We start from the raw sequence: 57,671 nt of genomic DNA on the forward strand, positions 1-57,671 counted from the left end.
AACAGATATCAAAGGACGAATCCTTTAAAACCTTAATTGCTTGAGTCGCTTGCCTTGATATTTGGTGATTTGTCACCAACATCAGCAAGCGCCCACATGAATTACCTGATCAAATTGTTAAAGAGCTAGTCGATGAGGCCGTGCCCCGTTGACGTGTGCGTATACTACCCGATTCACCGCCAGGGTCAACAGCGATTTGAATATTTATGAGTAAAAACCTAGCACTGCATCTGATTAAAACAGCGCCTAGTCTGTGTGACTAGGCGCTGTAATGCTATACCCCAGCTAAACGAGCGAGAAGTTCTTCGCGTCGGCCTGGGCTAGTAAAGGCTTCCTCAATGGCGTTGCGGGTTATCTGACGAAAAACCGCCTCATCCCAGTCAAACGCATCGGCGCAAGCAATGTGATTGGTCAACATACCGCCACCAAAATAGGCGGGGTCATCCGAACTAATGGTTACTTTGAGCCCTTCAGCCAAAAGCTTGGGCAGCGGATGATCACGCAAATCCTCTACTACCTTTAAGCTGACGTTTGAAAGTGGGCAAACCGTTAGAACAATCTGTTCACTGCGCAAACGCTCAACTAGCACATCACTTTCTAAACAGCGCACCCCGTGATCAATGCGCTGAACATCAAGGATATCCAGGGCTTCTTTAATATAGTCTGCGGGGCCTTCCTCCCCGGCATGGGCCACGCGCACAAGCCCAAGCTGCTTAGCGCGCTTAAACACCTCAACAAATTTTACCGGTGGGTTGTTTTGTTCAGCGCTATCCAGACCGATGGCATCTAGCATTTTCCAATAGGGAGCGGCTTGCTCAAGTACATGCAACGCCTCCTCTGCGGGACGGTCGCGGAGAAAAGCCATAATCATGCCGATAGAGAGGTCGAGGTTATCCTCTGCCTCCTGCTTAGCTTTTAATAGCCCAGCCATTACCACTTCAAGCGGCACACCACGCTGTAGGTGCGCCTGGGGGTCAAAGTGCATGTCGATATGCACAACACCCTCCTCCCGCGCGCGCTTGAAATAATCCATCGCCAGGTCGTAAAAATCTTCCTCGTTACGCAGCACGCTCATGCCCTGAAAATAGAGATTCAGGAACCCCTGCAGATCATTGAAGTGGTAAGCATCTTTGGCTTCTTGAACTGTCGTATAGGGCAGCTCAATCCCATTACGCTGTGCTAGTGCAAACATTAGCTCTGGTTCCAGCGAGCCTTCGATATGCAAATGGAGCTCTACTTTAGGAAGATTGCGTAAAAATTCGTGCATGGAGGGCTCCTGGCTATCTCTTATCAATTAATCAATATCGCTCATTACCGATTCTTTAAGTGCGAACTGGCTAAGTCTACCGGCATCTAAATGCCAGTGGTACTCGACCCCAGGCAATGGGTTCAGTGAACCAACTTGATGGACAAAGAATATAACCGTTCGATTAAGCAGCCATTGATCCAGGGAAGCCGCAAGGTGGTTTGCCGTCACCGCATCAACGCCTGCAAATGGCTCGTCAAGAATCACCACTTGAGGACTGCAAAGCATTAGCCGTGCTAATGCCAAACGCCGACCTTGACCACCCGATAGCTGCTGGCCTTTTTCGCCCACCGACGTGGCTAAGCCTTTCGGCAGTTGCTCAACCCAACCATCCAAGGCAACGGCCTTCAATACCTCCCAGAGGTTTTCATCGCTTGCGGTGGGGTTGGCAATACGCAGGTTCTCAGCAATAGAGGCATCAAACAGATCCACCTGCTGAGTGAGCATAGCAAAGTGATTAGCACGGCTTTCGACCGAGAGCTGCCACACTGGCACGCCACCCACCATCGCCTCACCCTGAGTTGCTTGTAAGCGTCCCATCAACACACTGGCTAAAGACGATTTTCCGGCACCAGAATTGCCGGTAATCACCGCTCGCTTTCCAGCGGGTAGTTGAAAATTAATACACCTTAGCGCGGGCTCTAATGTTTGCGCATAGCGCAGAGAGAGCTGATTAACCTGAACGCTGAGATCAACATCTTCAGGTAGCGTAACAACAGGGGCAGCCGACGATGAATCGCTGGTTAGCGCATTTAACCGACGCACCGCTGCATAGCTAGCGCCCAGCTTGATAAAGCTAGCAGGTAGTGCGATAAACGCCTCATTCACCCCCAGCACTATCAATGCAACCATCACCAAAACAGGGCCCGTGACCAGCTGCTGGCTAAATACCAGGCTAGCGAACCACATAACTGCCACTACCATTAATCCGCTTATGACACTCACCAGGCAGTTTATTAGCGCCGCTTTACGCCCCAAGCGGCGCTGATTGCCGAACGCTTGCTGCTCTTGAGTCGCGATCATCGTCCGGTGCCACTGGGTCGTTTGATAGCTCATCAACTCAGCCGAGGCCTGTACTTGGTCGACCACTAGGCGGCGCAACGACTGCTGGTCAACCACCTGCTGATAGCTTTGCGAAAATCCCCAGGCAGCCGCTAACAAGGTCGCTACCAGCCAGAGCAAGCCCAGCGTCACCGCCATCAGCACGGCAATGCTGGGTAACCAAATAGCCACAAAAAGCGACACAGCCAATACACCAAGCAGCGCCACCAATGGTGGCACCAAGAGTCGCAGATAAAAATTATCCAGGGTGTCGATATCAGCCGTTAAACGGCTCAGCCAGTCGCTGGCACGCTCACCCTGCAAGCGAGCGTCGTCGAAGCGTGTTAAATGGCCGAATACCCGATAACGCAAGTCGGCAAGCAGCGTTAACACCGTATTATGGTTATAGAGACGCTCGACATAGCGCGCGATAGTGCGCGCCAAGGCGAAGAAACGAATGCCACCACCGGGAACATAAACATCGAGCCGCGCAGGAATACCCAGCGCTAAAGCGATACCGGTCAAAGCACTAGCGGTAATAAACCAACCCGACAACCCCAGCAGCGCAAGCCCGGCCATCAGGGTGACCCAAACCAGCAAGGCGCCCACCAAAAAGCGCCTGCGGCGGCGCACTAAGAGCAGCAGCCAAGGGCGGAAGTCACGGTAAATAGCCATCATGAGTCCACCTCTACCAGTTCACCCTGTTCAAAAGCCAGATGGCGTTGAGCGGCGGCGATCACGGCCGGATGGTGGGTCGCTATGACCAGGGTGCGCCCCTCTTGGGCAAGCTCAAGCAAAGCAGCCATCACGAACTGCTCTGTCTCTTGATCTAAACTCGCCGTCGGCTCATCTAACAGCACCAACGGCGCATTGCTAAGATACACTCGCGCGAGGGCAAGGCGTTGAGCTTGGCCACCCGATAACCCTACCCCACGCTCGCCGATTAACGTATCCAGACCCTCGGGTAGCTGAGTTAACAGAGGCCCAAAACCAGCGCGATGGAGTGCGGCAAGCATTTCTCCACGGGAAGCTTCGGGCGCCGCCAACCGTAGGTTATCGATCAAACTGCCGTGCAAGAGACAGGGCTGCTGATCCAGCCAGGCATAGCGGCTACTTTCTTGTCGAAGGTACTTGCCAGCGCTTGGGGCGATAAAGCCCGCGAGCAGCGCTAACAGCGTTGACTTGCCGCTACCGGAGACACCGCTAAGCACCACTACCTCACCCTGCTGAATGGTGAGATCGATAGGGCCTATCACTTGCCCACGGCTAGGATAAGCAACGCAAGCAGCCTTTAACTCAATGGCCGACCTATCTGACCGCGGAGCCATATAGTGATGCCCACTCACCAAACTTGGCTGATTGAGGATATTCACCACGCTCTCGGCGGCACCGAGTGCCGCCGCGCGATCATGGTAATGCTGAGAAAGCGTGCGCAGCGGTTGGAAAAATTCAGGCGCGAGCAGTAACACCGCTAAGCCCGAAAAAAGCGTCAACGATGCTGCCGGCCCGTACTCGATGTAGCCCAGCAGGCCGAAACCGACATACATAGCCACAACCGCAATCGCGACCGAGGAAAAAAACTCCAGCACTGCCGATGAGAGAAAAGCCAACCGAAGGGTACGCATGCTAAGACGTCGATAACCATCCGTGGCATACCAAACATCCTGCTGTGCGGCTGAAGTACGGCCAAAAAGCTGCAGTGTGGTCATACCGCGCACACGGTCAATAAAATGCGCTGACAATCGCGATACCGCAACGAACTGGTCGCGATTAAGGCGCTCAGCTCCCATGCCAACCAATGCCATAAAAAGTGGAATAAGCGGTGCAGAAAGCAGCAGGAACAGCGCCACCAGATAATCCAGCCAACCCGCCACCGCCAGAATCAATAGCGGCAAACAGAACGTAATGCGCAGTTGAGGGTAAAAACGCGCGAAATAACCTTCCAGCGCATCTATATGCTCAACCGCCTGATTTGCCAGCGAGCCGCTATGCTGATTGGTAAGCCACACCGGGCCCAAGGCAGACAGTTTATCCAACAGCTGAGCTCTGGCACGCTGTCGAATTCGCAGGCTCGCCTCCAGGCTTAATGTTTCATGCCCCCACTGAAAGGCAGCGCGTAACAGCACACTGCCCACCAGAAGGGAAAATATCGGTAATAGAGAAATGGGTGATCGATGATGCACCACTAGCTGATCAATAAGCCACGCAAGCCCAACCACCACGACTATCGTTTGACTACCTGCCAACACGCCACAAAGCGCTGAACCAAGCAGACGTTTACGCTCTCCCTTAGCCAACGCTTGCAGCCAACTGCGCGGCGTAAGAGAAAGCGTGTCTTCAGTTACCATGAATCAGTGGTATCCCTCGCCTACACGTACCTTGCCGCGGAACACCCAATAGGTCCAGGCGGTATAGGTCAATATAATCGGGATAACGAATACCATACCTACCAGCAGGAACAGCTGTGACTCCGGCGAAGAAGCCGCATCCCACAGCGTATAATCCGGCGGCACGATCACCGGCCATTTACTGACGATCAGGCCTAAATAGGTGAAGACATAAATGCCGATAGTGGCCAGGAAAGGCACCCCTTCACGCCGTTTTTGCACCGAACGGAAAACCACAAAAGCGCAAGCCAAGGCAGCAAATGGGAAAACCCAAATCAGTTGAATATTGCCGAACCAGCGCTCCCAGACCAAAGGATTCACAAACGGCGTCCAGAGGCTAATCACCGCAAAAACAAACAGCACCAGTGCCAGCAGCAGTGGAGTGATTTTATAGGCCCAATCCTGCACATGCCCCTCTGATTTCAGTATTAGCCAAGTTGCCCCTAACAGCGCGTAGCCTGCCATCAAGCCAAGCCCCGTTAGCACCGAGAAAGGCGTTAGCCAGTCAAAGGCACCGCCCACATAGGCAAAATCTTCAACCGGAAAGCCCTGGATATAGGCCCCTACCACGGCACCTTGCGCAAAGGCGGCAACCGCCGACCCCCAGCAAAAAGCGCGGTTCCACCAGCGGCGGTTACGGCGAGATTTAAAGCGAAACTCAAAGGCTACGCCACGGAAGATCAAGCCTGCTAACATTAAGAAAACGCCGATGTAAAGCGCAGGCAAGAACACCGAGTAGACCAGTGGGAAAGCGCCTAATAGCCCAGCCCCGCCGAGCACTAGCCATGTTTCATTGCCGTCCCAAATTGGCGCCACCGAATTCATCATCACATCCCGGGCATCTTCATCGGGAGCAAAGGGGTAGAGAATACCCAACCCCAAATCAAACCCATCCATAAGCACATACATCATGATGCCGAAACCGATGATGAAGGCCCAAACTAACGTTAGATCAAACATTTCCATGTCTAGCTCCTCACCGGGTCAACGTCATCATCAAAAGGTGTATGCGCCGCCGACATAGGCCGCATGGGGCGCTTGAAGTTCTCGTCGGTGGTTTCGCGTTCCTCTTCCGGCAGCATGCCGTTACGCACCACACGGGTGAGGTAATAAATGCCCGCGTAAAACACCACGCCGTAGACCAAGGCATAGCCAATCAGCGTAAACAGCGCCATAGGGCCGGTGAGCGACGGGGTTAAGCCCTCGGCATGGGTCATCATGCCGTACACCAACCAAGGAGAACGGCCTGACTCTGTGACGATCCAGCCCGCCAAAACAGCCACAAACGGCATGGGAATCATTGCCGTCAGGCCTTTTAAGAATAGACGTTTGTCATAGATACGCCCTTTGCGGCGCAACACCAGCCCCGTCAGCGCCACCGCAATCATTAGCAGACCAATCCCTACCATAACTCGGAAGCCCCAGAAGACGATCAGCACTGGCGGCTGCTCTTCAGGCGCCGCTTCATTAATCCCCGGCACCTCCCCATCAACAGAGTGAGTCAAGATAATGCTGGCCAAGTTCGGAATAGCCAGCTCAAAGTGGTTGGTTTGTGCTTCCTGATCAGGAATGGCAAACAGCAGCAGCGGCACATTGCCAGAGGTTTCCCAGTGCCCTTCCATGGCAGCCACTTTAGTCGGCTGGTGCTCCAGGGTGTTTATGCCATGAAAATCGCCGATGACGGCCTGAGTCGGTGCCAAAAAAAGCAGCAGCCAGAGGCACATAGAGAGAGCTCGGCGATTCGCTTCCGGGTCTCGATCGCGCAACAGAAACCAAGCACTCACCCCAGCGACAACGAAGCCACCGGTCAAGAATGAGGCAACGGCCATATGCATAAAGCGGTAAGGAAACGACGGATTAAAGATCGCCTCGCTCCAGGAGGTCACGTGGAAGCGGAAGTCAACTAACTCTACGCCCGCAGGGGTATGCAACCAGCTGTTAGCGGATAGAATCCAGAAAGAAGAAATAAAGGTGCCCACCGCCACCATAATGGCAGCAAATAAATGAACCCCTTGAGGCACCTTACCGCGGCCGAATAGCAGGACGCCCAGGAAGGCTGCCTCTAAGAAGAACGCGGTGACAACTTCATAGCTGAGCATGGGGCCGAGGAAATTCGAAGAGGCCTGGGAAAAGTTGCTCCAGTTAGTGCCAAACTGGAATGACATAACGATGCCTGACACCACCCCCATCCCAAAGACAACGGCAAACACCTTTGTCCAGAATAGCGAGAGGCGATCCCATGCAGGGTTCTTCGTTGTGAAGAACAGACCATGGAGCAGCGCAATATAAGACGCTAGACCAATCGTAAATACGGGGAAGATAGCGTGAAACGACACAACGAATGCAAATTGCAATCGCGATAAAACCAGCGGATCAAGTTCCATTTCACTCTCCTAAGACCTAATCGATATCCCATCAATGGGCTAACACAAGCTTAGTTGAGCCTTTATGGCAGTGCACTTTTAGTTATAAGCACTAAGCTTATTTCTTTACGCTAGTTTTTTACACTACTATTCCTGCGTTACTTTGCTTCACGCAACTTAGCTTCCGTCACTAGCGCCCCTCTTGGACAGCCATTGTATTACAGTAGCCGGATGTCCAAGATGGGTCGCATTGACGCACCAATTACCCTTGCGGTGCGGTATGGCAAAGTAGGCACTATCGCGACATAATAACGACGCTGACCATATAGCTGGTGTACGCGACAAACAGCGCCAGCAGAATCCCCCCCTCCAAGCGATTAATGCGCCGCGGACGACCACGCCAAGAAAACGCAAACAGGATCATCAGCAGCGTCATACCGGTCATCACGCTCCAGTCGCGCACGAGCACCTCTCGCCCTGCCTCAATCGGCGCAATGACACCGGCGAGGCCGACCACCGCCAAGCTATTAAACAGGTTAGACCCAACCACGTTGCCTAGCACCATATCGTGCTCTTTTCGACGCAGGGCAGTAATCGAGGAAGCAAGCTCAGGGAGCGACGTCCCGATGGCGACTACGGTCAAACCAATAATCAAATCGCTCACACCAAAGCGCAGTGCAATTTCAACGGCTCCCCACACCAGAAGCCGCGAACTAGCGATAAGCAGCACCAACCCCACCAGCGTCCACATGATGGCTTTACCGCGAGACATCGGCTTGCTATCCAGGGTTTCAGCGACCTCAGACACCAGCGCATCGTCGGACTGATTGCGAGAACGCAGAATGCTCACAACGATAAAGACAACCAATGCCAGCAACAGGCCAACGGCCTCCCAACGCGCGACGAATCCATCCAGCAGCATTAGGCCCGTTGCTAACATGACCAGCATCAATATCGGCATCTCTTTACGGATAACGCTAGAGTGCACCGACAGTGGTGCAACAAGGGCTACCAAGCCGAGAATTAAACCGATATTGGCAATATTTGAGCCATAAGCATTCCCCACCGCCAAACCTGGATTTCCATCCAGCGCCGCCAGCACGGATACCATCATTTCCGGCGCCGAAGTACCAAACCCAATCACCAGCATACCGATCAATAGGGGTGACAAACCAAGCCAACGAGAGGTTGCCGCCGCGCCGTCGATAAATTTCTCGGCGCTCCAAACCAGTAAGATCAATCCAACTACAACTGCTAATGTGGGAAGCAACATTTCATTTCCTTCATGACATAATGATCGGTACTGTTTTATAGGTTGTGCTTCTGAGCAACACTTCATTGCAACGGCAGTAAGATGCTATTACTAGCAATGCCTGCCACTATATGGCGACACTAGCACGTAAACCTGACGCGGAAGTACGCGGCCAATCAGGTCGAATCTAACTGTTCGCCATTGCGCCGCAGCATCGTTGTCTAAACTAACCCATTGGTCAAGCGGCCAGACTATGTTTTTAAACATTATTTCAGTGACATAGACTTGCTAAAATGCGTGTTTGACATGCTTAATCCGCCACATCCTAGTAGTTTTGCTAGGGGTTCGCACTGAGAGTTTTGGTTTTTGCGCCCACAAAAATTGATTAAGCGCCGTCCACTGCCCGTCAACGCCCCCATTGTTGACAGCTTGCCGCCTGAGGTTAGAACTCAGCGACGGCGTTTGCGTGCCTGCCACGAATGCGATTGGGTATCCGCGCTACCGCCGTTAAATTCTGGCGAGAAAGCAAGCTGTCCACGCTGCTCACACGTGTTGGTTAAGCGCCATCGCTACCCCGCTCAGCGCAGTATGGCCCTGGCCATCGCCTCGCTTGTCGCACTAATGCTGGCAGTGTCGTTTCCGTTTATTAGCTTTACGGTCAGCGGAGTAAGCAACCGCATCGAGCTGACCCAGACCGCCACCACACTGATTGGCTTTCACCAACCCGTGGTGGCTATCGCCGTCATTATGACCATAGTGGTGCTGCCAGCCGTGTATTTGCTTGGCGTTCTTTGGCTTCAATTTGGACTACTTCGCGATCGCCCCCTGCCGTTTAGTCGCGATATTGCACGCTCACTGGCGCATTTAACGCCGTGGATGATGGCCGATGTCTTTATTATTGGCGCCTTGGTAAGCCTGATAAAAATAGCGGGCCTGGCCGATGTGGAAATAGGTATCTCCTTCTGGGCGTTTTGTGCATTTGCGCTGCTGCTGTTGATGACAAGCCAGTCCCTGGATGCCGATTGGATGTGGTTCTCGCTTGAGGGAGAACCACTGGCTCCCGAAGGTACCCGGACAGGCCTACCCGCTGGTGAACAAGGGCTGACCGGCTGCCCAACCTGCGGACTGATTAACCGCCTATCGCCCCAGGGCCATGGGCATTGCATTCGCTGCCATGAAAAGCTTCATCAGCGGCTTCCTAACAGCTTGCAACGCACCTGGGCACTGCTGGGCGCCTCTGCCATTATGTATATTCCAGCCAATATCTACCCCATTATGACTACTACTAGCCTAGGCAACTCCTCGCCTTCGACGATTATTGGTGGCGTTGTTCAACTGATCCAGATGGGCTCCTGGCCGATCGCAGCGGTTATCTTTATCGCCAGTGTTATCGTACCTGTAGGTAAACTCGTTGCGCTAACTTGGCTTTGTTTGGTGGTTAAGCGTAGCAGTGCGCTCAACGCTCAAAGTCGCACGCGGCTGTATCGTCTAACAGAATTTATTGGTCGCTGGTCAATGGTCGATGTCTTCGTGGTGGCTATCTTAGTGGCACTGATTCGCGCTGGCTCCCTGATGTCAATTACGCCAGGCCCTGCGTCGCTCGCCTTCGGCGCCGTGGTTGTGTTAACCATGCTTGCAGCAATGACCTTTGACCCGCGCTTAATTTGGGATACCCCTCTTCCACATCGTCACCCTCTTCTTCGCCGTAAAGCGGCCACCAAGGAACCTGTTGATGGCTAACGAAACAGAATCGTCAAACACTGACCCGATTAACGATCAGGAGCTAAATAAGGCCAAAATATCGCACCAGACCAGATTATCGCCCATTTGGGTGGTACCGATCGTCGCGATTGCTATTGGGTTATGGCTGGTTTACGACAATTACGCTAGTCGTGGAACCCAGGTGACGCTGACCATGGAGAGTGCTGAGGGCATTGAGGCGGGCAATACGCTGATTCGCAGCCGTAATGTTGAAGTAGGCCGCGTACAAAGCGTGCGCCTGTCTGACGACCTTTCCCATGCAGTGCTGACCGCTCGTATTCAGCCGGAAGTGGAGGACCTTCTGCGCGAAGATACCCGCTTTTGGGTGGTTAAACCGCGCATTGGCCGTGAAGGCATTAGTGGGTTGGGTACCGTGCTCTCTGGCGCTTATATACAGCTTGAGCCAGGCACAGAGGAAGCACCACGGCGAGAATTCCCCGTTAGCGATATCCCCCCTGTTGCACCCGCTGGCCAAGCGGGACTGCGTCTTAGCTTGACGAGCCAGTTAGGTAACTCACTACGCGTCGGTGACCCGGTCTCCTATCAGGGCTACACAGTGGGACGCATCGAAGAAAATAGTTTCGAGCCTGAGTCACGCACCATGCAACATCAGCTATTTATTGAGGAGCCATATACAGACTTAGTCACCGACAGCACTCGCTTCTGGACCTCTAGTGGTGTCGATTTCCGCTTAGACGCCGACGGCGTTCGGGTTAACGTTGAGTCATTGGAAGCGCTGCTGGGTGGCGGCGTTACTTTCGGCGTGCCCGAAGATCTGCCCATGGGTCAGCCGGTTGAAGCCAACACACGGTTCACTCTCTACGCTGATGAGGATGCCGCTCGGGAAGGAACCTTTAATCGTTATTTGGAGTATGTACTGCTGGTCGATGAAACGGTACGCGGACTCTCCAAAGGCGCACCGGTAGAGTTTCGCGGGGTACGCATGGGCACCGTTGCCGCCGTACCCTGGAACTTTACCGCTCCGCAGCCCGACTCACGGGCACGCTTTGCCATCCCCGTACTGATCAGAGTCGAACCTCAGCGCCTAGGGATCGAAAATAGCGATATTAACCTGGAAGAGTGGAAGGCGAGATTCCAACGCATGTTCGGCCTCGGACTACGCGCCTCGCTAAAAAGTGGCAGCCTGTTAACGGGCGCTCTGTTTGTAGACTTGAACTTCCACCGCGACCTTGCCGATGAGTATGTCGCCGAGCGCTTCTCAGATCGAGATGTCTTCCCCACCGTAGCAGGCGGCTTTGCTCAGATACAGGCCCAGGTAACCGATCTACTTGAGAAACTAAACGCCCTTGAGGTTGAACCGCTGTTAACCGGTTTGGATAGTAACCTTCAAGCTTCTGAGAGCATGCTGAATGAGGTTCGCGACGTGAGCGCCTCTCTTAATCAATTGCTCAATGATCCTGAAACCCAGGCTGTGGGCGGCAACCTCAACGCAACCCTGGAGGAATTGCGCAGCACGCTACAGGGGCTATCGCCGTCATCGCCGGCCTATCAAGAGCTGACAACCGCCATTGAGCGACTGGATCGCTTGATGCGTGACCTGCAGCCTTTGACTCGCACGCTCAACGACAATCCCAGAGCACTGTTGTTTGATAATCTGGATGCTCAAGACCCCATACCGCGTGCGCCACGTGATTAAGGAGCGAACGATGTTTACATGGATGAGATATTCACTGCTGCTGATCTGCTTGTTGCTATCCGCCTGCGCCAGCAGTGTCACGCCCCCCGCTCGCTATATGCTGCCAAGCGACCCATTGGCTAGCACACCCCGCCAGCCCGAGGGTACGCTTATAGTGAGCGCACCACGGCTAGCCCACTACCTGGATGTCGACGGCATTGTGATGCAGCTAGACGACATTACACTGAATGCCGCTCGGGAACACCAGTGGGCAGAAGGCTTAGGCAGGCAATTAGAGCGGAGAGTGCGCGCCAATCTATCCAAAGCGTTGCCAACACTTAGGGTTATGCGTGGTGAAGGTGATCAATCCAACGCCCTCACCCTGCGCCTGAACGTAGATCAATTCCAGGGCCGCTTTGATGGTATCGCCGTGGCTAGCGGCCAATGGCAATTGCTAAACGATGCCGGCGAGCTGTTAGAGATGGAAACTTTCTATGCCGAAACGCCTCTTTCAGAAGATGGCTATCCCGCCCTGGTGCGTGCATTAAGTGATAGCTGGGATCAAGCTGCCGAACTTATCGCCACTAAAATACGTCAGGGCGATTATTTTGATTAATCAGTCCTTTTCTAAACTGAGTTTGCTGCACTACGCTTAATGCTAACCCTCTCAGGGATGTCAATATGCCAGCTGAACCAAGCCAGACCACAGGTCTGCCCGCTGAACAACTACGCGATGCCATTAACGCCCTAATGCATACCGCAACGGCACTGCTTGAGGGCGAACCGACTCAAGGAGTCCTCGAGACGGCTTTAAATAGCCACGATGCCCTGCGCGATCAGTTAGCAGCCCAGGCTCACGATGCCACAACGCTAGCCGCGCTTCAGCGCATTGAGCAGTTTATTACTATTCAAGCTGGGCACTATTATCAAATGGCTAGCGTCGATTTTGATGAACAGCAAAACAGTCGTTTTATCACCCTCTTTGCGCGACAACTACTGGGGCTCGACGGCATAGGACCAGCCACGGCCCGCCAACTGTTTCAACTTGGTGTTTTCACCCCTGAGCACTTTTTTACATTAGCCCCCAAGGAAGTGGCCCAGCTTGATTTGCCTGCGGCTACTTTAGCGCGGTTAATCCCACTGCATGCCCAGGCCCCATCGCTGGAACGATTCAGCGAAACAAGCTGAGGCCCTATAACCGTGTTACACTACTCGGCTTATTACTGACACGTAGTTTTCTGGTGTGTCCGTGCACACCAGGATGATAGTGCTGCTTGGCGCTATAACCTTCACGTCTCCTGTCACGGTCATCCACGGCTACCCAACGACCATCGCGGCACACTGAATTATCTGGCACACTTCGCTGCCGCGAAGGTGAATCAACCTCGCTTTTTGAACATTACATCTAGTGATAACAGCCACTTACCGGTATTAACTCACTAGGTGACTGCGGAGAACGCATGAGCTTTTCTGAACTTGGCCTGCACGCCGATTTATTACGCGCTGTTACAGCGCAAGGTTACACCGAGCCTACCCCGATACAACGACAGGCTATCCCCGTCGTACTAGAAGGTCGTGACATGCTGGCCAGCGCCCAAACCGGCACGGGTAAAACCGCTGGTTTTACGCTGCCAATGCTGCAACGTCTAAATACTGGCAAACGACCTACAAAGCGTCAGGTACGTGCACTGGTGCTAACCCCTACCCGTGAGCTTGCCGCTCAAGTAGGCGAAAGCGTGTCGACCTACGGTCAACATCTGGCACTGCGCTCCCACATTATTTTTGGTGGCGTTGGCCAGCAGCCTCAAATCGATGCCCTAAAAGCCGGTTTGGATGTACTTGTAGCTACCCCTGGCCGCCTGCTGGATCTTCACCAGCAGGGGCATGTGGATCTCTCCTGCGTTGAGATTTTAGTGCTTGATGAAGCTGACCGTATGCTGGATATGGGCTTCATTCACGACATTAAGCGCCTGCTGCGCCTGGTGCCTAAAAAGCGCCAAAACCTGCTGTTCTCGGCGACATTCTCTAACGAGATCCAAACCCTGGCACAACAGTTGCTGGATAACCCGGCGATGATTGAGGTAGCGCCACGGAATGCCACAGCCGACAAAATTGAGCAGGCCATTTACCGTGTCGACCGCGAGAAGAAGCGCGAACTGCTGGCTCACTTAATTCAACAGAACGGCTGGTTCCAGGTTCTGGTATTTACGCGCACCAAACATGGCGCTAACCGCCTTGCAGAGCAGCTCTCCAAGCAGGACATCCCTTCCATGGCTATCCATGGCAATAAAAGCCAGGGAGCTCGCACTCGCGCGCTAACGGCATTTAAGAGCGGCGACCTGCAGGTACTCGTGGCCACCGATATCGCTGCTCGCGGCCTGGATATCAATGAGTTGCCCCACGTCGTCAATTTTGACCTACCCAACGTGGCGGAAGATTATGTCCACCGCATTGGCCGCACCGGCCGTGCGGGCAGCAATGGCGAAGCCGTTTCGTTGGTGTGTGTCGATGAAGATGCCCTGCTGGGCAATATTGAGCGGCTAATCAAGCAGAAGCTAACAAAGCACATTGAACCTGGCTTTGAGCCCGACCCCAGTATCAAACCTGAGCCCATCGAGAATGGTCGACGCAACCAACGTCAGCCTCGCGCCAAACGCAAGCCCGAAGGCCAGAGTGCCAATACCGGCGGCGAGCGTAAACGCCGCGCGCGGCGCTAGCTCAGAGCGCAGGAATATGCGAAGGTGTCGCCTTTGCATATTCCAAGCCGCTGTTTCCAGCAGCTATTTTAGCCAATACTTTTCACGGAGTGATTATGGCGTCTTCTCAACTGATGGCCGAGTATCGCCAATGGCTGACGTTCCAACGTCAAGAGCAGCTCAGCCGCGAACATCAAGGGATCGTGCAGCGTTTAGAGGACGCCCGTGCGTCAGCTAATCAGGTGCTTCAAGCCTACCGCAGTATGGCTGAAAAGGCCTCGATCGAAGGGGCCTGCTACCGCACGATTTTCTTGCGCCAACGGGATGACAACCACGCCCTCCCCTGCGAAGGCTGGCTTTTTGTACGCCGAGTACTGAGCGAAGGCAATAGCACCCGCGTACGTGTCACCCTGCTTGAAACTTTTACCCTTGAAGATGGCATCATGGCGCCGGGCGATAAACCTGCTCGCAAGCTTACTTTAGAAATATTTGACCAGTTGAATATGGATAAAGGCATGCGCACAAACGTCAGGGTCGACTGCCTGGATACTCCCCAGGATTACCACTTCATTACGCTACTCGATGCCGTTCGCGGAGACTTGCGTCCCCACCTCAAGTAAGCACTAGCATGGCAACGCGTCGCTCGGTTACGTTTATTTTGCTGATGGTCGTGGTGGGGCTTAATTTACGCCCCGCCATGTCTTCGGTTGCCCCACTGCTTACTCGCCTGCAAGAAAGCGCGGGGCTTTCCGCTACCGCTGCGGGGTTACTCACCACGCTCCCCGTGCTGTTTTTAGGCCTCTCCGCCCCGCTTGCCCCTGCCCTGGCTAGACGTATAGGCAGTGAACGGGCGCTAAGTTCGGCACTGGCACTACTGGCTGCGGGGTTGGTTTTACGTGGTTTACCTTTCCCCGGTGGGCTCTTTATTGGCTCGGCGATGGCAGGCTGTGCGATCGGCATTGGCGGCACCCTGCTACCGGCCCTGGTTAAGCGTGAACTTCCCGATAGTGCCGACCTGCTTACCGGTTTATACACCATGGCACTCTGCTTAGGTGGCGCCTTAGGGGCTGGATTTAGCGTCCCATTAACGCAACTGCTCGGCAGTTGGCAGGCGAGTTTGATGAGCTGGTCACTGCTGGCGCTGTTCGCACTGGTGCTTTGGCACTTCCAAATGCCCCGAACCACAATGGCCAACACGCCGACAGCGCCCAAAAGCGGTATTTTACGGCTTCTTAAGCAACCGCTTACCTGGCACGTCATGCTGTTCATGGGCATTCAGTCGTCCATGGCGTACATCGTATTTGGCTGGCTGCCTACTCTGCTGGTTGATCGCGGTTATAACGAGGCCGATGCGGGCTGGACAATGGCGGTTTCTATTATGTGCCAGCTAGCCTCCGCGCTAGGCGCCCCCTGGCTTGCACGTATGGGGCGTGACCAGCGTCCCGCGCTATTGGCTGTGCTGCTTAGCACCGCCATTGGCCTATGGATGCTACTTATTGCGCCATTAGTGTGGCAATGGCCAGGCGCCGCTTTACTGGGTATCGGTCAAGGCGGCAGCTTTAGCCTGGCACTGAGTCTGCTCGTCTTACGCACGGCCAACTCCCGCCTTGCCGGTCAGCTTTCCGGGCTGGTTCAGGGCGGTGGTTATACACTGGCAGCACTTGGGCCTTTTGGTGTGGGAGTTATGCTGCAAACAGGCGCCAACACATCACAAATCGCTTGGTTATTGATTATTCTGATCACGGTTTGTTGTGGCTTTGCGCTACTGGCGGGCCGTAATCAGCGTCTAGATGACCAGAGCGGCGAACTTTTGATACAGCGCGTAAGACCCACTTAGCAGGTTTCGCACAAAGCCCCAGGAGATGGCGATGATCCCTCACTCCCCTCTTGCCAGCAGCGTTCCCGCCCAAGAGCGAATATTAGTCATTTACACCGGCGGCACTATCGGTATGCAACAGCATGCTGAAGGGCTTGCGCCTAGCGGTGACTTTGCCACTCGCATGGCAAAGGCCCTGAGCCAGCTACCGCTTGCCCAACAGCAATCCCTTCCACCTTATAAGGTCGTCAGCTACACCACGTTGATTGACTCAAGTGCGGCCACCCCGCTCACTTGGCAACAGCTCGCCCAGGATATCGACGACCGGCTAACGGCCTTCGCCGGTTTCGTGATTATTCACGGCACTGACACACTCAGCTGGACCGCTTCCAGCCTCGCCTATCAACTCCAGGGGCTAGATCGGCCAGTGGTCGTCACGGGCTCGATGTTGCCACTAGAATCGCCCGACAGCGATGCCTTGCACAATTTGCACGGCGCGCTGCAGTTCGCTGACAAGCCTGAGCTCCAAGAAGTGGCGATTTACTTTGCAGGGCAATTGCTGCGGGGTGCCCGCGCCATTAAGCAGCACAGCGAAGCAGCCAACGCCTTCGCAAGCCCCAACTACCCACTGCTCGGTGAGCGGGTAGGCGATGATTTCGTTTATTACCCCAGCCGTGGGCTTGGCCTGCAGCAGCGTGGCGCGCCACGTTTCGAGCTCCCCGACTACCGCCTGGTCAATCAGGGAGAGATCGTGCGCATCGCTCTTTGGCCGGGCGTAGCAGCCTGGCAGCTGGATGCTTGGTTGAGTGATTCACGGGTAAAAGGGGCGTTACTTCAGCTCTGGGGCGCGGGTAACCTCCCCGACGATCCCCACTTGCTTAACGTACTTGCCAGAGCCACCGGCGAAGGCAAACTGCTTGCCGCCATTAGCCAGTGCCCGCAGGGCAGTGTCCACCTGGGTGCTTATGCGGCAGGTCACGGCCTGAGCGATGCAGGCGTTGTGGCAGGCGATGATATGACGCCGGAGGCGGCGTTCACCAAGCTAGCCCATTTACTGGCCCAGCCACTCGCGTTAGAAGATCAACGACAGCGCTTTTTAACACCACTGGTTGGCGAACGTTGATCAAACAAAGGCTTTTGTGTGCTGGCGCAGACTGAGAATCAAGCTATGTTATAGGGAGCATTCTAACCGTTTGAAGGAGCAACAGATTATGGAAAAGCCGGTACACCATTTCAGCGAACTATTCGAGCAGTTGGGATTGGCGTCTGATGCAGCTTCAATCGAGCGCTTTATCCAGCGCAACGCCCCACTTCCGGAAACGATGCCATTGTCTGAAGCTCCCTGCTGGAACGAGGGCCAGGCAGAATTTCTGAAAGAAGCCGTAGATGACGATGCCGACTGGGCAGAGGTCGTTGACCACCTTGACGCCTCAATGCATAAACCACAATAAGTCGGTGGCCTGATCACCAATGCGCTGCTAAGCGGCGCTACTGATTTAAACGTGCCTCAACGCGCTCAAGAATTTGTCGGCTGACTTTGCCGACTAGTGGCTTGGCCGCTTTGTTGACGGCTTTCTCCATTAAGCGGTTGCGAATTTCATAGCTCAACGTTAATGCCACTTCGGTACCTTCTGGCACCTCGCGAAGGCGATAACGTCCCTGGTTCTTCACACCATCCAAGGACTCCCAGGCAAGCACATAAGGCGGCTGAACCTCGGTAACCATGACATCAAACGCCCAGTCCATGCCCACGGCACGTACGTGCCAGCGGTAACGGTTTTCGCCCAGCGTTTCTATTGAGCGAATCAGATCCGAGTAATCGGCAAAATCCTCGACACGACGCAATAGTTCAAACACTCGTTCGGGCGGAGCGTTAATGATTTCACTATGTTCAATAGTTGCCATTGGTTCGCCTCTAACGACATGGATGGATAGCGTAGCATGTTGATATTCATGCTGCCCGCCTACGCACTTTTTTACTTCAATCAGGTACATGGTCAGCGCTAGAACTGGTCAGACTAACGGCTATTGCGTAAACTGCCGCCCTTCCGGACCGGACCCCGGAACGCCGCGTCAGCTAAACGCTGCTCGCGATTAATAAATTCTCCGACAAAGAGTGTTTTCTCATGTCATCAATACCCCCAGTGGCGGCTGATACAGCCACCACAACCGTCGTTATCTATTCCGGTGGAATGGACTCTTTTACCGTGCTTCATCGCGCGCTGCGAGAAGGGCTTAGCGTACACGCGCTTTCGTTTGACTATGGTCAGCGGCATGCCCGCGAACTCGACACTGCACGCCAAGTGTGCGCCTCGCTGGGGCTACCCCATCAAGTAGTCGATATTCGCGCCATACACGGCCTGATTGATAATTCGGCGCTCACCAATCCAGACCAAGCAATGCCCCAGGGCGACTATGATGCGGACAACCTGCGCGCTACCGTCGTACCCAATCGCAATATGATTTTGCTCTCCCTGGCGATTGCCAAGGCTGTGAACATTGGCGCAGAACGAGTCGACTACGGTGCCCATGGCGGCGACCACATTCTCTACCCCGACTGCCGCCCCGAGTTCGTCGAGGCAATGAACCATGTCGCGGGCATCGCCAACTTCGAGCCAGTGAAGCTACACGCCCCTTATCTCAAAGTAAGCAAGGCCGACATACTGCGTGAAGGCCTGGCAATGGGATTGGATTACCGCCATACCTGGACCTGCTACGAAGGCCGTGAACTTGCCTGCGGCGTATGCGGCAGCTGCCGCGAGCGGCTGGACGCCTTTGCCGCCAACGGTGTTACCGATCCATTGGCTTACAGCGTAGACAGCGCAGTAGGTCAGCGCTGATGTATCAGGTCAAAGAAGCCTTTTACACCCTCCAGGGGGAAGGTGCCCAAGCGGGCAGAGCGAGCGTTTTCTGTCGTTTCAGTGGCTGCAATCTGTGGTCGGGCCGTGAAATTGATCGGGCGACGGCTAAATGCACCTTTTGCGATACTGACTTTATTGGCACTAACGGCATCAATGGCGGCAAGTTTGCCACTGCCACCGCCCTCGCTGAACACATTGCCGGACTCTGGCCCAGCCAACTCGGTGACGCCAAGTCGCATGCGACGCCCTATGTGGTGTTTACCGGCGGCGAGCCGCTGCTGCAGCTTGACGCAGCGCTGATTGCCACACTGCATAGCCATGGGTTTGAGGTGGCCGTCGAGACCAACGGTACGCTGGCTCCGCCACCAGGTATTGACTGGCTGTGTGTCAGCCCTAAGGGTAGCAATCCGCTAGCCATTACCCAAGGCGACGAGTTAAAGCTTGTCTACCCTCAGGTGGACGCTCCCCCGGAGCAGTTTTCAGGCCTAGGGTTTCGCCACTTCTTTCTACAGCCGATGGATCTTGCCCCTCTCAATCAGGATAAGACCACCGTGGCTGAAGCGACCGCCTACTGCATGGCTAACCCCCAGTGGCGCCTATCGCTACAAATGCACAAATTAGCAGGTTTTGATTAATGTCCCTATTCGTGAACCAACTGACCCATATTGACGTTTCCCTTTGGTGTTCCGAGCGCGGCCTAGTAGGCTGCAGCTGGCAGGTGGACGCAGTGCTGGATGGCGAGCTGGGCGAAGATGGCATTCTGTTCGATTTTGGTGAAGTCAAGCCGTGGATCAAGCGCACGCTAGACAGCGGCCTCGATCATACTCTGCTGGTACCTACTCAGGCGCCTGGGGTCACGGTGACGGAGTGCCCCGAAGGTGTGTGCGTGCGAACCACCACGCCCTATCCGATGGAAGTGCGCGGCCCCAAGGAGGCGTTTAGCCTGCTGCCGTGGCAAACCATTGAGCTTGACACGGTCGCGGAGCACTTAAGTCAGCAGCTGACTGAAGAACGGCCTGAGAATGTCCATCAGGTTACCCTTACGCTTAGCGACGAGGCCGTCGATGGCGCTGCCTATGGCTACTCGCACGGCCTGAAGCGCCATTTAGGCAACTGCCAGCGTATCGCTCACGGCCACCGTTCACGGCTACACATCTTTCAGCAAGAGCTGCGTCAACCTACGCTCGAACAACAGTGGGCCGCATGGCTGGAAAATCGCTACCTGCTTGAAGAGGCGGATATCACCTCACGGGATAACGATTTCCTTACCTGCGGCTATCGCGCCGCCCAAGGTGATTTCTCCATTACGCTGCCACAGTCGCTATGCGCAGTCCTCCCCGGCCCCACCACGGTAGAAAATATCGCCGCCTGGCTGGCAAAAGAGGTTGCCACGCAAAGCGGCGTAACCACGCGTATCCAGGCCTTTGAGGGCATCAACAAGGGCGCGATTGCCGTATGTTCACCTAGTCCAAGTGCTAGGCTATGAGTGAAGGGTGTCGTGCGGGGTGTGGCGCCTGCTGCATCGCGCCTTCAATTAGCTCAGCTATCCCCGGCATGCCTGAGGGCAAGCCGGCGGGCGTTCGCTGCGTGCAGTTAGACGAGGATAACCTGTGTCGTTTGTTCGGGGATCCGAGCCGCCCCAGGGTCTGCGAGCGGTTTAACTTTGACGCTAGTGTGTGCGGCGAGAACCGGGAAGAGGCGCTCGCCACGTTGACGTGGCTGGAGCAGGACACCCGTTAAAGAGCACCCTGCTTTAGCTTATCAACCTTCAGCGCCTACCGGCCGAGGCAAACGGCGATCCAACAAGCTGATCCAACGGGTTAGCACCGGCGCATCGCTGTGGCTGACTTCGCTCAATAACTGCCTAAAACTCTCTTTCGCCTGCTGGTCGTTGGGCTCAATACGCGTCAGCCATAGTTCAAGGGCCGCTAGCTCCTGGTGGCGATTGCCGTGCTCGCGGGACTGGTTTATCGCCATCTCAGCCAATGCCTTGACTTCATTGGCGGGGTGTCCAAGCAGATCACGCACTTTAGCCAGTTGGGTGGCTAATTCGGGCAAAAATAGCGTGGTACGCTCACGGGCAATCACCAAGCACTGATCGAGGTACTCCTCTGCGGCATTTAACTCGCCTAGTTCAATGCAGGCATCCGAGTACCACAGCACCGGCCGCTGGTAGCGGTCACGGCCGTTCAGCTCCGCCATCTGATCCAGGCTCTCGCGTAACTGAGTCAACCCGGTAGTATCACCTGCCAAAGCTCGTTGCCAACCAAGAATACACTGGCTGGATATTTGCCACAGCTGTAAATCGGGCGTTCCGGTCATTGCCGCCGCCCGCTCCGCATGCCGCGCGGCCAAATGGACGTGGCCTAGCTGACGATAGAGCGCAGCGGCAAATAGCAGCGCCAGCGCCAAGGTACCGGGGTGAGCAATTTTCTCCGCCAGCCGAATCGCCGCCGAAACTTGCCGCTCGGCACGCTGATAATCACCACGCAGGCAGAGCGCCCAGCCCTGAAAGCAGGCGGCTGAAACTTGTGGATGATCAGAGAACGGTAGCCACTCGATCATCATTTGCGCATTGAGCGGATCGATTTCATCTAAATGGTCGTGAGCCTGCTGAATGCGACCCGCCCAGTACTCACAGTTGGCCCGGGCATAATCGGCCAACCGACGATAGCGAGGGTCTTCAAGGCGTGAAGCAAGATCAGCGAGCGTCGACGCCAGTGCAAAGGCATCGGCATGAGCATAGCGCTGGCTACGCCCCACCCAAAGCCCCCATTTGACTAGGAATATCTGCTCAAGATCTTCTGGATCCTCCAATCTATCGGTACCCGATTCGCGCAGCAGTTCCCTCGCACGCACAAAGCTTTCGTGAGCGGTAGGCGAGCCGTGGCCCTCAAGTGAGAACGCCGCCTGACCACGCACGGTGAGCAGACTTACTTCACGCTCAATCTCATGCTCAACGTGGCGCAAGCTCGCCAAACCGAAATCGGCCATGCGTAGCGCGGTTCGGTTGGCGCTCACCTTGAGCGCTTCACGGGCGGCCAATTCGAAATAGCGTGCACCACGGGCATAATGACCGCTCCGGCGCAGGTGAGTGGCAAAATCGCCGGGGTGGCGACTAATCCAGACAGGGAAGCGCTCCTCTATTAGGGTCACTACCTGTTGGTGCAGCTTGACCCGCACATCCCGCGGGCAAGAAAGGTAGGCAGCTTCTTGCAGCAACTGGTGGCTAAACTGATATTCGTGCTCGCCGCTCTCTTTATCGACCGGCTCGACAATCTCCAGCGCCCGCATATGTTCGAGCGCCTGGTTAAGTCGCCCTTTTTCCCAGCCGCTACACTCCAGTAGGAAATCCAACCGGAAGCGCTTACCCAGCACTGCCGCTACGTGGGCAATTTCGCGGTCACCCTCAAGCTGATCGATACGGCTTGCCAGCAGCCCTAACAACCCCTTGGGCAATTCATCGAACTGGACACTACGCCCTTCGCGACGATCCATATCCAGACGCCGACAAATTTCCTGCATATAGAGCGGTACGCCATCGCAGCGCTCAATAATCTGGTTACGTAACCGTGGGCTCAAATGAATGCGGTAGCGCCGTGACAGCTGTGACAATAGCCGTGAAGACTGCTGCGGATCCAGATTCCCCAAACTAATCTGCTGATCCCAATGCAGCTTCACCGGCAGCAGTTCTCGGCCGTGGTGGCTAGCCACCAACATAAAGGCGGTATTGATAGGTAAACGTGCCTGCAGCCCCGCGAGCACTTTAAACGACGGCTCATCAAGCCACTGTAAATCATCGACCATCAGCACCAGGGTATGAGTGGTCGCCTGGCGCTCGATTAAGCGGTGCAGCAACATCACCACCAATTCAACGGCTTCACCGCTTTGGGCAAGCTGGGTGATCTCCTGAACTTCGTGCACCCCAAGCGCCTCTTCCAACAGGTGCTGACGCTCGGGCGTAAGCTGGTCAAACTCAAGCGTTGCCTGTAGCTCGTGAATCGCCTCGATAGTCAGCGGTTGCTTGAGATACCAGCCCACCAGAGTCCGGGCAACGCCGTAGGGATCTAGCACCGACAGCCGCGTGGTGGGCTGCCAGCAAATTGCCGCATCGCGACTAAGTTCTAACTGGCGGAAACCGACCATCAGCGCCGATTTGCCCATGCCAGATGCCCCGCGAACTAACACGCTTTGACGCAAACCTATACCTGCCCGCGCCAACGCGTCGCGCAGCGTACGCAGCGAGGTTTCACGCCCGACCAGGCTAGGCGGCAGTGCATCGCGACCGCCTTCGTTTAGGCCCAGCACTAAAGCGCGCAGTCGAACGCGACCGTCGCTAGCCACCAAACGCGATACCAAGCGTGGCTGTAGATCAAGCGCGGGCGGCATGTGCTGACTGGCTTCTTGTGAGATAACCAGCTCACTGCCTTCAGCTGCGCTCATTAGCTCCAGCGAGGTTTGGGTGACTTGCCCCAGCGGATCCGCCAATTGCCGCTCGGGCAAGTAGACGACTTGCCCACTGTGCAAACCAGCAGCTAACTCAAATTGCGGCACTTCGCCTTCGCCAGACCAGTGGCGAGCACTCTCCTGGGGAAGCGCCTGACGGCAGTGCTCATAGAGCGCCACTAACTCAGCCAGTTGGTGAGCAGGCCCATGGGTACCGAAACACGCCAGCCCCAAGCCACCAGTGGCGCCAGGCAGCCAGAAGCCGCCCAAGTGATGGCACTGCTGCTCTAGCCATCGCAACAGCTCTAACTGCAGAGTGAGGCAATGTCGGGTCGCGGCTCGGTCTTGCCACTCCCCTTTCAGGCGCAGCCGGATAGCCATCACGGAAAGTTGGCGCAGCTCAATCTCATCTTCACGCAGCGGTTTACTGTCTGCCGCCAGCGCGCGGGAAAACGCGCCCTGGGGACTCATCATCCGGGGGTCATGGTGGCCGTCAGACCAGTAGCTTGCCAACTGTAAGAAGCTAGGTTCAGGCTGCTGGCCTGACAACGCCAGTAGCTGCAAGTAGCTATTATACTGCTCGTGCGCGGCGGCCATTTGATTCTGTTCAGCCAGTTGGCGAACCAAGCGCTCATGAAACGGGCCATAGCCGGAAAAGCGACTGACCAGTGTTTCCAGGATCAGGTCAGGCACATCGGTATGTGCTTCGAGTACTTGTTCAGCAAAACGAATGACGCGCTGGCGCCACTCATTCCGCACCTGGACTAACCAGCGCTGAAACTCACTACAGGTGGCCAATTGAAGTTCTTCAATCAGGTCACCTTGGTAACAGGTCATCAGTGCTTCCAGGGTATCCAAGTCGCGCGGCCCTTCAAGCAGTTGTTGCAGTGTATGCAGGTCGACTTTCCAATTGGCCGGAAGCTGGAAGGCAATCGTTTGCCGTGAGACGCTTAATACTTGGTCGGCGCTCTCCCCCAACGACTGGCGTAAACAGTGCAGCGCGTGACGCAGGTTAGTTCTGCCTGAGGATAACCCTTGGTCAGGCCACAGCAGTTCCGCCAGCGCGGCGCGGTTAACCGGCTGACGATGCAGCAGCAGATAAACGAGCAGCGCCTTCACTTTGTCATAGCTAAAGTGGGTTAATACGTCTTCGCCCTGGGTAAGCGAAAAGTGACCAAAGAGAGTTAACTGGTCTGTCTCACGAGCATCGCGCATGATAAACATCCTGCCGGGCTAAGCGGGTTAAGCTGGCACACCGCTATGGAAACGAAAAGCCGTATCGGGCGTAGTAATCAGCTCCGCTTCACGCGCTACAAAAAAAGCGATCCGCTCATCAATAGAGCCCGATGTCTGCTGGCGAGCCAGTAATAGGTAGTCCTCAAAGTGACGGCCTTCTGACTTCACCAGGGTGCGATAAAACTTGGCGAGCTCTTCATCTAAATACGGAATCAAGCAAGCGAATCGTTCGCAACTACGCGCTTCGATAAGGGCGCCAATGATGAGCACATCGATTAACCGTTCGGGATCATTGCTGCGCAGGTGTCGCCTAAGGCCTTCCGCGTAGCGTGAAGCGGTCAAGTGTTGGTAGGTCACCCCACGCGCCTCCATGAGCGCAACCACTTGCTCGAAATGGAGCAACTCTTCGCGCGCCAATTGCGACATTTTGCTTAGCAGAAGTGGCTGATCGACGTAGCGATAGAGCAAACTCATGGCGGTGGAAGCGGCTTTTTTTTCACACTGAGCGTGGTCGACCAGCAGCGTTTCAGGATTCTCTAACGCCCATTGCAGCCACGCCTCAGGTGTTGCACAGGCCAAAAACTGGTGCAAACTTTCCGGCAGCAGATCATCCGCTTTCACCGCATGATCAGCCGTTTGTAAGGCATTCTTTTGTTTAGAGGGCGGAAGTGTACCGGGTTGTATCAACATAACACCATTACCGAGCTTATATCTCACTATTGTACAACATATAAGCGCGCAAGGCGCTTACAGTTCCCTGTTGAATTGCGTTCTTCATACCCTGAATCGCTTATTACTAATGTAGTTGCGCGCTTAAAAATGCTCCACACACTTTTAATCAGCTCGCTTACGTAAGTACCACAGCAGTTAGATAGCGCTAAGGTCATAAAGTGAGGACTATGGTAACGCGCTGTAACGACAATCACACCTGCACAACCTGTGGTTAGCCCGTAAATGGGGAAAAAACTTTCCTGTTTTTACGCCAATAGGCTAATAAAAAGCGTTTTTTTGATCCGTTTAAATCAAGGTATCAACATAAAGTACAAGAGTCGTCTTTGCTTGCCAGCTTAACATTGTCGACAGTTTGCCGTAGAATCGCAGCCATCCAACCACACGCTGTTTGTCAAGCGTATGTCATATGTGATCGGCTCCACTCTACACCCACTGCGCGGCCACCACCGTGCACCGTGCAGGCCATCACCATAAAGTAAATGAAACGTGAATGAGAGGGCCCCAACGTGCTTGAAGCTTACCGCCAACATGTCGAGGAACGTGCAGCTGAGGGCGTCCCGCCCAAACCCCTAAACGCCGAACAAGTAGCCTTACTGGTTGAGCTGCTGAAGACGCCACCGGCCGGTGAAGAGGAGTTTATCCTCGACTTAATCACCAACCGCGTTCCGCCGGGCGTTGACGAGGCAGCTTATGTAAAAGCAGGCTTTCTTACCGCCATTGCGAAAGGTGAAGCGAGCTCTCCGCTGATCGACAAGATTCACGCCGTCAAGCTACTGGGTACCATGCAGGGTGGCTACAACATCGTTTCAATGGTAGAGCTACTCGATAACGAGGAGCTTGCCCGAGAAGCAGGCGAGCAGCTCAAGCACACACTGCTGATGTTCGACGCCTTCCATGATGTGGAAAGCCGCGCCAAGAACGGCAACAGCGTCGCTAAAGAGGTTATTCAGTCCTGGGCAGACGCCGAGTGGTTCCTGTCTAAGCCGGCACTGGCTGAAAAAATCACCTTGAGCGTGTTTAAAGTCCCGGGCGAAACCAATACCGATGACCTGTCTCCCGCGCCGGATGCCTGGTCACGTCCGGATATTCCGCTCCATGCCAACGCCATGCTCAAAAACGAGCGCGACGGCATTGAGCCAGTGGTTCCAGGTACCACTGGCCCGCTCAAGCAGATCGAAGACGTTAAAGCCAAAGGCTTTCCCGTCGTTTATGTAGGCGACGTGGTCGGCACCGGCTCATCGCGTAAGTCAGCCACTAACTCGGTACTGTGGTTCTTCGGCGACGATATCCCCTACGCTCCTAACAAGCGCGCTGGCGGTTTCTGCTTTGGTAGTAAAATTGCGCCTATTTTCTTTAACACCATGGAAGATTCGGGCGCCTTGCCGATTGAGATGGACGTCACCAACCTGAATATGGGCGATGTCATCGATGTTTACCCCTACGCAGGTAAAGTGTGCAAGCACGATAGCGACGAGGTAATCACCACCTTCGAGCTTAAAACGCAGCTGATTCTGGATGAAGTACGCGCTGGCGGCCGTATTCCCCTGATCATTGGCCGTGGTTTGACTGGCAAGGCGCGTGAGTCACTGGGCCTGCCCACCTCTGACGTTTTCCGCCTACCTGACCAGCCTAAAGATACCAGCAAAGGCTTCACCTTAGCGCAGAAAATGGTCGGTAAAGCGTGCGGTTTAGAGGGCGTTCGCCCCGGCATGTACTGCGAACCCAAGATGACCACCGTTGGCTCGCAAGACACCACCGGCCCGATGACCCGTGATGAGCTGAAAGACCTTGCCTGCCTTGGCTTCCAAGCCGACCTGGTCATGCAGTCGTTCTGTCACACCGCGGCTTACCCGAAGCCCGTAGATGTGGATACTCACCACACCCTGCCCGACTTCATTATGAACCGTGGCGGTGTTTCGCTACGCCCCGGTGACGGTATCATCCACAGCTGGCTCAACCGCATGCTGCTGCCTGATACGGTGGGCACCGGCGGTGACTCGCACACCCGTTTCCCGCTCGGCATCTCATTCCCGGCCGGTTCAGGCCTGGTAGCGTTTGCTGCTGCCACCGGCGTTATGCCGTTGGATATGCCGGAGTCGGTATTGGTGCGCTTCAAGGGCAAGCGCCAGCCTGGCGTTACGCTGCGTGACCTGGTTCACGCCATTCCACTTTACGCCATCAAGCAAGGCCTGCTGACCGTTGATAAATCCAACAAGAAAAATGCCTTCTCCGGGCGTGTGTTGGAAATCGAAGGACTTGAAGATTTAACCGTTGAACAAGCCTTCGAGCTTTCTGATGCATCCGCCGAGCGCTCCGCCGCTGGCTGTACCATTACGCTGTCTGAAGAGAGCGTTGCCGAGTACTTGAAGTCCAACATCACCCTGTTGAAGTGGATGATGGGCAACGGTTACGGCGATGAACGCACCATTAGCCGTCGTATTGAAGGCATGGAAGCGTGGCTGGCCAACCCCAGCTTGATGCGTGCCGACCAGGATGCCGAGTACACCGAAGTTATTGAAATTGATCTGGCTGAAATTAAAGAGCCGGTTCTTTGTGCACCGAATGACCCGGACGATGCGCGCCTGCTGTCTGAAGTCGCTGGCCAGAAAATCGACGAAGTCTTTATCGGTTCATGCATGACCAACATCGGCCACTTCCGGGCTGCTGGCAAACTGCTTGAGAAGCAGCCTGCCGGTAGCTTAAAAACCCGGCTGTGGCTGGCACCACCGACGAAAATGGATCAGCATCAGCTGACCGAAGAGGGCTACTACGGTATTTATGGCCGTGCCGGTGCCCGTATGGAGATGCCGGGTTGTTCATTGTGTATGGGTAACCAGGCCCGCGTTGCCGCTAAGAGCACCGTGGTGTCTACGTCTACACGTAACTTCCCGAACCGTTTGGGTGACGGTGCCAATGTGTACCTCGCCTCTGCGGAACTGGCGGCCGTTGCCGCAGTAGAAGGACGCCTACCCAGCGTTGAAGAGTATCAACGCTATATGGGTGAGTTTGACGCTATGGCGGGCGAGATTTATCGTTATATGAACTTTCACGAGATTGAGGAGTATCAAAAGATAGCCTCAAACGTGATTCCGGTCGCTCAAGAAGCCTAACGCTTGTTAAGCACTTGAGATAGACCGCCCCATCGCCGATGCTCGCACCATCGCAGAAGATGTGACACGTTGCATTTTCTGAGTCGATGACCGAACGCCCCGCCACTGTTTTACAGGGCGGGGCGTTTTTTATGCTCTACCTTTCTAAACTGTCCGGTAATCCAACAGTGTTTACCCTTAGGAGCTTGTGATGACGAAGTCGATTGATATAGTGACGCCCGATCTCTGCGATGCGCATCCAGAGGTTGCGGTGCTTGACCCGTTATTTGCCAATTTTGGCGGGCTTGAAGCTTTCTATGGCCCTATTCGTACAATCAAATGCTTTGAAGATAACTCCATGGTGAAACAGGCCGTTGCCGAGCCGGGTAACGGCGCGGTGCTGGTGGTGGATGCGGGTGGTTCGCACCGCTGCGCCATGCTGGGGGATATGCTCGCCGAGCAGGCCGTCGCCAACGGCTGGGCAGGGATCGTTATGTACGGCTGCGTGCGCGATGTGGATATACTCGCCGCCCTGCCGATTGGCGTTCAGGCGCTAGGCAGCCATCCGCGCAAAAGCGAAAAACGCGGCGAAGGACAACGCGATATTGACGTCACCTTTGCTGGTGTTACTCTTCAGCCTGGACAGTGGCTGTATGCAGATAACAACGGCATTATTGTTGCCGAGCAAGAGCTGCCACTTTCCTAACAAAGACCTCCGTAGTCATTAAATTTGTCTTAAAAGAGCCTCTTGCCAGGTGTGGCGGTTACTGCCACCCTGGTGGCTCATTCTTACCGTTTAATGACGATGCAGCCTTTGACCTACCTTGGCTCTGCCTTACTACGCACGCTGCGCGATCATCTTCGCCCACTGATCGCCTACCACCTGTTTTTTACCCTGCTTGCCTCAGCCTTGCTGCTGCCAGCGATCACCTGGATGACACGCTGGCTGCTTGCCCAACTCAACCGTACAGTGGTCACCAACGATGAATTGATCGCACTACTGTTTAGCCCGCTGGGTTTGGTAGGCATGCTGGTAGGGCTTGGGTTCGCTTTTTTGATTATTTACTGGCAGCAGGCAGGCATGCTGCAGGTCGCCGTCAGGCCCCGTGACAATCACTATCGGCTGGCCCTTGAAGCACTCTGGCTAAGCACCCGTCGGCTACCTGCCCTCGCGGGTCTTGTCATACTCCAGGTAGGCACCCACTTACTACTGCTCGTGCCCTTTATGGCTGGGCTCGCGTGGCTTTACGATTTCTGGCTGAGTGGTATAGACCCCTACTATCTTCAGCGCGTGCGTCCCCCTGCACTGTGGTATTTCATGGCGTGCGCGCTGCCACTGATTATTGCCTGGGTATGGGTAGCGTCATGGCTCTACCTGCGCTGGCTATTGGCGCTCCCCCTCGTTGCGTTGGAAAGCTGTAACCCCTGGCAGGCACTTAAACGAAGCGTTAGCTTAACCCGCGGCTGGCGCCGCTCCATTGGCGCTGCGGTACTTCTGCTATTGGTCGTGATCGTTAGCCTGCCGCTACTGGTGACACTGCTCTTTGACCGCCTATTCACGCCACTTCTGTGGTGGCTGCCTGAGCATAATGCCGTGCTCATCCCAGCCATGCTGGCCTACTTACTCGGCTATGTGCTGATCACCCTGGCCATTACCTTCATCGGTATTGCCACCAATGCGCTGCTTTCCGCCTGCCTCTATATGCAGCTGGCCCACAGAGAAGCTCGACCCGCACCGCCACCTGAGGATTTTAATGCAGGCAAACTGGCCTGGGCGGTAGAGCTTAGCGTACTCATTTTTGCCGGCCTTCAAGCATGGTGGATACTCAATAGCTTTGAGATACATGACAACGTCGCGGTGATTGCCCACCGTGGAAGCTCCATGGTGGCCCCCGAAAATACCCTTGCCGCGCTGGAGCAGTCACTACTTGATGGCGCCGACTATATCGAAATAGACGTACGCTTGAGCCGTGACCAACAGGTTATGCTTTACCACGATCGCAGCATGGCGCGGCTAACCGGCGATCCTCGTGAGTTTGGCGAGCTAACCAGAGAAGAACTCAGCCAATTCGATGTAGGAAGCTGGTTTGGTGATGCTTATCAAGGTGAGAACATTCCAGGCTTGGATGAAGCGCTGCAAAGAGTGCGCGGAAAAGCCGGACTAATGATCGACATCAAGCCTCTGCCGGGGCAAGAACAGGCGCTAGCCGATGCCGTTATCGAGACTTTGAATGCAGAGAGTGACGTGCGCTATCGCTGCTGGGCAACCCAACAAAGCGCTTTTGACGGCTATACAGCGTGCGGTTTTCCCAATGCGCTAATGGATATGCGCATGGCTACCATGTCCCCATCATTACTTAAACATATCAAAGCCCAAGCACCTGAATTGCGCGTTACCTTACTGGCCCAGCTTATACTGCCCGGCACGCTAAACCGGCGTGACTTTGATGCCCTTGGGCTACGCCATAACCGCATCACGGAAGGGGAAGTTCGCTTAGCGCGACTATATGGTTACGAAATACACGCCTGGACCGTCAATGACCGAGCTCGTATGTCAACGCTGATTGATCTGGGGGTCGATGCGATTATCACCGACTACCCAGATCGTTTAAACGAACTTATTCAAGTCCGCCGCGAATTAAGCGACGGTGCACTAATGCTAGTGAAGCTGCGCAACTGGCTTCGCCAATAGAGGTTGGACTAATCGCCCATTACCACCCCTTCGCGCCGAGGGTCAGCACCACCAAACAGAGTGCCATCTTCAAGGCGCATAATGGCCTGAAGGCCGCTGGTTAGCTCCCGCTCGCTGACCGTATGACCACGCTCACGCAGTGATTCTATGGTTGCCTCAGGAAAACGCCCCTCTTCCACATAGACATCCCCACCCAAAGTAATAGCATGGGGAAGGTTGAGCGCCTCTTGAGCGCTTAACCCCCAGTCGCGCAGTGCGACTAATGTACGGGCGGTATAATGAATAATGGCGGCGCCACCTGGGGAGCCCAAGCTGGCTACCAGCTCGCCGGTTTCTTGATCAAATACCAGGGTCGGGCTCATGCTGGAGCGGGGACGCTTGCCGGGCTCTACCCGGTTCGCTACGGGCTCGCCATCCACTTCAGGGGTAAATGAAAAATCGGTGAGCTCGTTATTGAGCAGGAAACCACCCGCTAGCCCCGTGCCACCGTCGGACATAATTCGCGAGCCAAACGCCTGCTCGATGGTGGTGGTCATAGCCACCGCGGTGCCCTCCTCATCGACAATACTGATATGGCTAGTACCGTACTCAGGCTGTTCGGGCTGGCTAGCCCAGCTCACGTCAAGCTCCCCAGGGTTACCCGGTTCAGCGCTGTCGCCCATACTCTTCTCTTCGATAAGTGCACTGCGCTGCTCCAAGTATTCCGGGGCTAGCATCAATGACCAATCGCCTCCCGGCGCCTCGACAAAGTCAGGATCGGCGATGTAACGGCCACGATCCGCAAAGGCCAGGCGTGAGGCTTCCAAGAATTGATGCAGCCACCCACTGCTTGCAGCACCACTGTCTAACGGGGCTTCAAGCAGTGGCTGCTGATCAAGCATGCCTAAAATCTGCATCACGGTCAGATGACCCGATGAGGGTGGCGGGAAACCACATACTTCCCACTGTTGCCAAGGCGTACACAGCGGTTCGCGGTTAAGCGCCTGGTAGCCACTCATATCCTCAAGCGTCAAACTGCCTGGACGCTCAGGGTGGTTCTGAACGCGCTCAACGATGTCTTGTGCCACGGCTCCTTCGTACAAGGCGACGCTGCCTTGCTCAGCGACGCGGCGAAGAACGGCTGCCAACGCTGGGTTTTTGAGCGTTTCACCAACGGCGATAGGCTCACCGTCTGAATCATAATAAAACTGGCTCGCTACTGGGTCTTGGCGCAGAAACTCATCACCAGCCAAGCTGGTATGCAACCGATTGCTAACCTCAAAGCCCTCCTCGGCCAGGGTGATTGCCGGGATAAACAGCTCTTCCCAGGCCAGCTCACCGTGCTCAGCGTGGGCTTTCTCAAGCATACGCAGCGTGCCTGGCACTCCCACTGAGAGGCCGCTAACCACTGCTTCATTAAACGCCAGCGGCTCGCCATCCTGCATAAACAGCTCACCGTTAACGCCTTGGGGCGCGGTTTCACGACCATCGTAGGCACGCACTTCATCGCCATCGAAGTACATCAAAAAAGCACCACCACCAATACCACTGGACTGAGGCTCAACCAGGTTCAACACCATCTGCACCGCAATGGCCGCATCAATGGCGTTACCACCGGCTTTAAGTACTTGGTAACCGGCATCGGTGGCGAGCGGGTTAGCTGCTGCCACCGCAAATGACTCGGCTTCCCAGCCGGGCTTCTCTTCATAGCCCGATTCGCTTTCAGGGGAAATGGAGGGTGTCTCATAGCTAAACCCCCAACTATACAATGGCGCTACCAGCAGAACAGGTAGCGCATACTTAACCGATTTTGGTGACATCTCAGCGCTCTCCATGACAAGTTAAAAAACCACTCCAAAAGAGTAGCCTATTAAAACATCAACGCCCGGCACAATGGCCGGGCGTAAAGTAAAAACTAGGGTAGGCTCGATTAGTCGATTTTTTGCCCTGCCAGCATAAACCAGGTTTCCAGCACCGCATCGGGGTTGAGTGATACAGAATCGATACCCTGCTCCATCAACCATTTAGCCAAGTCAGGATGGTCTGACGGCCCCTGTCCGCAGATACCAACATATTTGCCCTTCGCCTTACAGGCTTGAATGGCCATGGCCAGGAGCTTTTTAACCGCCCCATTACGCTCGTCAAACAGATGCGCCACGATGCCGGAATCACGATCCAAACCTAACGTTAGCTGGGTCAGGTCGTTTGAGCCAATGGAGAAACCATCAAAATACTCAAGGAACTCATCGGCCAGCAGTGCGTTGGCAGGAAGCTCGCACATCATAATCACTTTAAGCCCTGTGGGGCCGCCACGTTCAAGGCCATTAGCCGCCAACAGCTCTACCACCTCACGTGCTTCGTCGGTGGTACGCACAAAGGGCACCATGATTTCGATATTCTCGAAGCCCATCTCTTCACGCACCCGCTTGAGCGCTCGGCACTCGAGTTCAAAGCAGGGCCTGAACGCCTCTGAAATGTAGCGCGATGCCCCCCGGAAACCGAGCATGGGGTTCTCTTCCCCCGGCTCATAGAGTTTGCCGCCAATCAGGTTTTCGTATTCGTTGGATTTAAAGTCGGACAGCCGCACGATGACGCGCTGGGGATGAAACGCTGCCGCTAGCGTGGAGATACCTTCAACCAGTTTATCGACATAGAAGCTGACCGGGTCGGTGTAACCCGCAGTACGTAAATCGATCACCTGCTGTAAATCAACCGGCAGCGTGTCGTACTCCAACAGCGCTTTAGGGTGGACGCCGATCATGCGGTTAATGATAAATTCCAAACGCGCTAAACCCACGCCTGCGTGAGGCAGACTGGCAAACCCAAAGGCGCGGTCAGGGTTGCCCACATTCATCATAATTTTAAAGGGGATTTCCGGCATCGCATCGACGCTGGAGACTTTGCAATCAAACTCCAACAGCCCTTCATACACATTGCCGGTATCGCCTTCCGCACAAGAAACCGTGACATCGATACCCTCTTTTAACTGGGTAGTCGCATCACCACAACCAACGACAGCGGGAATACCCAACTCACGGGCGATAATCGCCGCATGACAGGTACGCCCACCGCGATTGGTGACGATCGCGGAAGCACGTTTCATGATCGGCTCCCAATCCGGGTCGGTCATATCGGTGACCAGGATATCGCCATCATGGATCTTGTCCATGTCATCAGGGCTTAGCACGACTTTGACGGTACCCCGGCCAATGCGTTGACCAATCGCTCGGCCGGTTATTAACGTACGACCCTTTTCACGCAGCTGGAAGCGCTCGAGTTTACCGCCCTCCTGCTGAGAGACCACCGTTTCAGGACGCGCCTGGACGATGTAAAGCCGACCATCATCGCCATCTAACGCCCACTCAATATCCATGGGCCGCTGGTAGTGCTGCTCGATAGTCATCGCCTGACGGGCCAGATCCATCACTTGCTGATCGTTGATACAGAAGCGGCCGCGGTCGGCATGGGGCACATCGACGGTCTCAACCGATTTACCGGCGCTGGCATCCTGCCCATAAACCATCTTGATCAGCTTGGAACCTAAATTACGGCGCAGCACCGCCGGGCGGCCCGCCGCCAGGGTCGGCTTGTGCACGTAGAACTCGTCGGGATTGACTGCACCCTGCACCACGGTTTCGCCCAAGCCCCAGGAGCCAGTGACAAAAACGGCGTCTTTAAAGCCGGATTCGGTGTCCAGGGTAAACATAACGCCTGCCGCACCGGTCTCTGAACGCACCATTTTCTGAACGCCCGCCGACAAGGCGACATTTTCGTGAGCGTAGCCACGGTGCACTCGGTAGGAGATCGCACGATCGTTAAACAGCGAGGCAAAAACCTCGTGCACTGCACGCTTGATATTGTCGAAGCCTTCGATATTCAGGAAGGTTTCCTGTTGGCCTGCAAAGGAAGCGTCGGGTAGATCTTCCGCGGTGGCTGAGCTGCGCACGGCTACTTTCAGTTGCGGGTGCTGTTGCTGCAGCTGGCCGTAGGCATCGCGCAGGGCCGATTCAAAGGTAGGAGGTAGCGGCGTATCGATGATCCATTGGCGTATATTGCGGCCCGCCTCAGCCAGCGCTTTAACGTCATCGACGTCCAGACGGGCCAGGGTGGCATTAATGCGCTCGTTTAATCCTTCGTGGGAGAGAAATTCACGATAAGCGTGGGCGGTGGTGGCAAAACCGCCAGGAACCGTCACGCCAGCACCGGACAGGTTAGAAATCATTTCACCCAGCGAGGCGTTTTTACCACCTACGCGTTCGACGTCCGCCATGCCCAGCTGATCGAACCACAGAATGTACTCTTCCACGTAACCCCCTCGCTCATAGATATCTGCATGACCTTGACGATCATGGATAATTGATTGAGACACCCTAGCACCACGCCAATATATTCGCCATTGGTCTAATAGCGAAGAGAGTGGAGGATTTTTACAACAGCAGGGCTTTTTGGGCTATTTATGTAGTCAGATACATTTGAGCCCGCCAAAACGCCCAATGATGACACGTTGTGCTGACAAACAGCTCGGCTCACAATAGCCGTATCACTCACCCGTGGACTTAGTTATGAAACGTACGGCTTTTTTTATTTCAGATGGTACCGGCATCACGGCGGAAAGTTTAGGACGTAGCTTGCTGGCCCAGTTCAGCGATGTTGAGATCGATATGCAGACCAAGCCCTATATCGATACGTTGGAAAAAGCGCAGGCGTTAGCAGCGATTATTGAGTCGACAGCCAACCGGGATGGTCATCGCCCCATTATCATTGACACCATTGTGGATCAACAAATACGCGACGTTATTCGTAAGGCGTCCGGCTTTAAGGTCGATATTTTTTCCACCTTTCTGGAGCCCTTAGAGCAAGAACTAGAGACCCACTCCTCCTACAGCGTTGGGCGCACTCACTCGATAGGCAGCGATGATGTCTACATGGATCGTATCCACTCCGTCCACTTCGCGCTGGATAATGATGACGGTGCACGCACCCACCAATACGATAAAGCGGATATCATCCTGGTTGGCGTCTCGCGCTGCGGCAAAACACCTACCTCGCTTTATCTGGCGCTGCAGTTTGGCATTCGGGCGGCTAACTACCCGCTGACGGAAGACGATTTAGACGAAGATGGCATGCTGAAGCTACCCAAGGCGCTCGTGCCCCATCGGCAAAAGCTGTTTGGGTTAACCATCGATGCGCGACGCTTGTCGGCAATTCGCAACGAGAGACGCCCCAATAGCCGCTATAGCTCGATGGATCAGTGCCTACAAGAAGTGGAACAGGCCGAGTCGCTCTACCGCACCATGCACATTCCCTTCATCGATGCGACACGCTTCTCGGTGGAGGAGATTTCAACGCGGATGATTGCTGAAACCGGCTTAGCGAGGCGTTTCTCGCCCCGCTAATGTAAAAACTACTACAAAAACTACGCAAGCCCCCAGTGGATTACATGCCTTTGGGGGCAAAAATTCCCGGCGCGTTGCGCCAGTAGCCTTTGTAATCCATACCAAAGCCAAACACATAACGGTCGGCAACTTCCAGGCTGCAGTAGTCGGCTTTCAACCCAGGCACTGCTTTGCGGTTGTGCTGTTTATCGACCAACACCGCTGTGGTAACGCTGGCGGCCTGGGCCTCTTCGCAGTAAGCCAAAATGGCCGCCAGGGTCGCCCCCTCATCCAGGATATCGTCAACAATCACTACGTGACGGCCCGCCATGGGCACTTCAGGGGAAACGCGCCAAAAAAGCTCGCCGCCGCGCAGCTCGTTGCGGTAGCGAGTGGCATGCAAATAATCTACTTCCAACGGAAAGCCCAAGCGGGTAAGCAGATGACCGGTGGTAATCAAGCCACCATTCATTACGCAGTAAAAAACCGGCAGTTTATCGCCTAAATCCCGAGTAATCTCTTCCGCCATACGATCCAGCGCCCGCTCTACCTCTTGCTGAGAAATTAGGCAGTCGGCGTTATCCATCAGCTCACGCATCGAGTCCAGCGACTCTAATGCTTCTTTATCCAACTTTGACATCTACCAACTCCACGGCGGGTTAAAACTTCATTTATTTAAGTAAGAGATTTATTCAGCGCTGGGCTTACTCTGCTTCCGCACTGGACTTGGGCTTATCCGCTAGCGCTTCCAGCTTAGCGTGAGTACGACGCCAACGGCCCAATGCACTCAGCGCGTCAAGATCAGGTCGCGCACGGCTATAGCGCAACTTAGCGGGGCGCTTAGAATTGATTCCGTGGCATGCCTCCATCACTTCAAGCGCGGAGGCTCGGTCATTACATACCAGCAGCATATCGCAGCCTGCTGCCAGCGCTGCCTGGGCACGCGCTTTGGGGCCTCCCGCCTCGTGGGCGCCGGCCATACTCAGGTCATCTGAAAAAATGCAGCCTTTGAAGCCTAGCGATTCCCGCAGCATGCCCAACCAGTTGGGTGAAAAGCCTGCTGGGCGCGTATCAAAAGCACTATAAATAACGTGTGCGGGCATAATCCCATCTAACTGTGAAGCTAACTGGGTAAAGGGCACAAGATCGTGCTGTTTCATCACTTCTAGCGGGCGATCGTCTATCGGTAATGCAACGTGTGAGTCCGCCGCGACACCACCGTGGCCGGGAAAGTGCTTACCCACAGCGGCCATACCGGCATCGTGAAGCCCCTGAATAAATGCATTGCCCAGCTGGGCTACGTGCTGTGGGTCACTGCTGAAACTACGATCACCAATAACGCTGGATAGACCGCTCTCCACATCAAGTACCGGGGCGAAGCTCAGATCCAGACCGCAGGCAGCCATCTCCATCCCTAACAACCAGCCGGCATCTTTAGCTAACGCCAGCCCCTCTCCCTGGGCAGCGCGGTAACACTCGCCGATACGCGCCATGGCAGGCAGGCGTGTTAACCCCTCTTTTATGCGCTGAACGCGACCGCCTTCTTGATCCACGGCAAGCAGTAAATCAGCACGCACACGGCGAATATCGCTGCAGAGCTTGCGAACCTGATAGCCATTTTCAACGTTGCGGGCAAACAAAATTACGCCCCCTACCGTCGGTTCTAGCAGCAAGCGTTTTTCTGCAGCCGTCAATTTTGGGCCTTCAAGGTCAAGCATGACCGGGCCTAACGGTTGAGTCATCGTGATAGGTCCATGAAAAGGGGCGATGATTCTAGACGATCGTCTAGCGGTGTCAAAATCTGATCAATCAAAGGACTGGCGGCCACCGTGCAACCAAACAGGGGTACCCGGCAACGCTAACGAAAAGATATAGAGCAAATCACTATTGCGTAAACGAATACAGCCGTGGGACGCAGCAACGCCCATGGGCTCGTCAGGCGGCGTCCCGTGCAGGTAAATATAGCGCCGTTGCGAGTCCACCTGACCACCGCGGTTCACGCCCTTTTCCAAGCCACACAGCCACAGTATGCGGGTCAGAATCCAGTCACGCTCTGGATGCTCTTCGGCGAGTTCGGGCGAAAATGTCTCGCCCGTCCAGCGGCGACCTCGAAACACCGCATTTTCGGGCATATCTCCGCCAATGGCCGCGCGCACATAGTGCCACCCGCGGGGGGTTTTACCACTGCCATTGCGCTCCCCGCTTCCGGCAGCACCGGATGAAATAGAACACTCATGGAGCACTTTTGGCCCTCGCCAACAGCGCAGCAACTGTTCGGTAGTATCAATCTCCAGCCAGATATGTTCCGTTGGAGGTAGCTCAGCTAGCGTAGGAGTTCGCATGTTTTCCTTCTTCTGGCTTGGCACCGTCAAGGGCTATGGGTAACGGCGCATTCATAGCAGCCACCACTACCGGGAGCAATCGCCTGACCAAATCACGCACAGAGACCTGCTCGTGGTAATCCTTCTCCGCGATATCGCGTAGCGCATCGAGGCCAGACAGGGTAAAGATTACCGTGCCGAGCACAAAGTGTAGCCGCCAAAAACGCTCGGCGTCAGGCAGATCCGGCGTTGCTTTGCGCACAAGCTCGGTGAAGCGTGTAAACACATCGCCATACTCTTCCTGGATATAACGTCTTAGATGTCCCTGTGCTTGACTGTAGGCAAGACCCAGCAGGCGCATAAACACTTTCAAACTATTGCGCTCGGCGGGCACCGCGAGAACGGTAGTTGCCATGGTCTCGAGCAGTGTTTCCAGCGGGATAACGCGCCCGGCGTGTTGGCCCTCGAGCTCATCTAGCGCAGTATGAAAGCGCTGACTAAACGGATCCAGGTAGCGGGCAAAAACGGCCTGAATCAAGGCTTTTTTGGAACCAAAATGGTAATTAACAGCGGCTAAGTTAACCCGCGCTTTGCTAGTGATGTTGCGCAGCGAAGTTTCAGCAAAACCCCGCTCTGCAAACAGCACCTCGGCGGTGTCGAGTATACGGGTCACCGTATCAGATTGAGCCATGTCGCTCTCCAGGGAAACAGGTGTTTAAAACATAGCAAAATACTATGCCATAACGTAGGCGGGCTCAACGCTTGATTTATTGACAAAATGTGACGTATTAAATAAGCAGAAACTTAGTTTCAAACGATTAGAAAAATTGCATAGACATCGGCAATAGGCACAGACAAGCCATATACTGGACAGAGGAACATACTGTATACTTAAACACTTATTGATTAAGTCGACATTTAACTTGTTACTGTCTATTCACTATTTATGGAGTCTGGTATGTCGCGTCCGCTAACCGCTCGCCAACAGCACGTGTTTGATTTTATCGTTAAGACCATGGGCGAATTTGGCTACCCTCCTACCCGCGCCGAGATTGCCAAAGCACTTGGCTTCCGCTCACCCAATGCGGCTGAAGAGCACCTGCGCGCGCTGGAACGCAAAGGTGTTATTCGCATTATCCGCAACACCTCTCGCGGCATCCGCCTGCCCAACCAGGAACCTCAAGAAGTCCTGGATAGCGCAGTCACCGCCTTACCCACAACCAACGTGGAAGCCCCACCCACTGGCCTGCCTGTGATCGGGGAAGTAGCTGCCGGCAGCCCCATTTTGGCCGCCGAACATATTGATCGCTACTGCCCGCTACCGGCCGAGTACTTCACTCCCAAAGCTGACTATCTGCTGCGCGTACGCGGCCTTTCCATGAAGGATATTGGCATTTTGGAAGGTGATTTACTGGCGGTTCATCGCACTGACCGGGTTCGCGATGGCCAGATCGTGGTTGCCCGCCTGGACGATGAAGTAACGGTTAAACGCTTCAAACGCCAGGGGCACCAAGTGACGCTGTTTGCAGAGAACCCTGATTTTGCGCCCATTGAAATCGACCTGCGCTCTCAAGCGCTCGATATTGAAGGCGTTGGAGTCGGCGTAATTCGTGGTGGCAACGGCCAGGCACTCGGCTAATAAATCCGCTACTGCAGGTCGATATAGCGGTGGTCATTGAAGGTGGCCACCCAGTTTGGGTGATAGACCAGCAGGATGCTCAGCAGCATGCCAGTAATAAATGCCTCTGAAGGCATTAGCAGTGGTAAAAAACGCGCATACTCCTGGGCGAGATAGATCGCCTCAGGGTCTGTACCCGCGACGATAATCAGCACTACCGCCGCCAAGCCTCCTCCCAGCGTTGCCAGCGCCGCGCCAAAAAAGCCGCAGGCAAACAGAAATACCATCAAGTTATCCGGCAGGCGGCGATCTACCAGCCGCCATACCGTGCCAATAACGGCCGCCGGGACGATCCCGGTAACCAGCACATTTGCCCCCAGCAACATCCACTCATTGCGGCCAATCACCACCATGGCAATGTTGATCAGCACGTTGCTAATCAGCGCTAATGGCGCTTTAAAAACGAGTGTCATCAATACTGTAAAAACAAGGTGTAGCGTTAGCCAATCAACAGCCTGGGCACGAAGCTGCCACATCAGCATCACTGCCAGCGTAGCACCCAGCCAGCGGTGCTGAAGCGCTGAATCCGCTATCAACACCTGCCAGGGCCGCCCCCAAAGCGCCCATGCGATCACTGCTAACGAGAGTAGCCAGGTGAGCAGCAGCGCCCAGGGCGCTAATACACTTTGCGCAAATGACATGGCGGCCTCTCAGGTTGATGGGCGGGCATTATAGAGTACTTAGCTAAATACCACTGTCTTGTTGCCATGCACCAACACACGATCCTCTAAGTGCCAACGCAAACCTCGAGCGAGCACGGCTTTCTCCACATCACGACCAAAGCGGACTAGATCAGTAGGCGTATGACAGTGGCTAACGCGATGGATATCCTGTTCGATGATGGGGCCTGCGTCGAGTTCCTCGGTCACATAGTGGCAGGTAGCGCCAATCAGCTTAACCCCCCGCTGGTAGGCCTGGTGGTAGGGCTTAGCCCCGGCAAAAGAGGGCAAAAAGCTGTGGTGAATATTGATCACTCGCCCCGCATAGCGCGCGCACAGCTCAGGGGGCAGTATTTGCATATAGCGCGCCAGCACCACGCAGTCGGCGCGGGCACTGTCGATTTCGGCCTGAACCTTGGCAAACGATGCTTGCTTATTGTCGGGGTCGACCGGTACATGGTGATAAGGAATACCGTACCACTCCGTCAGCGAACGCATATCATCATGGTTGGAGATAACCCCGACAATGTCGCAATCCAGTTCCCCCGCCTGCCAGCGGTAAAGTAGATCTACCAAGCAATGTGACTCCCGCGACACCATCAGCACTACGCGCCTACGCTGCTGGGTATCCACCAGCGACCACTGCATATTGAATTCGCTGGCTATCGGTTCAAATGCCGCGCTCAGCGCTTCCGCCGACATACCTACCGAATCCGCCAGGATTTCGTAGCGCATAAAAAAGCAGCCGGTTTCTAAATCGGAGTGCTGGCTGGCTTCGGTAATGGAGCCGCCCTGCTGGGCAATAAAGCTCGATACCCGTGCAACAATACCCACCCGGTCAGGACAGGAAACCACTAAACGATAATAATGAGACATGTGAGCTACTCTTGACCTATTGCTAAGTTAATTATGACAAACCAGCGGCTTAGGTCGCATAGTGTATCGGAAGGCCATGGATGATTGTTAGCTGCCCCTGCCTTCCCGTATAGTTAAGTCACTACTTTTTAGGTTTTTCATAACAGATGCATTCACCACGCGTTCAAATTCGTCCCCGTCGTCGTCCACCGCTGCGCATGTTGCCGCTGGGGGGATGCGGTGAGATTGGAATGAATCTAACGCTATACGGCTATGACGATCACTGGATAGCCGTGGACTGCGGCATGATGATCCGCCAGGATCTTCCCAACTCGCCACTGCAGGTACCCAATCTTGATACGCCGAAAGCACTAGGGATCGTGCCCAAAGCGCTATTTATCACCCATGGTCACGAAGACCACATTGGTGCCGCAGCCTGGCTATGGCCGATGTGGAACTGCCCCATTTACGCCACCCCGCTGGCGGCAGGCCTGTTGCGGCTAAAATTTGCCGAGCATCAGCTTAGCAGTGCGGCTATCCATGTCATTGAACCTGGCGAGGCCCTAGAGAGCGGGCCATTCACGCTGCGCTATTTACTTTTAACCCACTCGATTCCCGAAAGCTGTGCGCTAATAATGATGGCCGGTGGCTATCGCGTTTTACATACCGGCGACTGGAAACTCGACCCTGAACCGATTATCGGCACGCCGATCAGTGCAGCCCTCTTCAAGGCGCTTGCCCCGGTTGACTTGGTTGTGGGCGACTCCACTAACGCCCCCATGCCCGGGCACTCCGGTAGCGAGGGGGACGTCGCCCGCGCCCTGACAAAAACCCTCGGCAACTGCCAGGGCCGGGTGGTGGTCTCCTGCTTTGCCAGTAACCTTGCCCGGGTGTTAGCGATAGGGCGCGCCGCTCAGAAGTGTGGCCGACGCATTAGCTTGATGGGCCGTTCAATGGAGCGCATGGTCAGCGTTGCCCGGGGGCTCGGCTATATGGATGATTTACCGCCGCTGGTGCCCAATCATGACCTAGGCTACCTCCCCCCGGATGAAGTGGTGATTATCGCCACCGGCAGCCAGGGCGAGCCCCGTGCTGCGCTACAGCGTCTCGCCCAGGGTCGCCACCCTTTTGTGGATCTTCAGCCGGGCGATAACGTTATTTTTTCGGCTAAAGCCATTCCTGGCAATGAACGCCCCATTGAGCAGCTTAAAAAGCGTTTGGCGCATTTAGGTGTCAACCTCTACGACGAGTTCAACCACCCTGAGCTGCACGCTACCGGGCACCCCGCCCAGGATGAACTGATCAAGCTGTATCAGTGGGTCAGGCCAAAACATCTCATACCGGTGCATGGCGAAGCACGCCATCAGCAGGCTCATCAGACTATTGCCAAACAACTAGGCATTAGCGCTCCATTGGCGCCGGTGAACGGCGATCTAATTTGCTTTGACAGTCACGGGCTGCGCTGTGAGTCGCGCTATCCGCAGCCGCCCTGCATCGTCAGTCAAAACAGCGTGGTGCCCCATCCTGGTCTTGAGGTTCACGACGCCAACAAGGCCCGTCGCGGTAGCTTATACTTAGCGCTGCCAGTGACGGCTACTGACACTGGATGGGCGCGTATTGGCCGTTTGATGCTGGATGCCTCGGGGGCCAGCCCGCTAGATGAAGATAGCTTTAATGATTGGCTGGATGATCAGCTTGAGGAGATTGCAGCAGAGACGCTTGCCGACTTGCGCCAAGCATTACAGCCTCGCATGGTGCAGTGGCTGGCGGAGCATATGCAGCACCTGCCCGACGTGCATCTACAGATTATGGCCGCCGAAATGCCAGAAGTCATCACCCTGGACAACGCCGCCAATCGTTAGAGCTGCGCATTATTGTGAAAAAAAAGCGCAGCAACGCGGCAGTCTCACTCCCAGCGCGCTGCATCTTGTTGATCAGAGTGACGCTCTTTGACCCAATACTCGCCCTGGGCAGAGTGCTCTTTCTTCCAGAAAGGCGCCTGGGTTTTCAGGTAATCCATAATAAAATCGCAGGCTTCGAACGCCTCACGCCGGTGTGCGCTGGCTACGAGTACGCGCACAATCGGATCGCCTGGCCCCAGGTAACCGACACGATGAATAATCCGCACCGCTTGGAGCGACCAGCGCTGCCAAGCCTGTTCACCAATCTCCGTCAGCGTACGCTCGGTCATTCCCGGATAGTGTTCCAGCGTTAACCCTGTGACGTCCGGCGTTTCATTAAAATCACGCACTAAGCCGGTAAAACTCACCACCGCGCCAATATCACTACGCCCAGCCAAGGCATCGTCATAGCCGTAGTCCATTGGAAACGGGGCTGCTTGAATCGTTACTTTAATATCCAGCTTATTATCCACCCTCACCCCCCTGTTACTGGCGGGAAAAACGCCACTTCGTCATCATCGGTCACTAACGCCTCGTCATTGGCCATGACCTGATTAATCGCACACAGCGTACGCTGGTCGGTGAGTTGTTTAAAGCGACTATCCTGCTCGGCCAGCGCGGCTTTTAATCCACTAATGTCGCGGCTAGCCAGTTGATCGAGACTCACGACGGTCTCACTTTCGCCTACCCGCTCGCGCAGTTCGGCTAAAAACTTAACCCGCACGCAGGGTGAAGGGCAGCGTTCGCCCAAGCTGACTTCTCCGGCTACGCCGTCACCGGTAACAATCGGCGCCTGGGTGCTCATACGCTGGTAGTCGCCACGCTGACCACCTTGCTTGCTGTCGAGTTGTATAGCCTCGATACGCATACCTTTATCGACCGCTTTGCACATATCGTAAAGCGTCAAACAGGCTACCGAAACAGCGGTAAGGGCTTCCATTTCGACCCCAGTGCGTCCATTCAAGCGACACAGCGAGGTCACATGAACGCAGGATTCGGCCACATCAATATCGAACTCAACAGAAACCTTGGAGAGCGCCAGTGAGTGACAGAGAGGAATCAGCTCATGAGTACGTTTGGCCGCCTGAATACCAGCGATACGCGCGGTGGCCAGCACATCACCCTTGGGCAGTTCACCATCGCTAAGCAATTTCAGCGTTTCAGGCTGCATTATAATGCGCCCGGAGGCGACTGCTTCGCGGCGGGTTTCCAGCTTATCGCCGACGTCCACCATATTGGCTTCGCCACGGGTATTAAGGTGGGTCAAATGCATGTTGTCACCATTGCTGTTTTGAAGACATATGTTTTGAAGACGTATTTTTTGAAGACATCGTATCGTTTTTAGCGCTTAACCAGGTCACTACCCATTGTGCAACCGCTTCGCTATCGTCTAGATCTAACTGAGCCACCGAAGCCGCCAGGTCGATAGGCGGTGGCGCACTGAGAGCGACTGCCTCAACCCATCGGCCGGTTAAAATATCCACATCGCCAACCCCTTCGCGGTATAGCACCAGCTTGGGAATCGGCCAAGCCTTGAAGCCTTCGACAATCACCAGGTCAGGTTTGTGCGGCACCATCATGGCAATTAGCTGGGCTAAATCGGGCTCTTCCTGGTCAGGGGTTTCCTGCATCAGCGCAAAGCGCTGACGGGAAGCCACCAGTATCGGGGCGGCACCTGCGCTACGCAGCTTATAGCTATCCTTGCCGGGCTGGTCGACATCAAACGAGTGGTGCGCATGCTTGATGACAGCGACGCTCAAGCCATACTCCCCTAATCGTGGCAACAGCTTCTCTAGCAGCGTCGTTTTTCCGGTACCGCTCCAGGCAGCAACCCCCAGTATGGGAAAAGGTGCGGTTAGTTCGTTTTCCATGCTGCCGAAACTCCTGATGATCACTCACGCTACCATTCTAACGATTCACACAGCGTTATAGAGGATGACTCTACTCGCCCTCTTGCTCACGGGGTAATAGCCAGTTCAACGCAATACCCACCAAAGCGGCTAGGCTAACGCCCTGCAGCGTAAACTGGCCTCCACCAAACTGCATGCCGCCAATCCCGAACACCAGTATCAGCGAAACCACGACCAAGTTGCGCGGCGCCGTCAGCGACTGTCCTGCACGTACCAGTGTGTTCATACCGACCACCGCAATGGAGCCAAACAACAGCGTCATTATACCGCCCATTACCGGGCCAGGAATGGTCTGCAGCAACGCGCCAAGCTTGGACACAAACGCCAGCACAATGGCAATAATCGCGGCAACAATCATGTACTTGGGATTAAATGCCCGAGTAAGCGTTACCGCCCCGGTGACTTCCGAGTAAGTAGTATTCGGCGGCCCGCCGAACAGCGCTGCTACGCTGGTCGCCAGCCCATCGCCTAACAGAGTTCGATGCAGGCCAGGCTTTTCCAGGTAGTTTTTGCGGGTCACCGAACCAATGGCCACCATATCACCAATGTGTTCTACCGCTGGGGCAATCGCGACCGGAATCATAAACAGAATGGCAGCCCAGTGAAAACTGGGTGCGGTAAAGCTGGGTATCGATAACCAAGCCGCCTCATGCACTGGCGTAAAGTCGACTACCCCCATCAGCAACGCTAAAAAATAGCCGGTGATAATGCCCCCCATAATCGGCACTAGGCGAAGTAGCCCGCGACCAAAAACGGCCAACACAAGCGTGACTAGCAAGCTGGTCATTGATAAGAAAATCGCCGCGCCATAGCCGATATTGTCACTGGTTTCACCGGTCGCCATGCTAACCGCCACCGGCGCCAGCGCCAGGCCAATCACCATAATCACCGGCCCCACCACTACAGCGGGCAGCAAGCGATGCAGCCAGGCAGTGCCTTTTAAGCGCACAGCCTGGGAAATCGCCACATAAACCAGTCCCGCCGCCATTAGCCCACCCATGGTCGCCGAAACCCCAAAGCTCGCCACAGAGCCTTGAATAGGCGCTATAAAGGCAAACGATGAGGCTAAAAACACCGGCACGCTCTGCTTGGTGACCCCATGAAATACCAAGGTTCCCACCCCAGCCGTGAACAGCGCAACGCTTGGGTCGAGTCCTGTCAAAAGCGGCACTAGCACCAAGGCGCCAAACGCCACAAACAGCATTTGTGCGCCGGTTAAAATGACTTTTGGCCACGACTCAGCCTGACTGGCAGCTTCACGCATAAGTGAATTCCTAGTGATTATTGATTTGATAGCAGGTATACAAAAAAATGCCCCTGACGCTGGGCGTAAGGGGCAATGTCAATAACGATGCTTAGCGCGTTCCGAAAATCTTGTCGCCAGCGTCACCTAGTCCGGGGACGATGTAGCCATTTTCATCGAGGCGGTCATCGATTGAGGCGGTGTAAATTTCGATATCGGGGTAAGCGTCCTGCACCCGTTTGATACCTTCAGGGGCGGCGACGAGCACGATCACCTTCATATGCTCACAGCCACGCTCACGGAGCATATCCAGTGTTGCTACCATCGAACCGCCGGTGGCCAGCATGGGATCTATCACGATCGCCATGCGCTCTTCGATATCGTTGGCAAACTTGGCAAAGTAAGGCACCGGCTGTAGCGTCTCTTCATCGCGATAAAGACCTACAACGCTTACCCGCGCACTCGGGATTAGATCCGTTACGCCTTCCAGCATGCCGAGCCCGGCACGCAGAATCGGTACGACGGTGACTTTTTTACCTTTTAATCGGCGCGTTGCAATTGGCTCACCGTTCCATCCCTGGATTTCATGATCTTCCAGTTCAAGACCTTTGGTTGCTTCATAGGTCAGCAGCTTGGCGACTTCACCTGCCAGTTCACGAAAGCTCTTAGTGCTCAGGTCAACTTCGCGCATCAGACCCAGCTTATGTTGTACAAGCGGATGGTTAATGGCGTAAACACTCATGGGACTTCCTCACTGCAGGGGATTCAGAATGGCAACCAAGGTTGCATCAGCTAGGCACAAAATTGCGCGTATTCTACCCGCAACCACTTACGAGGTTAAGGGGTTTCAGGCAATTGCCATTCGATAGGTGCTCGCCCTTGCGCCTGAAGAAATTGATTGGCTTGGGAAAAATGCCGGGTACCAAAAAAGCCCCGATGCGCAGAGAGCGGTGATGGGTGCGGGGCTTCCAGTATTAAATGGCGCCTTTGGTCGATTAACGCCTTCTTCTGGCGCGCATGACTGCCCCACAGCAGAAACACACACGGCGGCGCGTGCTGGCTGACGGTTTCAATCGCGCGGTCAGTGAAGGGCTCCCATCCCTTACCGCGATGAGATGCCGCATTGCCCTGCTCCACAGTCAGCGAAGTGTTTAACAACAACACGCCCTGCTTGGCCCATGCTTCCAGATGGCCGTGGCGCACGGGGGTAAAACCAACATCAGTGGCCAACTCCTTGTAGATATTGACCAGCGACGGTGGCACGGGTACGCCGGGCTGCACGGAAAAGCATAAACCGTGAGCCTGATTGGGCCCGTGATAGGGATCCTGGCCTAAAATAACCACCTTCACTTCGTTCAATGGGGTCAGTTCAAAGGCACGAAACCACTGCGTTGAGTGGGGATATATGATCTTCTTCGCAGCTTTTTGCTGCGCCAAAAAATCTTTTAGCGCCAGCATATAGTCAGCCTGAAACTCATTACCCAGCCACTGACTCCAATCGTCGGGAAGTGGATTGGCCATTATTACCTCTTCATTTGATCAACAAGCGGCTCAACGTATGCAACACCCATATCCCAGGGGAACTGAATCCAGCACTGCTGGGCAACTTCGGTCAGGTATTGATCCACCAAGGGACGACCATCCGGCTTGGCATAGATAGTCACAAAGTGAGCTTTAGGCAGCATTTTACGTACTGCCCGCGCTGTTTTGCCAGTATCCACCAAGTCATCGACCAGCAACCAACCTTCACCGTCATGATCGACGCCCTTCATGATATCCAGACCGCCCTGATCCATATGGTCGTAGCTTTTAATACACACGGTATCGATCAGCCGGATATTAAGCTCCCGAGCAATCAGCGCGGCGGGAATTAAACCGCCGCGGGTAATCGCTACGATGCCTTTAAAATCACGCTCGATCATTTGATGGCATAGGGTGCGCACATCACGGTGCAACTGATCCCAGGAGACAGTGAAGTGTTGGTGGTAGCGATCGCTGCTCATGGGGCATTACTCGTCTTCGTTGAAAGAACAAACTGCGAATACACTGAAACCAGCATCGCGAATTTTCTGCGATCCGCCCAGCTCAGGCAGATCAATAATGGTGGCGGTCTCAACCACCTGACCACCGCTGCGCTGAATGAGGTTGGCCGCGGCCAGCATGGTGCCGCCGGTGGCGATGAGGTCATCCATCAGCAGGATACGGTCATCTTTCTGGAACGCATCGGAGTGCAGCTCCACTTCTGAATGTCCGTACTCCAGCTTATAAGTCTCGCTGATGGTCTTGAAAGGCAGCTTGCCCTTCTTACGCACCGGTACAAAGCTGCAACCCAACTCATAAGCGAGCGGCGCACCAATAATAAAGCCACGCGCATCAATGGCCGCGATGGCATCCAGGTTCATTTCCTGATAGCGGTGAACGAAGCTATCGATCAGCTTGCGAAAGGCCGCGCTATTTTGCAGCAACGGGGTGATGTCGCGAAAGTTCACGCCCTGTTCAGGCCAATCGGGAACCGTGCGAATGACGGACTTAATGTAGTCGCCGTAGATGCTCATCGCGTCTCTCATTGAGTAATAAAAAGTGGTAATGATCAATCAAACCAAGAAAAGGTATCTTGTCGCAAACAGCAACGCCAAAATAATCACCGCCGGATTCAGGTCGGCAAAACGGCCCGACAACGCCTTGATCGCTACATAGCTAATAAAGCCAAGCGCAATACCTTCGGCAATCGAGAACGTCAGCGGCATCGCCAGGGCGGCAATCAGTACCGGCGCGGCGTCGGTGGGGTCTTCCCAGTTCGCGTGAGCCAAACTTCCTGCCATCAATACCGCCACATACAGCAGCGCACCTGCGGTAGCGTAGGCCGGAATAGAACCCGCCAGCGGAGCGAAGAACAGGCTGATCAGGAACAGAACACCAACCACTACCGCCGTTAACCCAGTACGGCCACCCGAAGCGATACCCGCCGTCGATTCAATGTAGCTTGTGGTGGTGGAAGTACCCAAGGCGGCACCCGCCATTGACGCGGTGCTGTCGGCCATCATGGCGCGACCAATGCGCGGTAACTTGCCATCCTTGTCCAACAGCTTGCCGCGGTGAGCAACGCCTACCAGGGTGCCGGAGGTATCAAATAGATCCACAAACAGGAAGGCAAAGATCACGCTAAGCATCGCCACATCCAGCGCGCCCATCAAATCCATCGCCATAAAGGTAGGTGCAATAGAGGGTGGCATCGACATCAGGCCCCCATACTCATTATGGCCGAGCACCATTGCAACAATAGTAATCCCCAAAATCCCGATCATGACGGCACCAGTCACTCGCAAGTAAGAGAGCGCGGTAATCACAAAGAAGCCCAGCAGCGCATAAATAGCCGCGGGTTGGGAAAGATCACCTAAGGAAACAAAGGTCGCGGGGTTGGCAACCACGATACCGGCGTTCTTAAGCGCTATCATTGCCAGGAAAAGGCCAATACCAGCGGCGATCCCCAACCGTAACGTCATAGGAATGGAGTTAATGATCCACTCGCGAATTTTAAAAATACTCAACAAGAAGAACGTTAGACCTGAGAAGAACACCGCCCCCAGCGCAGCTTCCCAGGTATAGCCCATCCCCAGCACCACGCCGTAGGTGAAAAAGGCATTCAAACCCATGCCTGGCGCCTGAGCTATCGGGTAGTTAGCCCACATCCCCATGACGAAACAGCCAATCGCTGCCGCTAGGCAAGTGGCGACGAACACTGCGCCGTAGTCCATCCCCGCTTCAGACAAAATGCTCGGGTTGACAAAGATGATATAGGCCATCGTCAGGAAGGTGGTGATCCCGGCGATAACTTCTGTCTTCACGTTGGTTTTGTGCTCGGAGAGCTTGAAATAGTTATCCAGAAGTTTCATGAATCTTTTTATCCTTAGCGCTAACGCCGCATGAGTATGCGTTCTGGTGCTGAGAAAAGCCGCACATACTACCGAAACGCTCGCTGTGATGCGAGCGCCTCAGCGTAGCGACCAATGTTGGCGGAAATCGCCCGCCGCCTAATGTCTAGCAATCTTTAGGCCATGAACTAACCGATCGGTCAACCCATTAACCAAAAAAGCTGATTATTGCCATTGCCGCGTCACTTACTAAACGCCGCTTTTTTGAGAAAGCACTCGCTCAACGGTTTCAACGATCACCTGGGTTTGCGGGTCAATTTCAATATTGACCTGATCCCCGGGGGCTCGATCTTGAAGCGTGGTACGCGAAAGTGTCTCAGGAATTAAATTGACGCTGAACTCCACATCCCCACTTTCAGTGGGGCGTACATCCCCAATGGTCAAACTAATACCGTCCACCCCGATATAGCCCTTTTCAAACACGAATCGGCCCAGTCGTTCCGGCAGCGAAAACCATAGCCGACGGTTGTTGGGCGCCTCTTCGATGGCCACCACTTCTGCCATGGAAATGATGTGGCCTGACATGGAGTGTCCGCCTATCTCATCACCAAAGCGCGCCGCGCGCTCTATATTGACGCATTGCCCAGGGGTTATTGCACCAAGATTAGTCAATCGCAGCGTTTCACGCATCAAATCAAAACTAACGCTATCCCCCTCTATGGCCGTTACCGTCAAGCAAACGCCGTTATGAGCAACAGACGCTCCGACCTCAAGCCCTTCGCGCATCGCGGGGGGCATTTCCAACACATGCACGCGAAAATCATCCAGCTCGCGTACCGCCACAACCCTGGCTACCCCTTGCACAATGCCAGTAAACATAAGGCGCTTTCTCCTCATCTAATAAAAAAGCCGTGTAATTCAAATAAGTCGTAAAGAGCAAGTAGCAAAAGCGCTCAATGAATGGCGCAAGCTTCCTACTGCTCCCTTACCGCCGTGCATTCTGCCTTGAGGGTTTCTTGATCCCGCCATTCTACGCCATTGACTTTTCTATGGCTGCTTTCAACTCAAGGTAACTTCATCCAGCTACACATCTTTAAAAACGCACGCACAGAACTAAAAACTTAAATATTTATAAAAATCAGAAAATAATGCTGACTCGGCGACTTACAACATAAAATCAGATGGATAAAATTGACAAGGCAGCGACCTATCTCTAAAATTTTGCCGCAAATGTAATGACGCCGATTTGTACCCAGATTGCGGGCGTCCACCTAGTCTATGGCTTAGTATTTAGCCTACTGATTGAGTGAAGTGCAGCTAAACGGGTGTGTCCAGCGTTGATGGCCACCCATTGGGGTGGCCTTTTTTATTTTCTATTCGATACTGGCCCTCCCCCAGCTCGCATCCCGCACTCCGTCTTCGGCCTACCGTTAAGGCAGACGCTATGATTGAACTTAGCAACGTCAGTAAAACCTATTTCAGTAACAACAAGGGCAGCGGCGCAAATGCCGTCCATGCACTCAAAAATGCCACTCTCAGTGTGCCCAAAGGCACTATTCACGGCGTCATCGGCCTCTCCGGCGCAGGTAAATCAACGCTAATTCGCTGCGTTAATCTCTTAGAGCGCCCCACGAGCGGCAGCGTCACGGTCGATGGTCAGGAAATGACCCAGCTGAGTAACGCCGCGCTTAATCGTGCGCGTCACCGTATTGGCATGATTTTTCAACACTTTAATCTATTGACCACACGCACGGTGTTCGACAACGTTGCCCTGCCTCTAGAACTAATGGGGCAAAAACGCCACACCGTCCGCGATCGCGTTATTCCGCTCCTGGAGATGGTAGGCCTGGCAGATAAGGCCAACCAGTACCCTGCTCAGCTTTCCGGCGGTCAAAAACAGCGTGTGGCGATCGCCCGGGCGCTAGCCAGCAAGCCGCAGGTGTTGCTCTGTGATGAGGCAACCTCTGCGCTAGACCCACAAACCACCAGTTCAATACTGGAACTGCTGCGCGATATTAACCACCAACTGGGCATTACCATCCTGCTGATCACCCACGAGATGGAAGTGGTCAAATCGATTTGCCACCGGGTGAGTTTGATCTCGGACGGCGAACTGGTGGAAGACGCTGAAGTCGGCGACTTCTTTACCGCTCCGCGTACCCAGCTTGGTCGTGAGTTTCTTAACGACTTCCTCCAGCTAACACCGCCCAAAGAGCTGATTGAGAGACTCCTTGATGCCCCAGGCGAAAACACCCACCCTGTGGTACGCCTAACCTTCTCTGGCGATGCAGTCTCGACGCCGCTGATTTCCCGCCTTGCTCGAGAGTGCGGGGTCGATGTCAGCATTTTACAAGCAAAAGTAGAGTCGATTCAGGAACGCACCCTGGGCCTGATGATTGCGGAACTACTCGGCTCTCCGACGCAAACCCAGCAAGCCATGCACTATCTCGAATCTCATCAACTGCAAGTGGAGGTACTCGGCCATGTCCAGCGCAATGATTGATCTCATTTTACAGGCCACGCTGGATACCCTTTATATGGTGGCCGTTTCAGGACTTATTTCTACCCTCGTCGGCTTGCCCCTTGGGGTAATGCTGTACGTTACACGCCCACGGCAAATATTGGCGAAGCCCGTACTTAATCAAGTACTGAGCATTATTACCAACGTTGGTCGCTCCATCCCGTTTATTATTTTGATGGTAGCGATCATTCCTTTTACGCGCATGTTGGTGGGCACCTCGATTGGCATTAATGCCGCGTCGGTACCGCTCACAATTGCCGCTATTCCGTTTGTCGCTCGGCTTGTCGAGGCTGCACTTAATGAAATCTCGCCAGGGTTAATTGAAGCCGCCCAAGCCATGGGCGCAACGCCTTGGCAAATTATTCGCAAGGTGCTGATTCCGGAAGCTCGCGGCGGGATCATGACGGGTTTAACCATTACCGTTGTCACGCTGGTAAGTTACTCCGCCATGGCCGGCGCAGTGGGCGGCGGTGGTCTCGGCGACTTAGGTATCCGCTACGGCTACAACCGCTTCAACCCAACCATCATGCTGATTACCGTGGTTATTTTGGTCGTCATGGTGCAGGGTTTTCAGAGCTTGGGCGACTACTTGGTACGCAAAAGCGATCGCAAGTAGCCACTCGTTTATTTGTCATCCATTATAACTAAAATGCATTAGACAACAGTTTTTTATTGCCGCATCATTGCACCATCTATCAAAATGCCACTGGAGAGATTCATGCAAAAACTGATTATTGGCAGCCTTACCGCCCTGGCGCTTGCCGTTAACGTCGCCAATGCTGAAACGCGCAGCATCAAAATGGGCACCGTTGCGGGCCCTGAAACAGAAGTGATGGAAGTTGCAGCGCGCATTGCCAAAGAAGAGTACGACCTTGATGTAGAAATCATCGAGTTCACTGACTACGTTACCCCGAACGCAGCCCTTGCAGACGGCAGCCTAGATGCCAATGCCTACCAGCATGAGCCCTATTTGCAGTCGATGGTCGACGATCGTGGCTATGACCTGGCAATCGCTGGTTACACCTTCGTGTACCCGATTGGTGCTTACTCAGAAAAATACGACAGTATCGACGACCTGCCTGACGGCGCACAAATCGCACTGCCCAATGACCCTTCAAATGAAGGTCGCGCGCTGATCCTGATGCACAACGAAGGCCTGATCACCCTTAACGATCCAGAATTTCTCGAATCAACACCGATCGATATCGCTGAAAACCCCCGCGACTTCCGTTTCCGCGAAATAGAAGCCGCCCAACTCCCCCGCGTGCTGCCCGATGTCGACATGGCGTTCATCAACAACACCTTCGCTCAGCCTGCTGGCCTAAGCCTGGATGACGCCTTGATCAAAGAGGGCCCCGAGTCTCCTTACGTCAACCTGATCGCGGTTCGCGGCGGTGACGAAGAGCGTGAAGAGATTCGTCAACTGGTCGACGCCTATCAGCGTGATGAAGTGATCGAGAAAGCCGAAGAACTATTCAAAGGCGCAGCAGTTCCTGGCTGGATCGAGTAATACCGCAAGCCATCAATAGATGACGTCAGGCCGACACGCATAGGTAACCCCAAATGCAAAAGTGTCGGCCTGTTGCGTTTGTAGCAAAGGATCCCTCATGCAAAACAGTGTTGACTACCCTCTTCTCAATCGACAGCTTGAAGCGCTGCTCGATACACGTGATTGGCTCACCAACAGCGCGCAAACCTGTGCGTTTATTCACCAACAGCTTAGCGACTTAAACTGGGTAGGCTTTTACCTTCAACGCCAGCCTGATGTGTTAGGTCTAGGCCCTTTTCAGGGGCAGCCCGCCTGCCACCCGATTCCCTTTAGCAAAGGCGTATGCGGCGCGGCTGCTCGCCAACAAACTACCCAGCGAGTGGACGACGTACACGCGGTTGCCGACCATATTGCCTGCGACGCCAACTCTCGCTCTGAACTGGTGATTCCCATCGTAGTCGATGGCAACCTATGGGGCGTACTGGATTTGGATAGCCCGCTGGAGGCGCGCTTCACACAACAAGACCAAGCAGGCATTGAGGCCCTGGTAGCAACGTTTATGCGCCAAACTGACCTACCCGACCTAATTCAAAAGAGCTAGTTAAAAGCTATAGTCTACAAAATAAAAAACGCCATATAACACCCACACAAAAACGCCCCAAGCATCACTGCCTGGGGCGTTTCTGATAAAAGCTGGTAGGACCAGGCGGATTTGAACCGCCGACCTCCACGATGTCAACGTGGCGCTCTAACCAACTGAGCTATGGTCCTGAAAAGAGGTGTGGCATAAGGCTGGTAGAACCAGGCGGATTTGAACCGCCGACCTCCACGATGTCAACGTGGCGCTCTAACCAACTGAGCTATGGTTCTATTGCGCTATCTGTTCTATTGCACTTTCTGAGATGGGCTATTGGATAGCCGCGCGCCTTGCAACGGATGCATATCTTACGCTCTTATCACTGAATTGCAAGTTCTTTTCCATTGCGCGCCCTCTCCCGCCAGCCTTAAACCCATTACGAATAGAGGCTCAATTCGACACCTGTGACCTTCTAGCGCTAGGCTTAACGCTTCAAGGTGCTGGGTGTTCTATAGGGAGATAAACCATGCTGGGTATTTTGCTAGGAAGCATAGCGATCGTACTGTTATTGGCGACGCTGATTGCAAGAATACATTTACACTGGTGGTGGATCCGCAGTTTTGAATTTCCACGCCTGCAGATCGCTTGCCTAGCTTTAATCACTTGGCTATTAGCCGCTATCTTCGTTGAGCCTGGCCCTTGGCTATGGGTAGCCCTGCTCGCCTCAGGCATCACTTTACTGTTTCAAGTCTACTATATTCTGCCCTGGACACCGCTGTGGCCGGTGCAGGTCAAGGCGGCGAAGAGTAACGATTCAGATAAAACGATCACGCTACTGATCGCTAACGTACTGACCCCTAACCGGCAGGCCCAAGCGCTGATCGATATGATTAAACAGCATCAGCCCGACATAGTACTGACCCTGGAGTCAGACCAGTGGTGGCAAGATCAGTTAGATCCGGCTCTCGCAGAGCAGTGGCCGCACAGCGTTAAAATCCCGCTCGACAACCTTTACGGCATGCACCTTTACTCGCACCTGGAGCTCTCTAACACCTCGGTGGAGTGGCTAATTCAGGACGACATCCCGTCTATTCACACCCGAGTGACGCTTGCTAACGGCGATAGCATTCGCTTTTACGCGTTACATCCCCGTCCACCGGCCCCCAGTGAGAGTGAAAAATCCCTTTGGCGGGATGCTGAACTGCTATTGGTCGGCAAGAAAATTCATGAAGATCCCCAAGCAACGTTGGTCGCCGGGGATCTGAACGATGTAGCGTGGTCGCGCACTACGCGACTTTTCTGCCGCGTTGGCGGCATGCTCGACCCACGCCGGGGACGTGGTTTATTCAGCACCTTCCACGCCAAATATCCCGTGTTGCGCTGGCCCCTTGACCACATTTTTGTGACCGAACACTTCACCTTAGTCGGCATGCAGCGCCTGAGTTACTTCGGCTCCGACCACTTCCCGATACTGGCCACCTTTTGCTACCGCCCTTCGCGTCAAGATGAGCATGAAACGCCCGAAGCCGATGCTGAGGAGCGCAGTGAGGCCAGCGAAACGATTCAGGAAGGTAAAACCGAAAAGCAGGAAACCTGAACGCGGTTGGCCTAAAGATAGCTGACCTTAAACGTGTTACTCAGGAATGCCTCCGTGCGTTAACGCGACCGGATCCAGCAGCCGCTCTAGCGTCTCCCGGTCAAGGTCAGTTTTCTCCTCCGCCACATCAATAATTGGCCTCCCCGCCTGGTAAGCCTCTTTGGCGACAGCGGCGGCGGCGTTATAGCCAATCACGCCATTTAGCGCCGTTACCAAAATGGGATTTCTGGCCAGCGGGCCTTCCAGGTTATCTTCACGAACCTTAAAGGTGGCAATCGCACGATCAGCCAGCAATCGAGCGGTATTACTCATCAAGCTTATAGACGTTAATAAGTTGGAAGCCACCAACGGCAACATCACGTTCAGTTGAAAGTTACCAC

At 54.6% G+C, this 57,671-nt stretch carries 52 protein-coding genes and 2 tRNA genes (1 of these 54 running past the window's edge); 24 read left to right on the top strand and 30 right to left on the bottom strand.

Annotated features, from left to right (window positions below; genetic code table 11):
- Positions 1-274: 274 nt before the first annotated feature.
- The 6 genes from HALTITAN_RS09025 to HALTITAN_RS09050 all read right to left on the bottom strand — a co-directional run bounded on the left by HALTITAN_RS09025 (position 275) and on the right by HALTITAN_RS09050 (position 8,370).
- Positions 275-1,267: an adenosine deaminase gene (locus HALTITAN_RS09025; RefSeq protein WP_027957439.1), complete on the bottom strand. Its 993-nt coding sequence runs from the start codon at positions 1,265-1,267 to the stop codon at positions 275-277.
- Positions 1,268-1,294: 27 nt separating this feature from the next.
- The gene (gene cydC / locus HALTITAN_RS09030; protein ID WP_009286905.1) at positions 1,295-3,025 is read right to left on the bottom strand and encodes a thiol reductant ABC exporter subunit CydC; all 1,731 of its coding nucleotides are present in this window, start codon (positions 3,023-3,025) and stop codon (positions 1,295-1,297) included.
- Positions 3,022-4,695: a thiol reductant ABC exporter subunit CydD gene (cydD, locus tag HALTITAN_RS09035; RefSeq protein WP_009286906.1), complete on the bottom strand. Its 1,674-nt coding sequence runs from the start codon at positions 4,693-4,695 to the stop codon at positions 3,022-3,024. Before cydD ends, cydC begins: the two co-directional genes overlap by 4 nt.
- Before the next feature lie 3 nt (positions 4,696-4,698).
- The gene (gene cydB / locus HALTITAN_RS09040; RefSeq protein ID WP_009286907.1) at positions 4,699-5,700 is read right to left on the bottom strand and encodes a cytochrome d ubiquinol oxidase subunit II; all 1,002 of its coding nucleotides are present in this window, start codon (positions 5,698-5,700) and stop codon (positions 4,699-4,701) included.
- A 2-nt stretch (positions 5,701-5,702) separates the two neighbouring features.
- Positions 5,703-7,118, bottom strand: coding sequence for a cytochrome ubiquinol oxidase subunit I (locus tag HALTITAN_RS09045; protein WP_009286908.1), 1,416 nt, complete (start codon positions 7,116-7,118; stop codon positions 5,703-5,705).
- 274 nt (positions 7,119-7,392) lie between these two features.
- On the bottom strand, positions 7,393-8,370 hold the full coding sequence (locus HALTITAN_RS09050) for a calcium/sodium antiporter (RefSeq protein ID WP_027957440.1): 978 nt from the start codon (positions 8,368-8,370) through the stop codon (positions 7,393-7,395).
- 345 nt (positions 8,371-8,715) lie between these two features.
- Between HALTITAN_RS09050 and HALTITAN_RS09055 the strand changes: the two genes are divergently transcribed.
- From HALTITAN_RS09055 to HALTITAN_RS09095, 9 genes are all read left to right on the top strand, one after another.
- The gene (locus tag HALTITAN_RS09055) at positions 8,716-10,089 is read left to right on the top strand and encodes a paraquat-inducible protein A (protein ID WP_009286909.1); all 1,374 of its coding nucleotides are present in this window, start codon (positions 8,716-8,718) and stop codon (positions 10,087-10,089) included.
- Positions 10,082-11,767: an intermembrane transport protein PqiB gene (pqiB, locus tag HALTITAN_RS09060; RefSeq protein ID WP_039859017.1), complete on the top strand. Its 1,686-nt coding sequence runs from the start codon at positions 10,082-10,084 to the stop codon at positions 11,765-11,767. Before HALTITAN_RS09055 ends, pqiB begins: the two co-directional genes overlap by 8 nt.
- Before the next feature lie 10 nt (positions 11,768-11,777).
- Entirely contained in the window at positions 11,778-12,362 is a 585-nt protein-coding gene (locus tag HALTITAN_RS09065; protein ID WP_039859019.1) for a PqiC family protein, read from the top strand.
- Positions 12,363-12,427: 65 nt separating this feature from the next.
- Positions 12,428-12,934: a helix-hairpin-helix domain-containing protein gene (locus HALTITAN_RS09070; RefSeq protein WP_009286910.1), complete on the top strand. Its 507-nt coding sequence runs from the start codon at positions 12,428-12,430 to the stop codon at positions 12,932-12,934.
- Between the two features lie 272 nt (positions 12,935-13,206).
- Complete coding sequence (locus tag HALTITAN_RS09075; protein ID WP_009286911.1) at positions 13,207-14,463, top strand: DEAD/DEAH box helicase; 1,257 nt, start codon at positions 13,207-13,209, stop codon at positions 14,461-14,463.
- A gap of 95 nt (positions 14,464-14,558) precedes the next feature.
- A complete protein-coding gene (locus tag HALTITAN_RS09080; RefSeq protein WP_027957443.1) occupies positions 14,559-15,062 on the top strand; it encodes a hypothetical protein in 504 nt (167 codons plus the stop codon).
- Between the two features lie 8 nt (positions 15,063-15,070).
- Positions 15,071-16,279 (top strand): CynX/NimT family MFS transporter, encoded by a 1,209-nt coding sequence (locus tag HALTITAN_RS09085; protein WP_039859021.1) that lies wholly within the window; start codon positions 15,071-15,073, stop codon positions 16,277-16,279.
- A 25-nt stretch (positions 16,280-16,304) separates the two neighbouring features.
- Entirely contained in the window at positions 16,305-17,381 is a 1,077-nt protein-coding gene (locus HALTITAN_RS09090) for an asparaginase (protein ID WP_009286913.1), read from the top strand.
- 88 nt (positions 17,382-17,469) lie between these two features.
- On the top strand, positions 17,470-17,709 hold the full coding sequence (locus HALTITAN_RS09095; RefSeq protein ID WP_027957446.1) for a DUF2789 domain-containing protein: 240 nt from the start codon (positions 17,470-17,472) through the stop codon (positions 17,707-17,709).
- Between the two features lie 37 nt (positions 17,710-17,746).
- Here HALTITAN_RS09095 and HALTITAN_RS09100 read toward each other — a convergent pair whose 3' ends face one another.
- Positions 17,747-18,163 (bottom strand): SRPBCC family protein, encoded by a 417-nt coding sequence (locus tag HALTITAN_RS09100; RefSeq protein ID WP_022523267.1) that lies wholly within the window; start codon positions 18,161-18,163, stop codon positions 17,747-17,749.
- A gap of 221 nt (positions 18,164-18,384) precedes the next feature.
- On the opposite strand from HALTITAN_RS09100, the gene queC reads away from it, so the two are divergent.
- Genes queC through HALTITAN_RS09120 form a run of 4 tightly spaced genes read left to right on the top strand, consistent with a single transcriptional unit; the run spans position 18,385 to position 20,859 of the window.
- Positions 18,385-19,098, top strand: coding sequence for a 7-cyano-7-deazaguanine synthase QueC (queC, locus tag HALTITAN_RS09105; protein ID WP_027957447.1), 714 nt, complete (start codon positions 18,385-18,387; stop codon positions 19,096-19,098).
- On the top strand, positions 19,098-19,754 hold the full coding sequence (gene queE / locus HALTITAN_RS09110) for a 7-carboxy-7-deazaguanine synthase (protein ID WP_022523265.1): 657 nt from the start codon (positions 19,098-19,100) through the stop codon (positions 19,752-19,754). The genes queC and queE overlap by 1 nt, the downstream gene beginning before the upstream one ends.
- Positions 19,754-20,605: a 6-carboxytetrahydropterin synthase gene (locus HALTITAN_RS09115; RefSeq protein ID WP_009286915.1), complete on the top strand. Its 852-nt coding sequence runs from the start codon at positions 19,754-19,756 to the stop codon at positions 20,603-20,605. Before queE ends, HALTITAN_RS09115 begins: the two co-directional genes overlap by 1 nt.
- Positions 20,602-20,859 carry a YkgJ family cysteine cluster protein gene (locus HALTITAN_RS09120; RefSeq protein ID WP_022523263.1) on the top strand — a complete coding sequence of 86 codons (258 nt, stop codon included), beginning with the start codon at positions 20,602-20,604 and terminating at the stop codon, positions 20,857-20,859. The genes HALTITAN_RS09115 and HALTITAN_RS09120 overlap by 4 nt, the downstream gene beginning before the upstream one ends.
- 21 nt (positions 20,860-20,880) lie before the next feature.
- On the opposite strand, the gene HALTITAN_RS09125 is transcribed toward HALTITAN_RS09120, so the two are convergent.
- Both HALTITAN_RS09125 and HALTITAN_RS09130 read right to left on the bottom strand, forming a co-directional pair.
- Positions 20,881-24,780, bottom strand: coding sequence for an ATP-binding protein (locus HALTITAN_RS09125; RefSeq protein WP_027957451.1), 3,900 nt, complete (start codon positions 24,778-24,780; stop codon positions 20,881-20,883).
- 27 nt (positions 24,781-24,807) lie between these two features.
- The gene (locus HALTITAN_RS09130) at positions 24,808-25,491 is read right to left on the bottom strand and encodes a MiaE family protein (protein ID WP_022523261.1); all 684 of its coding nucleotides are present in this window, start codon (positions 25,489-25,491) and stop codon (positions 24,808-24,810) included.
- Between the two features lie 548 nt (positions 25,492-26,039).
- Between HALTITAN_RS09130 and acnB the strand changes: the two genes are divergently transcribed.
- From acnB to HALTITAN_RS09145, 3 genes are all read left to right on the top strand, one after another.
- On the top strand, positions 26,040-28,643 hold the full coding sequence (gene acnB, locus HALTITAN_RS09135) for a bifunctional aconitate hydratase 2/2-methylisocitrate dehydratase (RefSeq protein WP_009286917.1): 2,604 nt from the start codon (positions 26,040-26,042) through the stop codon (positions 28,641-28,643).
- 190 nt (positions 28,644-28,833) lie between these two features.
- Positions 28,834-29,328, top strand: coding sequence for a ribonuclease E activity regulator RraA (gene rraA, locus HALTITAN_RS09140; RefSeq protein WP_022523259.1), 495 nt, complete (start codon positions 28,834-28,836; stop codon positions 29,326-29,328).
- Positions 29,329-29,370: 42 nt separating this feature from the next.
- Complete coding sequence (locus HALTITAN_RS09145) at positions 29,371-31,314, top strand: glycerophosphodiester phosphodiesterase family protein (RefSeq protein ID WP_009286919.1); 1,944 nt, start codon at positions 29,371-29,373, stop codon at positions 31,312-31,314.
- An 8-nt stretch (positions 31,315-31,322) separates the two neighbouring features.
- On the opposite strand, the gene ggt is transcribed toward HALTITAN_RS09145, so the two are convergent.
- Both ggt and ppsA read right to left on the bottom strand, forming a co-directional pair.
- The gene (gene ggt / locus HALTITAN_RS09150; RefSeq protein ID WP_039859028.1) at positions 31,323-33,113 is read right to left on the bottom strand and encodes a gamma-glutamyltransferase; all 1,791 of its coding nucleotides are present in this window, start codon (positions 33,111-33,113) and stop codon (positions 31,323-31,325) included.
- Between the two features lie 110 nt (positions 33,114-33,223).
- Entirely contained in the window at positions 33,224-35,599 is a 2,376-nt protein-coding gene (gene ppsA, locus HALTITAN_RS09155) for a phosphoenolpyruvate synthase (protein ID WP_027957454.1), read from the bottom strand.
- A gap of 256 nt (positions 35,600-35,855) precedes the next feature.
- Between ppsA and ppsR the strand changes: the two genes are divergently transcribed.
- A complete protein-coding gene (gene ppsR / locus HALTITAN_RS09160; protein ID WP_022523255.1) occupies positions 35,856-36,689 on the top strand; it encodes a posphoenolpyruvate synthetase regulatory kinase/phosphorylase PpsR in 834 nt (277 codons plus the stop codon).
- 40 nt (positions 36,690-36,729) lie between these two features.
- Here ppsR and HALTITAN_RS09165 read toward each other — a convergent pair whose 3' ends face one another.
- The 4 genes from HALTITAN_RS09165 to HALTITAN_RS09180 all read right to left on the bottom strand — a co-directional run bounded on the left by HALTITAN_RS09165 (position 36,730) and on the right by HALTITAN_RS09180 (position 39,680).
- On the bottom strand, positions 36,730-37,308 hold the full coding sequence (locus HALTITAN_RS09165) for a hypoxanthine-guanine phosphoribosyltransferase (protein WP_009286922.1): 579 nt from the start codon (positions 37,306-37,308) through the stop codon (positions 36,730-36,732).
- A 64-nt stretch (positions 37,309-37,372) separates the two neighbouring features.
- Positions 37,373-38,410, bottom strand: a complete 1,038-nt coding sequence (nagZ, locus tag HALTITAN_RS09170) for a beta-N-acetylhexosaminidase (protein WP_039859030.1) — start codon at positions 38,408-38,410, stop codon at positions 37,373-37,375.
- A 63-nt stretch (positions 38,411-38,473) separates the two neighbouring features.
- Positions 38,474-39,010 (bottom strand): L,D-transpeptidase, encoded by a 537-nt coding sequence (locus HALTITAN_RS09175; protein WP_022523253.1) that lies wholly within the window; start codon positions 39,008-39,010, stop codon positions 38,474-38,476.
- On the bottom strand, positions 38,988-39,680 hold the full coding sequence (locus HALTITAN_RS09180; protein WP_022523252.1) for a TetR/AcrR family transcriptional regulator: 693 nt from the start codon (positions 39,678-39,680) through the stop codon (positions 38,988-38,990). The genes HALTITAN_RS09175 and HALTITAN_RS09180 overlap by 23 nt, the downstream gene beginning before the upstream one ends.
- Before the next feature lie 267 nt (positions 39,681-39,947).
- On the opposite strand from HALTITAN_RS09180, the gene lexA reads away from it, so the two are divergent.
- Complete coding sequence (gene lexA / locus HALTITAN_RS09185) at positions 39,948-40,628, top strand: transcriptional repressor LexA (RefSeq protein ID WP_022523251.1); 681 nt, start codon at positions 39,948-39,950, stop codon at positions 40,626-40,628.
- Between the two features lie 8 nt (positions 40,629-40,636).
- Here lexA and HALTITAN_RS09190 read toward each other — a convergent pair whose 3' ends face one another.
- Positions 40,637-41,308, bottom strand: coding sequence for an energy-coupling factor ABC transporter permease (locus tag HALTITAN_RS09190; protein WP_009286924.1), 672 nt, complete (start codon positions 41,306-41,308; stop codon positions 40,637-40,639).
- A 39-nt stretch (positions 41,309-41,347) separates the two neighbouring features.
- Positions 41,348-42,202, bottom strand: a complete 855-nt coding sequence (purU, locus tag HALTITAN_RS09195; protein ID WP_009286925.1) for a formyltetrahydrofolate deformylase — start codon at positions 42,200-42,202, stop codon at positions 41,348-41,350.
- 230 nt (positions 42,203-42,432) lie between these two features.
- Here purU and HALTITAN_RS09200 point away from each other — a divergent pair, with 230 nt between their 5' ends.
- On the top strand, positions 42,433-44,043 hold the full coding sequence (locus HALTITAN_RS09200) for a ribonuclease J (RefSeq protein ID WP_039859032.1): 1,611 nt from the start codon (positions 42,433-42,435) through the stop codon (positions 44,041-44,043).
- A gap of 44 nt (positions 44,044-44,087) precedes the next feature.
- Here HALTITAN_RS09200 and moaE read toward each other — a convergent pair whose 3' ends face one another.
- The 10 genes from moaE to HALTITAN_RS09250 form a co-directional block, all read right to left on the bottom strand.
- Positions 44,088-44,555, bottom strand: a complete 468-nt coding sequence (gene moaE / locus HALTITAN_RS09205; protein ID WP_268871420.1) for a molybdopterin synthase catalytic subunit MoaE — start codon at positions 44,553-44,555, stop codon at positions 44,088-44,090.
- A 2-nt stretch (positions 44,556-44,557) separates the two neighbouring features.
- Positions 44,558-45,355 carry a cyclic pyranopterin monophosphate synthase MoaC gene (gene moaC, locus HALTITAN_RS09210; protein ID WP_009286927.1) on the bottom strand — a complete coding sequence of 266 codons (798 nt, stop codon included), beginning with the start codon at positions 45,353-45,355 and terminating at the stop codon, positions 44,558-44,560.
- A gap of 4 nt (positions 45,356-45,359) precedes the next feature.
- Complete coding sequence (mobB, locus tag HALTITAN_RS09215) at positions 45,360-45,953, bottom strand: molybdopterin-guanine dinucleotide biosynthesis protein B (protein WP_039859034.1); 594 nt, start codon at positions 45,951-45,953, stop codon at positions 45,360-45,362.
- 70 nt (positions 45,954-46,023) lie between these two features.
- A complete protein-coding gene (locus HALTITAN_RS09220; protein WP_009286929.1) occupies positions 46,024-47,256 on the bottom strand; it encodes a uracil-xanthine permease family protein in 1,233 nt (410 codons plus the stop codon).
- Positions 47,257-47,347: 91 nt separating this feature from the next.
- Positions 47,348-47,977, bottom strand: a complete 630-nt coding sequence (gene upp, locus HALTITAN_RS09225) for a uracil phosphoribosyltransferase (RefSeq protein WP_009286930.1) — start codon at positions 47,975-47,977, stop codon at positions 47,348-47,350.
- Between the two features lie 95 nt (positions 47,978-48,072).
- Positions 48,073-48,756, bottom strand: a complete 684-nt coding sequence (gene ung / locus HALTITAN_RS09230) for a uracil-DNA glycosylase (protein WP_009286931.1) — start codon at positions 48,754-48,756, stop codon at positions 48,073-48,075.
- Between the two features lie 2 nt (positions 48,757-48,758).
- Entirely contained in the window at positions 48,759-49,238 is a 480-nt protein-coding gene (gene gpt, locus HALTITAN_RS09235; protein WP_009286932.1) for a xanthine phosphoribosyltransferase, read from the bottom strand.
- A 6-nt stretch (positions 49,239-49,244) separates the two neighbouring features.
- The gene (locus HALTITAN_RS09240; RefSeq protein WP_022523244.1) at positions 49,245-49,790 is read right to left on the bottom strand and encodes an adenine phosphoribosyltransferase; all 546 of its coding nucleotides are present in this window, start codon (positions 49,788-49,790) and stop codon (positions 49,245-49,247) included.
- Between the two features lie 39 nt (positions 49,791-49,829).
- A complete protein-coding gene (locus HALTITAN_RS09245) occupies positions 49,830-51,128 on the bottom strand; it encodes an NCS2 family permease (protein WP_009286934.1) in 1,299 nt (432 codons plus the stop codon).
- Positions 51,129-51,356: 228 nt separating this feature from the next.
- Entirely contained in the window at positions 51,357-51,986 is a 630-nt protein-coding gene (locus HALTITAN_RS09250; RefSeq protein ID WP_022523243.1) for a riboflavin synthase, read from the bottom strand.
- Positions 51,987-52,551: 565 nt separating this feature from the next.
- Between HALTITAN_RS09250 and HALTITAN_RS09255 the strand changes: the two genes are divergently transcribed.
- The 4 genes from HALTITAN_RS09255 (at position 52,552) to HALTITAN_RS09270 (ending at position 55,718) form a co-directional block, all read left to right on the top strand.
- A complete protein-coding gene (locus HALTITAN_RS09255) occupies positions 52,552-53,610 on the top strand; it encodes a methionine ABC transporter ATP-binding protein (RefSeq protein ID WP_022523241.1) in 1,059 nt (352 codons plus the stop codon).
- Positions 53,591-54,244, top strand: coding sequence for a methionine ABC transporter permease (locus HALTITAN_RS09260; RefSeq protein ID WP_022523240.1), 654 nt, complete (start codon positions 53,591-53,593; stop codon positions 54,242-54,244). The genes HALTITAN_RS09255 and HALTITAN_RS09260 overlap by 20 nt, the downstream gene beginning before the upstream one ends.
- A 102-nt stretch (positions 54,245-54,346) precedes the next feature.
- Positions 54,347-55,138 (top strand): MetQ/NlpA family ABC transporter substrate-binding protein, encoded by a 792-nt coding sequence (locus tag HALTITAN_RS09265; RefSeq protein WP_007114419.1) that lies wholly within the window; start codon positions 54,347-54,349, stop codon positions 55,136-55,138.
- Positions 55,139-55,235: 97 nt separating this feature from the next.
- The gene (locus HALTITAN_RS09270) at positions 55,236-55,718 is read left to right on the top strand and encodes a GAF domain-containing protein (RefSeq protein ID WP_027957467.1); all 483 of its coding nucleotides are present in this window, start codon (positions 55,236-55,238) and stop codon (positions 55,716-55,718) included.
- 93 nt (positions 55,719-55,811) lie between these two features.
- On the opposite strand, the gene HALTITAN_RS09275 is transcribed toward HALTITAN_RS09270, so the two are convergent.
- A tRNA-Val gene (locus HALTITAN_RS09275) sits at positions 55,812-55,888 on the bottom strand.
- 22 nt (positions 55,889-55,910) lie between these two features.
- A tRNA-Val gene (locus tag HALTITAN_RS09280) sits at positions 55,911-55,987 on the bottom strand.
- Between the two features lie 233 nt (positions 55,988-56,220).
- Between HALTITAN_RS09280 and HALTITAN_RS09285 the strand changes: the two genes are divergently transcribed.
- Positions 56,221-57,291, top strand: a complete 1,071-nt coding sequence (locus tag HALTITAN_RS09285) for an endonuclease/exonuclease/phosphatase family protein (protein ID WP_009286938.1) — start codon at positions 56,221-56,223, stop codon at positions 57,289-57,291.
- Between the two features lie 36 nt (positions 57,292-57,327).
- Here HALTITAN_RS09285 and HALTITAN_RS09290 read toward each other — a convergent pair whose 3' ends face one another.
- Positions 57,328-57,671, bottom strand: partial view of a class II fumarate hydratase gene (locus HALTITAN_RS09290; protein WP_039859038.1) — the 3' end only. It continues 1,033 nt past the right edge of the window; only the last 344 of its 1,377 coding nucleotides appear in the window; its start codon lies off the right edge, out of view; the stop codon is at positions 57,328-57,330.

Origin of the sequence: Vreelandella titanicae BH1, from assembly GCF_000336575.1 — a bacterium.
GTDB lineage: Bacteria > Pseudomonadota > Gammaproteobacteria > Pseudomonadales > Halomonadaceae > Vreelandella > Vreelandella titanicae.

Bases quoted from the DNA above. Each gene is read 5' to 3' on its own strand.
- HALTITAN_RS09025 (WP_027957439.1), bottom strand. From the start codon at position 1,267: ATGCACGAATTTTTACGCAATCTTCCTAAAGTAGAGCTCCATTTGCAT.
- cydC (WP_009286905.1), bottom strand. From the start codon at position 3,025: ATGATGGCTATTTACCGTGACTTCCGCCCTTGGCTGCTGCTCTTAGTG.
- cydD (WP_009286906.1), bottom strand. From the start codon at position 4,695: ATGGTAACTGAAGACACGCTTTCTCTTACGCCGCGCAGTTGGCTGCAA.
- cydB (WP_009286907.1), bottom strand. From the start codon at position 5,700: ATGGAAATGTTTGATCTAACGTTAGTTTGGGCCTTCATCATCGGTTTC.
- HALTITAN_RS09045 (WP_009286908.1), bottom strand. From the start codon at position 7,118: ATGGAACTTGATCCGCTGGTTTTATCGCGATTGCAATTTGCATTCGTT.
- HALTITAN_RS09050 (WP_027957440.1), bottom strand. From the start codon at position 8,370: ATGTTGCTTCCCACATTAGCAGTTGTAGTTGGATTGATCTTACTGGTT.
- pqiB (WP_039859017.1), top strand. From the start codon at position 10,082: ATGGCTAACGAAACAGAATCGTCAAACACTGACCCGATTAACGATCAG.
- HALTITAN_RS09065 (WP_039859019.1), top strand. From the start codon at position 11,778: ATGTTTACATGGATGAGATATTCACTGCTGCTGATCTGCTTGTTGCTA.
- HALTITAN_RS09070 (WP_009286910.1), top strand. From the start codon at position 12,428: ATGCCAGCTGAACCAAGCCAGACCACAGGTCTGCCCGCTGAACAACTA.
- HALTITAN_RS09075 (WP_009286911.1), top strand. From the start codon at position 13,207: ATGAGCTTTTCTGAACTTGGCCTGCACGCCGATTTATTACGCGCTGTT.
- HALTITAN_RS09080 (WP_027957443.1), top strand. From the start codon at position 14,559: ATGGCGTCTTCTCAACTGATGGCCGAGTATCGCCAATGGCTGACGTTC.
- HALTITAN_RS09085 (WP_039859021.1), top strand. From the start codon at position 15,071: ATGGCAACGCGTCGCTCGGTTACGTTTATTTTGCTGATGGTCGTGGTG.
- HALTITAN_RS09090 (WP_009286913.1), top strand. From the start codon at position 16,305: ATGGCGATGATCCCTCACTCCCCTCTTGCCAGCAGCGTTCCCGCCCAA.
- HALTITAN_RS09095 (WP_027957446.1), top strand. From the start codon at position 17,470: ATGGAAAAGCCGGTACACCATTTCAGCGAACTATTCGAGCAGTTGGGA.
- HALTITAN_RS09100 (WP_022523267.1), bottom strand. From the start codon at position 18,163: ATGGCAACTATTGAACATAGTGAAATCATTAACGCTCCGCCCGAACGA.
- queC (WP_027957447.1), top strand. From the start codon at position 18,385: ATGTCATCAATACCCCCAGTGGCGGCTGATACAGCCACCACAACCGTC.
- queE (WP_022523265.1), top strand. From the start codon at position 19,098: ATGTATCAGGTCAAAGAAGCCTTTTACACCCTCCAGGGGGAAGGTGCC.
- HALTITAN_RS09115 (WP_009286915.1), top strand. From the start codon at position 19,754: ATGTCCCTATTCGTGAACCAACTGACCCATATTGACGTTTCCCTTTGG.
- HALTITAN_RS09120 (WP_022523263.1), top strand. From the start codon at position 20,602: ATGAGTGAAGGGTGTCGTGCGGGGTGTGGCGCCTGCTGCATCGCGCCT.
- HALTITAN_RS09125 (WP_027957451.1), bottom strand. From the start codon at position 24,780: ATGCGCGATGCTCGTGAGACAGACCAGTTAACTCTCTTTGGTCACTTT.
- HALTITAN_RS09130 (WP_022523261.1), bottom strand. From the start codon at position 25,491: ATGTTGATACAACCCGGTACACTTCCGCCCTCTAAACAAAAGAATGCC.
- rraA (WP_022523259.1), top strand. From the start codon at position 28,834: ATGACGAAGTCGATTGATATAGTGACGCCCGATCTCTGCGATGCGCAT.
- ggt (WP_039859028.1), bottom strand. From the start codon at position 33,113: ATGTCACCAAAATCGGTTAAGTATGCGCTACCTGTTCTGCTGGTAGCG.
- ppsR (WP_022523255.1), top strand. From the start codon at position 35,856: ATGAAACGTACGGCTTTTTTTATTTCAGATGGTACCGGCATCACGGCG.
- HALTITAN_RS09165 (WP_009286922.1), bottom strand. From the start codon at position 37,308: ATGTCAAAGTTGGATAAAGAAGCATTAGAGTCGCTGGACTCGATGCGT.
- nagZ (WP_039859030.1), bottom strand. From the start codon at position 38,410: ATGACTCAACCGTTAGGCCCGGTCATGCTTGACCTTGAAGGCCCAAAA.
- HALTITAN_RS09175 (WP_022523253.1), bottom strand. From the start codon at position 39,010: ATGCGAACTCCTACGCTAGCTGAGCTACCTCCAACGGAACATATCTGG.
- HALTITAN_RS09180 (WP_022523252.1), bottom strand. From the start codon at position 39,680: ATGGCTCAATCTGATACGGTGACCCGTATACTCGACACCGCCGAGGTG.
- lexA (WP_022523251.1), top strand. From the start codon at position 39,948: ATGTCGCGTCCGCTAACCGCTCGCCAACAGCACGTGTTTGATTTTATC.
- HALTITAN_RS09190 (WP_009286924.1), bottom strand. From the start codon at position 41,308: ATGTCATTTGCGCAAAGTGTATTAGCGCCCTGGGCGCTGCTGCTCACC.
- purU (WP_009286925.1), bottom strand. From the start codon at position 42,202: ATGTCTCATTATTATCGTTTAGTGGTTTCCTGTCCTGACCGGGTGGGT.
- HALTITAN_RS09200 (WP_039859032.1), top strand. From the start codon at position 42,433: ATGAATCTAACGCTATACGGCTATGACGATCACTGGATAGCCGTGGAC.
- moaC (WP_009286927.1), bottom strand. From the start codon at position 45,355: ATGCATTTGACCCACCTTAATACCCGTGGCGAAGCCAATATGGTGGAC.
- mobB (WP_039859034.1), bottom strand. From the start codon at position 45,953: ATGGAAAACGAACTAACCGCACCTTTTCCCATACTGGGGGTTGCTGCC.
- HALTITAN_RS09220 (WP_009286929.1), bottom strand. From the start codon at position 47,256: ATGCGTGAAGCTGCCAGTCAGGCTGAGTCGTGGCCAAAAGTCATTTTA.
- upp (WP_009286930.1), bottom strand. From the start codon at position 47,977: ATGAGTGTTTACGCCATTAACCATCCGCTTGTACAACATAAGCTGGGT.
- ung (WP_009286931.1), bottom strand. From the start codon at position 48,756: ATGGCCAATCCACTTCCCGACGATTGGAGTCAGTGGCTGGGTAATGAG.
- gpt (WP_009286932.1), bottom strand. From the start codon at position 49,238: ATGAGCAGCGATCGCTACCACCAACACTTCACTGTCTCCTGGGATCAG.
- HALTITAN_RS09240 (WP_022523244.1), bottom strand. From the start codon at position 49,790: ATGAGCATCTACGGCGACTACATTAAGTCCGTCATTCGCACGGTTCCC.
- HALTITAN_RS09245 (WP_009286934.1), bottom strand. From the start codon at position 51,128: ATGAAACTTCTGGATAACTATTTCAAGCTCTCCGAGCACAAAACCAAC.
- HALTITAN_RS09250 (WP_022523243.1), bottom strand. From the start codon at position 51,986: ATGTTTACTGGCATTGTGCAAGGGGTAGCCAGGGTTGTGGCGGTACGC.
- HALTITAN_RS09255 (WP_022523241.1), top strand. From the start codon at position 52,552: ATGATTGAACTTAGCAACGTCAGTAAAACCTATTTCAGTAACAACAAG.
- HALTITAN_RS09260 (WP_022523240.1), top strand. From the start codon at position 53,591: ATGTCCAGCGCAATGATTGATCTCATTTTACAGGCCACGCTGGATACC.
- HALTITAN_RS09265 (WP_007114419.1), top strand. From the start codon at position 54,347: ATGCAAAAACTGATTATTGGCAGCCTTACCGCCCTGGCGCTTGCCGTT.
- HALTITAN_RS09270 (WP_027957467.1), top strand. From the start codon at position 55,236: ATGCAAAACAGTGTTGACTACCCTCTTCTCAATCGACAGCTTGAAGCG.
- HALTITAN_RS09285 (WP_009286938.1), top strand. From the start codon at position 56,221: ATGCTGGGTATTTTGCTAGGAAGCATAGCGATCGTACTGTTATTGGCG.